The 57,671-nt window shown below is 44.3% G+C and carries 45 protein-coding genes and 4 pseudogenes (2 of these 49 only partly in view); 28 read left to right on the forward strand and 21 right to left on the reverse strand.

Features of this window, described 5'->3' with window-relative positions:
* Positions 1 to 190, reverse strand: the start of a protein-coding gene (locus ON05_RS06635) for a cytochrome P450 (protein WP_010476723.1). The gene continues 1,154 nt to the left of window position 1, outside the view; the window shows 190 of its 1,344 coding nt (coding positions 1–190); its start codon is at positions 188 to 190; its stop codon lies off the left edge, out of view.
* A 322-nt stretch (positions 191 to 512) separates the two neighbouring features.
* Between ON05_RS06635 and ON05_RS06640 the strand changes: the two genes are divergently transcribed.
* The 15 genes and pseudogenes from ON05_RS06640 to ON05_RS06710 all read left to right on the forward strand — a co-directional run bounded on the left by ON05_RS06640 (position 513) and on the right by ON05_RS06710 (position 15,516).
* On the forward strand, positions 513 to 1,178 hold the full coding sequence (locus ON05_RS06640) for a GAF domain-containing protein (RefSeq protein ID WP_010476722.1): 666 nt from the start codon (positions 513 to 515) through the stop codon (positions 1,176 to 1,178).
* A 67-nt stretch (positions 1,179 to 1,245) separates the two neighbouring features.
* A complete protein-coding gene (locus tag ON05_RS06645) occupies positions 1,246 to 1,626 on the forward strand; it encodes a hypothetical protein (protein ID WP_262561281.1) in 381 nt (126 codons plus the stop codon).
* A gap of 41 nt (positions 1,627 to 1,667) precedes the next feature.
* Entirely contained in the window at positions 1,668 to 2,720 is a 1,053-nt protein-coding gene (locus ON05_RS06650) for a hypothetical protein (RefSeq protein ID WP_262561279.1), read from the forward strand.
* Positions 2,721 to 3,865: 1,145 nt separating this feature from the next.
* Positions 3,866 to 4,174: a hypothetical protein gene (locus ON05_RS06655; RefSeq protein WP_010472733.1), complete on the forward strand. Its 309-nt coding sequence runs from the start codon at positions 3,866 to 3,868 to the stop codon at positions 4,172 to 4,174.
* Positions 4,175 to 4,214: 40 nt separating this feature from the next.
* Positions 4,215 to 5,279, forward strand: a pseudogene (locus ON05_RS06660) (ISKra4 family transposase).
* A 1-nt stretch (position 5,280) separates the two neighbouring features.
* Positions 5,281 to 7,389, forward strand: coding sequence for an ABC transporter substrate-binding protein (locus tag ON05_RS06665; protein ID WP_262561305.1), 2,109 nt, complete (start codon positions 5,281 to 5,283; stop codon positions 7,387 to 7,389).
* A 65-nt stretch (positions 7,390 to 7,454) separates the two neighbouring features.
* Complete coding sequence (locus tag ON05_RS06670; protein WP_010477753.1) at positions 7,455 to 8,021, forward strand: hypothetical protein; 567 nt, start codon at positions 7,455 to 7,457, stop codon at positions 8,019 to 8,021.
* Between the two features lie 3 nt (positions 8,022 to 8,024).
* On the forward strand, positions 8,025 to 9,200 hold the full coding sequence (locus ON05_RS06675; RefSeq protein WP_010477751.1) for a hypothetical protein: 1,176 nt from the start codon (positions 8,025 to 8,027) through the stop codon (positions 9,198 to 9,200).
* Between the two features lie 164 nt (positions 9,201 to 9,364).
* Positions 9,365 to 10,237: a PfkB family carbohydrate kinase gene (locus ON05_RS06680; protein WP_010477749.1), complete on the forward strand. Its 873-nt coding sequence runs from the start codon at positions 9,365 to 9,367 to the stop codon at positions 10,235 to 10,237.
* A 104-nt stretch (positions 10,238 to 10,341) separates the two neighbouring features.
* Positions 10,342 to 11,232, forward strand: a complete 891-nt coding sequence (locus ON05_RS06685) for an N-acetylmuramoyl-L-alanine amidase-like domain-containing protein (RefSeq protein WP_010477747.1) — start codon at positions 10,342 to 10,344, stop codon at positions 11,230 to 11,232.
* Positions 11,233 to 11,340: 108 nt separating this feature from the next.
* Positions 11,341 to 11,940: a superoxide dismutase family protein gene (locus tag ON05_RS06690; RefSeq protein ID WP_236619085.1), complete on the forward strand. Its 600-nt coding sequence runs from the start codon at positions 11,341 to 11,343 to the stop codon at positions 11,938 to 11,940.
* A 2-nt stretch (positions 11,941 to 11,942) separates the two neighbouring features.
* Positions 11,943 to 12,398: a GNAT family N-acetyltransferase gene (locus tag ON05_RS06695; protein ID WP_010477743.1), complete on the forward strand. Its 456-nt coding sequence runs from the start codon at positions 11,943 to 11,945 to the stop codon at positions 12,396 to 12,398.
* Between the two features lie 679 nt (positions 12,399 to 13,077).
* A complete protein-coding gene (locus ON05_RS06700; RefSeq protein ID WP_010477740.1) occupies positions 13,078 to 13,812 on the forward strand; it encodes an HPP family protein in 735 nt (244 codons plus the stop codon).
* A gap of 44 nt (positions 13,813 to 13,856) precedes the next feature.
* Positions 13,857 to 14,276: a hypothetical protein gene (locus ON05_RS06705; RefSeq protein WP_236619084.1), complete on the forward strand. Its 420-nt coding sequence runs from the start codon at positions 13,857 to 13,859 to the stop codon at positions 14,274 to 14,276.
* 316 nt (positions 14,277 to 14,592) lie between these two features.
* Positions 14,593 to 15,516 carry an alpha/beta fold hydrolase gene (locus tag ON05_RS06710; RefSeq protein ID WP_010477736.1) on the forward strand — a complete coding sequence of 308 codons (924 nt, stop codon included), beginning with the start codon at positions 14,593 to 14,595 and terminating at the stop codon, positions 15,514 to 15,516.
* Between the two features lie 245 nt (positions 15,517 to 15,761).
* On the opposite strand, the gene ON05_RS06715 is transcribed toward ON05_RS06710, so the two are convergent.
* The 5 genes from ON05_RS06715 to ON05_RS06735 form a co-directional block, all read right to left on the reverse strand.
* Positions 15,762 to 16,103, reverse strand: coding sequence for a hypothetical protein (locus ON05_RS06715; protein ID WP_010477732.1), 342 nt, complete (start codon positions 16,101 to 16,103; stop codon positions 15,762 to 15,764).
* Between the two features lie 103 nt (positions 16,104 to 16,206).
* Positions 16,207 to 17,898, reverse strand: coding sequence for a sodium:solute symporter family protein (locus tag ON05_RS06720; RefSeq protein WP_010477730.1), 1,692 nt, complete (start codon positions 17,896 to 17,898; stop codon positions 16,207 to 16,209).
* A gap of 4 nt (positions 17,899 to 17,902) precedes the next feature.
* Positions 17,903 to 18,166, reverse strand: a complete 264-nt coding sequence (locus ON05_RS06725) for a DUF4212 domain-containing protein (protein ID WP_010477728.1) — start codon at positions 18,164 to 18,166, stop codon at positions 17,903 to 17,905.
* Positions 18,167 to 18,662: 496 nt separating this feature from the next.
* Positions 18,663 to 20,678, reverse strand: coding sequence for an iron uptake porin (locus ON05_RS06730; RefSeq protein ID WP_010477726.1), 2,016 nt, complete (start codon positions 20,676 to 20,678; stop codon positions 18,663 to 18,665).
* 727 nt (positions 20,679 to 21,405) lie between these two features.
* Positions 21,406 to 23,031, reverse strand: coding sequence for a DUF2808 domain-containing protein (locus ON05_RS06735; protein WP_262561308.1), 1,626 nt, complete (start codon positions 23,029 to 23,031; stop codon positions 21,406 to 21,408).
* A 426-nt stretch (positions 23,032 to 23,457) separates the two neighbouring features.
* On the opposite strand from ON05_RS06735, the gene ON05_RS06740 reads away from it, so the two are divergent.
* The gene (locus ON05_RS06740; RefSeq protein WP_010477722.1) at positions 23,458 to 24,909 is read left to right on the forward strand and encodes a tetratricopeptide repeat protein; all 1,452 of its coding nucleotides are present in this window, start codon (positions 23,458 to 23,460) and stop codon (positions 24,907 to 24,909) included.
* A gap of 186 nt (positions 24,910 to 25,095) precedes the next feature.
* A complete protein-coding gene (locus ON05_RS06745) occupies positions 25,096 to 26,574 on the forward strand; it encodes a TIGR04222 domain-containing membrane protein (RefSeq protein ID WP_010477720.1) in 1,479 nt (492 codons plus the stop codon).
* Between the two features lie 8 nt (positions 26,575 to 26,582).
* On the opposite strand, the gene ON05_RS06750 is transcribed toward ON05_RS06745, so the two are convergent.
* The 3 genes from ON05_RS06750 to ON05_RS06760 all read right to left on the reverse strand — a co-directional run bounded on the left by ON05_RS06750 (position 26,583) and on the right by ON05_RS06760 (position 29,273).
* Positions 26,583 to 26,741 carry a hypothetical protein gene (locus ON05_RS06750; RefSeq protein ID WP_010477716.1) on the reverse strand — a complete coding sequence of 53 codons (159 nt, stop codon included), beginning with the start codon at positions 26,739 to 26,741 and terminating at the stop codon, positions 26,583 to 26,585.
* Between the two features lie 59 nt (positions 26,742 to 26,800).
* Entirely contained in the window at positions 26,801 to 28,723 is a 1,923-nt protein-coding gene (locus ON05_RS06755) for a M48 family metallopeptidase (protein WP_175307265.1), read from the reverse strand.
* 214 nt (positions 28,724 to 28,937) lie between these two features.
* Positions 28,938 to 29,273: a hypothetical protein gene (locus tag ON05_RS06760; protein WP_010477712.1), complete on the reverse strand. Its 336-nt coding sequence runs from the start codon at positions 29,271 to 29,273 to the stop codon at positions 28,938 to 28,940.
* A 568-nt stretch (positions 29,274 to 29,841) separates the two neighbouring features.
* Between ON05_RS06760 and lepA the strand changes: the two genes are divergently transcribed.
* Positions 29,842 to 31,653 (forward strand): translation elongation factor 4, encoded by a 1,812-nt coding sequence (gene lepA, locus ON05_RS06765; protein ID WP_010477710.1) that lies wholly within the window; start codon positions 29,842 to 29,844, stop codon positions 31,651 to 31,653.
* Between the two features lie 215 nt (positions 31,654 to 31,868).
* On the opposite strand, the gene ruvC is transcribed toward lepA, so the two are convergent.
* Positions 31,869 to 32,339 carry a crossover junction endodeoxyribonuclease RuvC gene (ruvC, locus tag ON05_RS06770; protein WP_029315485.1) on the reverse strand — a complete coding sequence of 157 codons (471 nt, stop codon included), beginning with the start codon at positions 32,337 to 32,339 and terminating at the stop codon, positions 31,869 to 31,871.
* Between the two features lie 218 nt (positions 32,340 to 32,557).
* On the opposite strand from ruvC, the gene ON05_RS06775 reads away from it, so the two are divergent.
* From ON05_RS06775 to xth, 3 genes are all read left to right on the forward strand, one after another.
* Positions 32,558 to 33,148, forward strand: coding sequence for a hypothetical protein (locus ON05_RS06775; RefSeq protein WP_010477707.1), 591 nt, complete (start codon positions 32,558 to 32,560; stop codon positions 33,146 to 33,148).
* Between the two features lie 8 nt (positions 33,149 to 33,156).
* On the forward strand, positions 33,157 to 33,990 hold the full coding sequence (menB, locus tag ON05_RS06780) for a 1,4-dihydroxy-2-naphthoyl-CoA synthase (RefSeq protein WP_010477705.1): 834 nt from the start codon (positions 33,157 to 33,159) through the stop codon (positions 33,988 to 33,990).
* A 956-nt stretch (positions 33,991 to 34,946) separates the two neighbouring features.
* A complete protein-coding gene (xth, locus tag ON05_RS06785; RefSeq protein ID WP_010477703.1) occupies positions 34,947 to 35,753 on the forward strand; it encodes an exodeoxyribonuclease III in 807 nt (268 codons plus the stop codon).
* Positions 35,754 to 35,756: 3 nt separating this feature from the next.
* Here xth and ON05_RS06790 read toward each other — a convergent pair whose 3' ends face one another.
* From ON05_RS06790 to rlmD, 5 genes are all read right to left on the reverse strand, one after another.
* On the reverse strand, positions 35,757 to 37,133 hold the full coding sequence (locus ON05_RS06790) for a cell wall metabolism sensor histidine kinase WalK (RefSeq protein ID WP_010477701.1): 1,377 nt from the start codon (positions 37,131 to 37,133) through the stop codon (positions 35,757 to 35,759).
* A 43-nt stretch (positions 37,134 to 37,176) separates the two neighbouring features.
* Positions 37,177 to 37,935 (reverse strand): response regulator transcription factor, encoded by a 759-nt coding sequence (locus ON05_RS06795; RefSeq protein WP_010477699.1) that lies wholly within the window; start codon positions 37,933 to 37,935, stop codon positions 37,177 to 37,179.
* A gap of 117 nt (positions 37,936 to 38,052) precedes the next feature.
* Positions 38,053 to 39,075 carry a DMT family transporter gene (locus tag ON05_RS06800; protein ID WP_010477697.1) on the reverse strand — a complete coding sequence of 341 codons (1,023 nt, stop codon included), beginning with the start codon at positions 39,073 to 39,075 and terminating at the stop codon, positions 38,053 to 38,055.
* A 131-nt stretch (positions 39,076 to 39,206) separates the two neighbouring features.
* The gene (gltS, locus tag ON05_RS06805) at positions 39,207 to 40,397 is read right to left on the reverse strand and encodes a sodium/glutamate symporter (RefSeq protein WP_010477695.1); all 1,191 of its coding nucleotides are present in this window, start codon (positions 40,395 to 40,397) and stop codon (positions 39,207 to 39,209) included.
* On the reverse strand, positions 40,394 to 41,830 hold the full coding sequence (gene rlmD, locus ON05_RS06810; protein ID WP_010477693.1) for a 23S rRNA (uracil(1939)-C(5))-methyltransferase RlmD: 1,437 nt from the start codon (positions 41,828 to 41,830) through the stop codon (positions 40,394 to 40,396). The genes gltS and rlmD overlap by 4 nt, the downstream gene beginning before the upstream one ends.
* Before the next feature lie 481 nt (positions 41,831 to 42,311).
* Between rlmD and ON05_RS06815 the strand changes: the two genes are divergently transcribed.
* From ON05_RS06815 to ON05_RS06825, 3 genes and pseudogenes are all read left to right on the forward strand, one after another.
* On the forward strand, positions 42,312 to 42,710 hold the full coding sequence (locus ON05_RS06815; RefSeq protein ID WP_029315484.1) for a DUF4878 domain-containing protein: 399 nt from the start codon (positions 42,312 to 42,314) through the stop codon (positions 42,708 to 42,710).
* 227 nt (positions 42,711 to 42,937) lie between these two features.
* Positions 42,938 to 43,927 (forward strand): annotated as a pseudogene (locus tag ON05_RS06820) (IS1 family transposase).
* 978 nt (positions 43,928 to 44,905) lie between these two features.
* Positions 44,906 to 45,998: pseudogene (locus ON05_RS06825) on the forward strand (IS630 family transposase).
* 897 nt (positions 45,999 to 46,895) lie between these two features.
* Here ON05_RS06825 and ON05_RS06830 read toward each other — a convergent pair.
* Complete coding sequence (locus ON05_RS06830) at positions 46,896 to 47,969, reverse strand: chlorophyll a/b binding light-harvesting protein (protein ID WP_010482374.1); 1,074 nt, start codon at positions 47,967 to 47,969, stop codon at positions 46,896 to 46,898.
* Between the two features lie 998 nt (positions 47,970 to 48,967).
* Between ON05_RS06830 and tnpC the strand changes: the two are divergent.
* The 3 genes and pseudogenes from tnpC to ON05_RS06845 all read left to right on the forward strand — a co-directional run bounded on the left by tnpC (position 48,968) and on the right by ON05_RS06845 (position 52,809).
* A pseudogene (gene tnpC, locus ON05_RS06835) lies at positions 48,968 to 50,388 on the forward strand (IS66 family transposase).
* Positions 50,389 to 50,859: 471 nt separating this feature from the next.
* Complete coding sequence (locus tag ON05_RS06840; RefSeq protein ID WP_039782010.1) at positions 50,860 to 51,867, forward strand: hypothetical protein; 1,008 nt, start codon at positions 50,860 to 50,862, stop codon at positions 51,865 to 51,867.
* 270 nt (positions 51,868 to 52,137) lie between these two features.
* Positions 52,138 to 52,809, forward strand: coding sequence for a DUF3318 domain-containing protein (locus ON05_RS06845; protein WP_010480752.1), 672 nt, complete (start codon positions 52,138 to 52,140; stop codon positions 52,807 to 52,809).
* Here the strand turns inward: ON05_RS06845 and ON05_RS06850 are convergent.
* The 5 genes from ON05_RS06850 to ON05_RS06870 all read right to left on the reverse strand — a co-directional run bounded on the left by ON05_RS06850 (position 52,797) and on the right by ON05_RS06870 (position 57,373).
* Positions 52,797 to 54,839, reverse strand: coding sequence for a ribonuclease R family protein (locus ON05_RS06850; protein WP_010480753.1), 2,043 nt, complete (start codon positions 54,837 to 54,839; stop codon positions 52,797 to 52,799). The genes ON05_RS06845 and ON05_RS06850 overlap by 13 nt on opposite strands.
* 85 nt (positions 54,840 to 54,924) lie before the next feature.
* Positions 54,925 to 55,140, reverse strand: a complete 216-nt coding sequence (rpsR, locus tag ON05_RS06855) for a 30S ribosomal protein S18 (protein ID WP_010480754.1) — start codon at positions 55,138 to 55,140, stop codon at positions 54,925 to 54,927.
* Between the two features lie 33 nt (positions 55,141 to 55,173).
* Positions 55,174 to 55,362: a 50S ribosomal protein L33 gene (gene rpmG / locus ON05_RS06860; protein ID WP_010480755.1), complete on the reverse strand. Its 189-nt coding sequence runs from the start codon at positions 55,360 to 55,362 to the stop codon at positions 55,174 to 55,176.
* 101 nt (positions 55,363 to 55,463) lie between these two features.
* Positions 55,464 to 56,825: a four-carbon acid sugar kinase family protein gene (locus tag ON05_RS06865; RefSeq protein WP_010480756.1), complete on the reverse strand. Its 1,362-nt coding sequence runs from the start codon at positions 56,823 to 56,825 to the stop codon at positions 55,464 to 55,466.
* Complete coding sequence (locus tag ON05_RS06870; protein WP_010480757.1) at positions 56,825 to 57,373, reverse strand: pyridoxamine 5'-phosphate oxidase family protein; 549 nt, start codon at positions 57,371 to 57,373, stop codon at positions 56,825 to 56,827. The genes ON05_RS06865 and ON05_RS06870 overlap by 1 nt, the downstream gene beginning before the upstream one ends.
* A 257-nt stretch (positions 57,374 to 57,630) precedes the next feature.
* Here ON05_RS06870 and ON05_RS06875 point away from each other — a divergent pair, with 257 nt between their 5' ends.
* Positions 57,631 to 57,671 carry the 5' end (the start) of a hypothetical protein gene (locus ON05_RS06875; RefSeq protein ID WP_010480760.1) on the forward strand. It continues 454 nt past the right edge of the window, so only the first 41 of its 495 coding nucleotides appear in the window; its start codon is at positions 57,631 to 57,633; the stop codon falls past the right edge of the window.

Raw genomic sequence — 57,671 nt, forward strand, 5'->3', positions numbered from 1 at the left:
TCGCCTCCATTCCACGAATCACGATGGCAGGACGGCCTAACAAACGAGTTTTGAAAATAGCGCCGTAAGCTTCATGTTGCTTGGTGATAAAATCCGGATCCCGCAAGAACTGCAGTGATTTACCAATCACGGGTAAGCCTAAACTACCAGGGGGGAGCGGAGGATGATTGGAGAGATTGGAAGTTGTCATAGGGAAAAATTGCTAGATGGATCGAAGAAGACACACGCTACACATTCGAGAAGTACTCGATACTATGATCTACCGTATATTCAGTCACCGTACGCTTGCATAAAGGATAGATTTCCTGAAAAGATATCTAAACTGCCCACAGGGAATATCATCGGGGGGAAAGAAATGCTTCAGCAACTGTGTTTCTGGCTCTACTAAAACGATACCGTTGAGCCTTTTAAATCAGCCAACAATTGAGCATATCTCGGTTTAGCTAAATAGCTGACTGCAATAGCGGGCATCCTAAGTAATAGTGTTGTCATCCATTTTGCTCTCTTAATTTGTGAGTTTATCTGAGTCCCTATCGATTTTAGAGAATCCTGATGTTTCGATCGCATTAGGGAAACTGATTATTGCGATCGCATCTGCCACATCAGAAACGGAAGTCTATGCCACCGTTGCAGCCTACATTCCTGACATTCTTCCGGTCGATCGAACCAGTATTATCCTCCTGACCGAAGATGGCCAAGAACTAGAGATTTATGCCCTTCATGGGATAGAAGGCGTCAGTCCGATTGGTAAGACTATTCCTTGTGACGGCACAGCTGCAGGATTAGCAGTGCGAACAGGGCAACCCCAGGTAAACTGGGCGTCTCCCGACAGTCCCTATCTCGATATCGTCCGTCTGTCTGCAGAGGGCATGTCTCTATTCGTCAGCGTACCGTTGATGATTCATGGTCAAGCCATCGGGGCAGTGAATGCGGCTTTCTCCAATCCAACTTTGGCTGAGACGCAAATTCTTAGCCTTTTGACTCAAATCACGACCTTGATTTCCACCAACCTGGAGCGGCAAATTCTGCTCAAACAGACCCAGGTGGCCATGGAAGGGTATCGATCCCAAGCTGAGCAACTGCAGGTACTGAACGAAATTGCCCGCAAACTATCCGGGCACTGTTCATTTCAGGGTTACAGATCTAGTCCACAGTTGAATGAAATCAAGACATTTTGAGATCTCGGGTATGGCGATCAGGGATACTCTTTCAATGTCGTAAACTTCTGCCCAACAAATCCTAAAGATGAATTCCTCTTCCTGTGTCGCCTCTACTCTTTCTCCATGCCAGCGCCAGGAGTTAGCCCTTCAGGTTTTGACCAAGACTGAACCCGTCACCAACCTCGCTAAAGAACACCAAGTCAGTCGCAAGTTTCTCTATCAACAATCCAACAAGGCAAATGACGCTTTGGAAGCAGCTTTCTCGCCATCTAATAATAATGACGATGATGTGCTTTTCCATTTACCCATCACGAAAGCTTGGTTGTTCCAACTGATTCTAGCCTTGGTGCTAATCTGCCATAGTTCTTTTCGCGGTGTCGTCGAATTGCTGCGCGATCTTTTGATTTTCCAACATGTGTCGGCACGATCCACAACCGGCTTGCCGTTGCCTCACAATCCGCTATAAAGGTCAATCAATCCCAAGACCTATCTGCGATAGAGGTGGGTTTGCACGATGAGATCTTCCATGGCTCAAAACCAGTTTTAGTCGGCATTGATGCTGCTTCCACCTATTGCTATCTCCTGGAAGCCGCAGAACATCGAGATGCGGATACCTGGGGCTATCACCTACTCAATGCTGCAGAGCAAGGACTCGACCCGACACACACTATTGCTGACGCTGGCTCAGGCTTGCGGGCTGGACAGAAGGAAGCCTTTGGAGACAAGCCTTGCCATGGGGATGTATTCCACATCCAGCATCAGTGTCAGACCCTGGCTAACAGTCTCAATCGAAAAGCAATGGGCGCTAAATCTCGACGCCAAGAGCTAGAAGCTAAGATGGCAGAGGCCAAGCAGCAAGGACAATGGCATCCCCTCTGTGTCCGTTTAGGAAAAGCGAGAACCCAGGAGAAACAATCGGTGCAACTGGCCAGAGACATTAAGACCCTGATAGAGTGGCTCAATCATGATGTCCTCCAACTCGCGGGTCCCTGTCATTCAGAACGGCTGGAACTCTATGACTTTATCGTTGCAGAATTTCAGCAGCGTGAGCATCTAGGAGGTAAGCAGATTCGAGTCTTGCGCAAAGCATTAAAGAATCAACGCGATGATCTGTTGGCCTTTGCCAAGGTATTTGATGGCAAGCTGGCTGAGATTGCCCAGCAATTCGAGACACCGCTGTTTCTCGTCAGACAGATGGTGCGCTTTTTCCGGAAACAGGCTACCTCCGAAGCCTACTGGAGGAGCTGGGGCGATCTGCATCAGAGGCTGAGTTGGAAGTTCTTTCAACTCCATGAAGCGATCCTAAATGCGATGAAACAGACACCAAGAGCCAGTTCTTTGGTAGAGAATCTCAACTCCAGGCTGCGCAATTATTTCACGCTTCGCAAACATCTTGGAACACCCTATTTAGGACTGCTTCAATTCTTTCTCAATCACCGACAATTCATGAGTAGTGGTTGTGAAGATAGGAAGGGAAAAAGTCCTAGAGAAGTGATGACAGGACAGAGCCATCCTCACTGGCTAGAGCTGCTAGGATTCAAACTCTTCAAAAGGGCTTAGCAAAAGGAATAAATTCTGGACTGGTCATTTCTGGAGATGGCCTGGTTTGTCGTGCGAGTGTTACCCATTTTGGGCCATTTCTGAACAAAGCCGTTTGCTTTAACAAGTGGAATCTAATCCCAGCGATTATGCCATCGTGTAAGAGTGGTTAACTCAGTTCCAGGTGATTATCCATAGCTTCGAGCAAGCCAGAGAACATCCCAGTGACAACGATAAGCAACGCTCGTATTTTTCTGGTAAAAAATGAAATACAAGCTGCAGATTGTGACTTTGCCTGGTGGTAGAGATTTCGTCGATGTCACAGCAAGTAAAAAGGGACCAAGCAGAGACGTTTCTTCATTTCGAGAGCGCTAATCGCAGTTTGCTCAAGTACAGGGGTTCGATGCCGATAAAGCTTATGCGTGTGCACAGAATGCTTAAACCCGGCACCAAAAGTCTCGGGGCAAAGAGCTAACACCTCAGTAAAAGGGATTATCCAGCACTTGTTAAATCCTTGTCAAGCATACGATCCGTTTAGTGTGATTATTCCGAGTTATACAAGAGCGATTAAGTCAGCGTCATGACACTTATGAACTAGTGATTCTCACCGTTTGTGGTGTAGTTCGACTGGGCATGATTACTTTGCCAGTTTTAACTCAGTCTTAAAGAGGGATGATGAGATAAATTAGCCGACACAATCTTTTGCACCTAAACTAACAGGAACTATCTAAGACCTCATTCTTTTGCTTGATTTCCTAGCAGAGCAACTATGCTCAAAATCAGACACACTATAGGATTTAATTTTTCAGACAAGTCTAATGAACATAATGAATTCACACTTTTCCTATCTAGTGATGAGTTAATATTTATTTTCTGGAGAATTATAAAATCTTGAACAATAGATAAATTTTCTTGTATAAATTTGCTTCATATGCTCAAAGAGATATATAGTTAAAAATTAGAATCATGATAGTTCTAATTATTGTTCATTAAGATACCTCAACTCACCAAAAAATTGTTCTAACTATTAAAATCAATCTAGCTAAAAATCAGTTATCAGATCTTAAAAGTCTTTATCTTAAACCCTTTTAATTATAATCATACTAAAAAGGAGAATTTATTATTTTAAAGTCTTCTTATTGTCTAAAATAGAATCTTAAAACACTATGCCAGGAAATGAAATAAACATATCCAAAATCCTAGAATCTGTGTTTCTAAACAATCCTGAGGGGCAAAGTCAAGATTCCAAGGTGCTTACAGAAAAGTTAGAATCAGCAATTCTTGATAAACTAAGTGAATGGAGAATAGGTGCTCAGATAGTAGAGGCTGCAAAAAACTCTATCAACCAAGAGAAAATTGAATATGTTAATTTAATCGATAAATATTTAAGCGAAGAAATTATTAGTGATGTAGATTTTGCTAATAGGATTAGCAAAATCATTAGGGGAGCATGTCACCTTTGCAGATTGTTTTGAAATCGTTCAGGATACAAGTGTTGCCCAGAAGTCTTCATCAATGAACTCCGAAAAAGCAGCTCAACTCAAAGTCCATCTTGATGCGATAGCCCAATTACTGTACGAAGAAAGCGATCCAGAGAACCTGAAGACGCTAGAAGGTATTGAGATGACGGTGCGTCAGCAAATTCAGACCCATGTCAGTCCCGAACTCGGTCATTTTTTATCCGCACAGCTACTGGCACAGCAGCAGGCCGCAACCGACGCCTGAAAAGCACCTTGGGCGTTCTAAGCATTACAACTCAACAGGCACAGCATCTAGCCGTTTCCCCCTATCGTCAAATCAGTCCTCATTTAGAGAATTGTTGCTTGCGCATCAGTGCCAATGTCTCCTATGCTCAAACTGCTAAAGATGTGGCTTATTTAACTGGGATTCAGGTACCAGCCAAAACCCAGCAGCGATTGGTGCATCAACAACGGTTTCCTACCCCCAGGCTCATGAAGCTTTAACCGAAGTGAGTGTAGATGGTGGCAAAGTGCGCATCCGCACCCCTTTAGGACACCCTTGTCAGTGGAAAGACTATAAAACCCTGGCAACGCATGTGGGACTCATCGCGGATTATCACAATAATGCCCGGCTCATTGACTGGACTCACCAGCAACCGTTAGCCTCTCCACTGACTTGTTTAGGGGATGGTCATGATGGCATTTGGAATATCATTCGTCAGCTGAGCATACCTGAGCAACGGCGAGAGATTCTGGACTGGTACCATCTGGTGGAAATCTTCATAAGGTCGGTGGGTCCCTCAAACGTCTGCACCAGGCTGAGCAGCTCTTATGGCAGGGGAAGGTTGATGAAACCTTGGCTCTATTTGAGTCATTGAAGAAAAAGCAGGCCCAAGTCTTTTGCAACTATGTTCGCAAACATCGGCATCGGATCGTCAATTATGACTATTACCAGAGTGAGCAAATCTGCTCTATTGGGTCTGGGGCTGTTGAATCTGCTATCAAGCAGATTAGTCGCAGAGTCAAAATTTCAGGGGCGCAGTGGAATGAAAGTAATGTCCCGCAAGTGCTGGCACATCGGTGTGCTTACCTCAATGGCTTAATTGGAATGCAAAGGTGACATGCTCCCAATCATTAGAGAAGACAATGCCTTCATAACTCTTTACTCTAATGTAGGCTTTAGGCCTATAATTACGAAAAAAAAGAAATTAATTCAGCCTTCTGAATTATCCACAAAAATATTGAATATTTTCAAAGAGTTCAGGGAGTCGCAAAGTAATTGGGAATCTAAAACTCAGAGTTATGTAAATGAATTAAAGGCAATCGTTATATCTCAATTCTCTGAGCGAAAAAGTGGAAAAGAGTTTCAAGAATTAGTTGACTCGTTGATTGGCAAAAATGCAGGACCAGGATCAGCAAAGAGCAAAATAGAGCTTCACCAATTCCTAAAACTTCTTATAGAAGATGATGAGAAATTTGGCTCTGAAGTTGCAATTCTTGTAGAGGAAATTAGCAAAGATATACTTACACTCAGAAGAAAAGTTCAAAACAATGTACAGGTTAGATTTAAAGATACAATTCAGCTACCTTTGATCTCAAACCGAATCAGAAGTCTATTGGTTTTAGAAGACAACAAATTAATTCGATCCTTCCATCCTAAAGCATCTGAATATATTGAGAAACTGCGAAATAGTGTTATTTCTAAAGTGAGTGAATGGGAAAAAAGGAAGCATTTAGTTTCCAAGATTACCGAGCGAAGGTTGAGTAAAAGAGATGGAGAAGAGTTAGAAAAATATTTGAGATATTCATTAGTGAGTGATGAGCTATTTTCTTCAGATATTTCGCTCATTCTTGAAGATATTGAGAGCCAAAGGCGTGTAGGCATAAGAAAAGCATTAGGTTACCTTCAATACAGAAAAAAGTATGCAATAACGTTTGCATTATCTTTTTTTTGTTTCACAACATTAGCTCTTGGTGAAAAATATGTTGGTGATATAGCTGACATTGTTAGCCCAATGCCAAAGACATACTATATTTTTGTCGTTGGGGACAAAAAAGATGGTTTGGCAAAATCAATATCTGATCTATTGAGTGAGCAGGGTAAAAAAAATCCATTAATTGTCAGAGGTCATAAATTAAAGTTTTTATATCTAAATGATGATGGAGATAGGAATACTGCTATACGAGTTGCGAATTCTATTATTCAAAGGAGAAATAATCGAGATCCAATTCTCATGATTGGTCATTTTCGTAGTACCACAACTAAAGCCGTTTTGCCATTATATCTTTCAGCAAAGATTCCAATATTATTGCTCACAGAAACTAATGATAACCTATTACAAATTGAACAAAATGATATTAATAAGATACCTATTGTTAGGTTTACACCTACAAACCAAGTGCAGGCAAAAACTGCTGCGAGATTATGTTTAAGTCATGACAAAAAGTATGCATGGATTGCTGGAAGTCCATCGAATCCTGAATATAGTGAAAACCTTAGTAAACTTTTTGCACAAGAGATAGAACAAGGAGGCAAAGTATTTTACAGAGATGTCAATAATGACCTACCTGAAAGATATTTTTTTGGAAATATAAATGTGGAGAATAAAAAAATAAATTGTATATATCATATTGGATCCGAAATGGAGCAATCTCTAACCTTTATAAGGTATATTCGAAAACTACAAACCCAAAAGCTTATTGCCGAAGATGCAATAATAATTGCAAGTGACTCCTCTGCTAATAGAGAGTTTATTCTTAAGGGTGGAAAGGATGTTGATGGTATTTTTGTAACCTCACCTATACCAATACAATATGTAGCTGATATTCCTGGTTATTATGCTTCCAATGCATATACTTTTCTAGAAGAGATAATATCATTAACAGAAAACAGGGAAGGCTTTGCGAGTAGTTTTCCTGACAATATTAAAGAAGGTATTACAAGACAATATCCAGCAACAAAAATAAGAAAAAATCTAATAAAAAGTATAAACAGTGAATTAATAAATATTGATTCTAATGATTTTTCCAAGGAAGTTCATAGAATAAGAATAAAAGGAATAGAAGAGAAGAAAAAGATTGATTTTGTAATCTTGCGTGATAGTAAAACGGGTTTTGGAGAGTTACACCTTATGTCACCTACTGATCAGCTTAAAAATTCTATTAGGGTTCCATTCCAAGTTTGGCAAGTGCGGCATAATCAATTCATTCAATATGATCTTAAAAGTTAGCGTATAGGTTTTATTTTTAGTGAAGTACATTGATTTTTATATTCACTATATAGATAAAGGGGATTATGTCTTTGATATCGTATTCTAAAATACTTAAATATTGTGCTTCAATTAGTTCTGAGTTTCATGATTTATATCATCAAGGTTTGCAATATATATGCGCTTCCTCCGCGATATTATTAGTATCATCTTCATTTGATAAAGCAGAAGCTTTATCAAATGAATGTGGGAAATATTGGCAAGCGACTTTAGTCTCTCAACAGTCTATAGATAGAAGAATTCTTAAAAACATTGAAAAAGAATCATCTAATATAAGAGAAGAAATATATAAATTATTAGATGAAGCTAATAACTCAGATCGAATAGTAGTGGCAGGAATATTAGTCGCTTTCGAGGATATGATAGACTCTCTTAATCAATATATTGAATTAATCAAAGAAATCTCAACTTGCTTTTATTACGATGAAAGTGCTGACAAGACTTATTTTGATGAATCAAAGATCTACACTTTGTCAAGGAATGGTATGGAGTTAGATCGTGTAATTGTTAGGATTTTGAGAAGTTCGCTGTTAATAATAAGTAAAATATCAACTATATTAGAAGATAGCTACCAACATTTAGAGGTGGTTTGAGTTATGAATAATTATTTATCTATGCATGGTGACATTGAACTAACAATCAATGAACTAAAACGAGAAAAGAATGTGCTGACAAAAAAAGTCAAAGAGTTATCTAGTAAATTATCGAATAATAATAAGCAAGATTGTGCCAATGAAATCTACCTTAAAGAGATAAAAAAAATAGAACATATCTCGACTGAATGTGCTGAACTAATACCAATTATTGATGCCGTTGACAAACATTTAGGAAGAATAGTTTCTTTATCGTCCTTCCCTAAGACAATAGACGACTATATATGGATCTGTGATGCAACCAAACAATGGGAATACCTATTATTAAAGTTCCTTAATATCTCAAGAAAAATACCCATAAAGAATGCTCCCTCATATTTACTTCCACGCCTAGATATAGGTGATGCTTTTAGTGAGGAAGAGCTAGACCTGTTAGTAGATAAATTATCTAAAATTGTCTTTGCTTATAGTTTATTAAAAGGAGAGAGAAAGCTTGAAGATAGAAAAAAAATTATTGGTTCTGACATCCGAAGAGCAGAAATATTCCTGGCCAATGATATATTAGATGGAACTCTTAACTTTGCCAAAAGAGTTTGTTCTTCTTCCTTCTATCGACTTGAGAAAATATGGATGGCAGAGGTTAGAGAACTTCTTGCATATTTAAAGTGGTTAAACTCCGGGGAAATTAGTTCTGATCCTGATACGGAAGCTCATTACTTTGAGGCATGGGAAGACTTTAAAAAAAGAATAATTGATTTTGACTACAAGGTCCCTACGTCTACTTTTGGCGAGGTTAAACAATATTTAGAAGATCATTATGTTTCATTTTTAGATGGAGCTTATAAGCTCAACAAAAGCAAGATTGAGAATAGTAGCAATAATAATATTCTAAAAATAAAAAGTGAAAAAGCTAGGGTCGAAGTTGCCAAGAAAGATGATAGTAGATATTGGGATAATGACAGAAATTGGATTGAAGTTGAAAAATATGTAGAACAATATTATGAAAATATTATTCCAGCTGTTATGAATGGAGATAAAAAATATGTAGAAGCAGTTATCCATGCGTTCGATTATAGTATGAATGTTCCATACAGAATCATCAATGCTTTTGAGATGGCTATTGTTATTTATTTCATTAACAAGAAAGATCTCATTAACATTTCTTTCCCTAATCCATAAAGATTGGATTGGTTTCTTAAGAGGATCTAGATTTCCTTAGCCTTTATTTAATAAGCCTTTGAACCTTCTCTCACCATTTACCTTCAAGCCCTTAACATTACATGGTTTTAACCTTGTAGATCCTACTTAGAGACCAGTGCCATGGTTGCTAGCTTGCCAGGATCATGACCAACACAGGGTTATTTATCGGACTATCCACGCTGGATATGATTTATCTCGCCTCTGGTCCACCCCAAGCCAACCAAAAACTAGTCGCCCAAGACAGTCTAATCTCTGCCGGTGGCCCCGCCACCAACGCCGCTGCCACCTTCGCCCACCTCAGCAACACCGCCCATCTCCTTACCGCCTGGGGCCAGCATCCCATTACCCAACTGATGCGATCTGACCTCGCCAGCGTCAGCCCATCCATCCTCCACACCGACCTCACCCCAACCCAAACTCAATCCCCTCCCGTCTCCTCAATCGTGGTTACCCAAACCACCGGAGAACGCGCCGTCATCTCCCTCAATGCCCAGCGCCAAATCGCCCAGCCCGACCAAATTCCCCAGGACCTATGGGAAAAGCTGACCACCACCGATATCATTCTGATTGACGGTCATCAAATCCCCGTCAGCCTTGCCATCACCCAACAAGCCACCAATATTCCCACCGTCCTAGATGGGGGCAGTTGGAAACCTGGCCTAGAGACCCTTCTGCCCTATATCAATTACGCTATTTGCTCCGCCGACTTCCATCCCCCTGGCTGTGAGGATATTCAAGCCACGGTGGAGTACTTTAAACAGACCCTGCCAGACCCCGCTCATATTGCCATTACCCAGGGCAATCAACCCATTCTTTACTGGGATGATACCGAAGGGTCCGTACCCGTCCCGCAAATTACCCCCGTTGATACCTTAGGGGCAGGCGATATCTTTCATGGCGCTTTTTGCCACTTTATCTTGCACAGCGATTTCCCCCAGGCTTTAGCCCAATCTGCTCACGTGGCATCAGCCGCTTGCCAATTCTTTGGCACTCGGGCTTGGATGCAATCCCATTAAACTGGGCACCCTTTGGGCATAACTCCGGTCTATAGGATTAGACATTCTCCTCCCCCCTACAAAGCATGAAGCAGATAACGTTTAGACTTGGGCAACTTCTTGTGATGGGGGTGGTTTCCCTTAGCTTTGATCTGCCGATGGCTTCGGTGCGATCGCAACCCATTAGATCGCAACCCGTATCCCAAACCTCTTCAAGCCAAACCGCAACCGTCCAATTCCCCCAAGCCGACCAAAACCAGCTCACTCAGCTTCTCCAGCAAGCGCCCCACCTCCTGCAGCAGCCTTGGCCACAACTCCTCCAAGCCCTGGCCGCCAAATTTGAAGGGGCAGCCTATAAGGGGGGACTCCTGGATCAAAGCCCCAAAGAAGAATTAGTCCTCTCCCTTAGCCAGTTCGACTGTGTCCTCTTTGTCGAAACCGTCCTCGCCATTGCCCGCACCCTAACCGTTGAGGAACCTTCTCCCCAAGTCTTTAGGGATGCCGTTCAGACTCAACGCTATCGCCAAGGACAAATACAAGGCTATTGCAGCCGCCTCCATTATTTCTCCGAGTGGATTGCCGATAATCAGCGACGCGGATTAGTCGAGAATATTACCCCCGCCCTGGGGGGCATCCCCTTTAATAAATCCCTCAACTTTATGAGCCAGCATCGCCAGAGCTACCCCCAGTTAAAGGCCCAAGCCAACTGGCAATGCATCCAGGCCGTGGAGACTCGGCTGCAGTCCTTGCCCTTGCACTATATTCCCCAAGCCCAAATCAGGAAGATTGAGTCGTCTCTACAGCCAGGAGATATTATTGCCGTAGCTACAGCAGTTCCAGGTTTAGATGTCACCCATACGGGCCTGGTTTACCAAACGCCTAATCAGGCCAAAGGACTTATTCATGCCTCTCCTGGCGGTAGCGTCCGTATTGCCCCGGATTTAGCCACCTACGTTGCCAATGTCGATCAATCCATTGGCATTATTGTGGCTCGCCCTCAAAATCCCCAGCAATAAATGAAATTAGGGTAAATCTCTGAAAGCGCTAGTGAGCGTGGGATTAGGTCTGTGATCCGAAAGGTTGTGATTTTCGAACGAGAGTGAGATTGTAAAAAAGTCCGCTCAATGTTCGCTATGTTACCTAAGAAATTTATCCCCCTGTTTTGTGCTGCGATCGCACTCGTCTTTTTTGCCAGTTGTTCCACCTCACCCCCCACAAGTACAGCCCCTAGCTCTACTCCTCAAGTCGAGACTGTCGCTGCAGCAGAACCCTTAACCGTCGCCCTCGCGATTCTTTCTCCTACAGAAGGCAATCAGGTCAATGGATCGGTTAAATTCCGGCAAACAGAGGATAAAGTCACCATTTCTGTAAACCTGAAAGGATTGCAGCCTGACTCAGTCCATGCTTGGCATATCCATGAGTTCGGCGATGCTTCTAGTCAAGATGGCAAAGCCATGGGCGGTCACTACAATCCAGAAGGAATGCCCCACGGACTCCCCAATAATCCTGAACGTCATGCAGGGGATTTAGGGAACCTCAAGGCCGATAGTCGAGGGGAAGTGATAAGAGAAATTAACGTCAATAACATCACTATCAATGGTCCCAAGAATCCTATCCTAGGACGGGGGATGATTATCCATGCTGAGACGGATGATGGTGGTCAACCCACAGGCAATGCTGGCAGCCGAATTGCCCAAGGTGTGATTGGCCTACCCAAAGCCTAACAGTGTCCCCTGTCTCCATTCAACAAAGCGATCCAACCCATCCAGCAGCCCTTCGCCTGATTCAGCAACTGGACGACTACCTGAACCGGATCTATCCACCGGAAAGTAATCACCTCATGCCTGCAGAAGCCCTCAGGCAACCTCATATCCAGTTTCTAACCGTGCAGAAAGGCGAAACGGTGGTTGGCTGTGGAGCTTTAGTCAATCATGGCGAGTATGGGGAAATCAAACGCTTCTTTATCCAACTTGAATTTCGAGGAATGCAGCTCGGCGTTCAACTGCTTCAGGTTCTGGAAACACGAGCTACTGCGCTGCACTTACCCTGCCTCCGCTTAGAAAGCGGAGTGTTTCAGCCTGAGGCGTTGGGGCTTTTTACCAAATTGGGCTATCACCGACGGGAACCCTTCGGCCAGTATCAGGCAAATCCCTACAGTGTGTTTATGGAGAAGTCTTTGTAGCGGTTCCATCTCCCTTCATGATCCCAAAGATTTTCTATCGAAAACCCCAGTAAGGTCCATTTTGGTTGTTTTTGTATCAAACGCTACAGTGGTTAACACCTTTTAACGTAAATACTGTATTACTCGTGACAGTGGACCTATCTATTAACTTATTTGAGAATTATAGGTGAAGGGGCTAGATCGAAACCAATTGATATAATGCCGACCCGCTATCAGCACTAAGGGCATAGAAGGCTATCTTTACAGCTCATACTTCTAGATGAGTTTTGGTTTTTGCGCGGGTTAAACACTTATTACGGAGAGGGGGAAGACGAATTTTTTACTTAAAAAAGTTCCTGGCTAATCACTCCCACCGATCCTTTTAGATGAGTGAAGTCATAATCTTTATTAAATTCTGAACTTGTTCCTTATTTAATAATGAATTGAAATTACAGATTGTCGCGAATTACACATTGAGGAATAAAAAAGTTTAGTGTACGGAATTCATGACAAACTCGATCGTTATAATTAGTCAAAGTGACTGATATAAAGTAATAATCAGAAAGCAGCCTTTATTAGAATCTACTTTCCTTGCTCTAAAGCGAAATAGTTATTGTTTACTACTGATTGAGCATTAAAACAAGGATTAAGTTCAAGGCTAATCATCCTACTAAACAACACTATGAGGGGGGAAAGTCATATGGATCATCAACCGAGCGAAAGTTCCGCCTCAAGCGAGCTCTTGATGTCACCCCAACAGTCTTTTCTAGAATTTTCTCCGTCTAAACAAATGCAAGAAATCCTTCAGCAATATGAACGGATGCTGGAGCAACAACAAACCCAAATCGAATATTTGAATTTTGAATTGCAATTATTGCAATCTGAAAGACCTTTGCCTTTTAAAGGCAATCAGATTTGGTTGAAATTCAAGACATTCATATCAAGTATCCACGGCAGTTCAAAGGTTCAACCACGTTTTTCTCTAAGCCAAATTCTATTTACGTATATCGGGAGTTTCTTGGGAATTGCAGCGTTGGCCTATCTAAGTACGGTGTCCGACTACCCTCTGATTGCGGCTCCCTTTGGCGCTGCTGCAGTGCTTGTATTTGCGGTGCCGAATAGCCCCCTAGCCCAACCCCGAAATTTAATTTTTGGCAATTTATTGGGGGCAATTGTCAGTGTGGTGATGGTTTATCTGTTTGGTTCTGAACCCTGGGTAATGGCGTTATCCGTGGCGACAGCCATTAAAGTGATGCAGTTAACCAAAACCCTCCACCCTCCTGGCGGCGCTGTGGCTTTAGTGGGGGTCATGAGCCAAGCAACCTGGAATTTTATACTCACACCTGTTGTCGCCGGATCAATTGTTTTACTCTTCTGCACGTTTGCGTTTAATAATCTAATGCCAGAACGGTCTTATCCTCGTCACTGGTTATAAAGCCTTTAGTGTTGAACATTATTTAGATCTCGGATAGGTATCGATTGGCACATCAATTAAGAAGAATAAGAAAAAGGGTTCGTGTTGATATTTTAGGGGTAGTGGTTACCAACGCTATTATTATGGCAACCCCTTCCTCCAATATAGAATTTGTCAAAAACATTACTCTGACCTTTGCAAATATTGTCATGTTCATCCTGATTTGGGATGCTTATTTTGACGATAAATTATCGAGAAAAAGCCCCTGGGGAATTATCAAAGATCTACTGACCGTCACAGCAGTCAGCACTATAACTACTTTTATTACCTATCAAATTCTGATCAAAAAAATCACGCCCATAATTATCTCCTGGGGGGATCTAGGATGGATAGTAGGAGGGGGGATTTCTGGTATTGCCACAACCATTTTGGGAGTAATATGGGCATTATACTGTGACGATCTTTATCGCAATTCTACTGCTTGAAGAGACAAAAAATCTCTAATAGATATATAGGAAAAGCAGCCATCTTACTGATTATTCCATTCAGCCTTGGTTGGCTCAAAAACAGTCTGAATTCAGATTAAACCTCTAGATATTGGGTTCCCCAATGGAGATCAGCACAGTCAAAAGATGAGGTTCAGCACTGCATATCCTCATCTACTTGCGTTCTCTTTACGCCCAGGATGGCATGAATTCTCTATACTTCTATAATGCAACCCCACATAATTGCCATCCAAAAAGGTGACCTTTTCATCTTGTCTGGCCCTGGGGAAAACCATTGTCCTGATTCTCGTCCTGCATGTTTCCATCTTGTTTACCCCCCGGAGTTGCTCACCTGACTGAAGACACCTCCATTGCGCTGGCGCAACAAATCCAGCAAGCAGCCATTACCACCCCCCTGCTTCCTGACCCGATCCTGACTACCTATGTGCAGCAAGGAGAAGGAGAGACTCCTGTCATGCTGCTGAATGGTTTCGATAGTTCTCTCTTAGAGTTTCGACGACTGATTCCCAAACTGGCACCCCACACAGAAACTTGGGCCTTGGATTTGCTAGGGTTTGGCTTTACGGAACGACCCGAGGGGGTTGAATTTAGCCCCACGGACATGAAGACTCACCTCTATAGCTTTTGGCAGCAGATGATTCAACGGCCCATGATCATTGCCGGGGCGTCGATGGGCGGGGCAACGGCCCTAGATTTTGCCCTGACTTACCCTGAAGCCGTCGAAAAATTGGTGCTGTTGGATAGTTCCGGCTATGCCCCCTCTCCCAAAGCCACCAAATTCATCATGCCGCCCTTTGATCGGTGGCTGACCAATTTTTTGCGTAGTCCTCGGGTCCGACGGTGGGTAAGTGTACAGGCCTATTGCGATCGCAGCTTCGTTACCCCCGATGCCGAATGCTGTGCATCTTTGCATCTAGAAGATCCAAGTTGGCACCGCGCCTTGGTTGGATTTACTAAAAGTGGTGGCTATAACTTCCTCTATGACACCATCAAAGACATTCCCCACCCCACCCTGATCCTCTGGGGGGAAGCGGACAAAATTATGGGGGTCAAAGATGCTGACAAGTTTGATCAAACCATTGCCAACAGTCAACTGATTTGGATTCCAGACTGCGGTCATGTCCCCCATTTAGAACAATCTCAACTGACCGCTGACTATATTTTGGAGTTCTTGGTAACGCCTGCAAATACCCCAATATATGCAGAGAAGGGAATTTGAGGGCCAATAGAGCACGAGCAGCTAGCTTGAGATCAGCTGTGATGATTGTCTTTGTTCTAGCCCCTGCTGCTGTCTTCTTTTCTCAAAATAGATGTTGACTGGATTCTGTTTATTCTCAGTTTCCAATTGGGCACTCAATTGATCTAGGACAGCAATTTGCTCATCAAATTGAGCACAAACCTCACGCATTCTGGCAACTGAACGCGCTCTCCTTTCAGGATCAGGAATTCTGGGTTGGTTGTTCATCATAGATTCCAATTTCTCTTGATTTCCTGATTACTGGCCTCTCCTGCATCTGTAATAGCCTGAGCTTGAGATATTGATCGGAGAAGTAAATCTAGCGTAGCAGAAGTAGCTGCTGGTTGAGATTCAGCAATCTGAAGCGAGAGCCGATAAAGCTTGACGTAATAAGAAGTTGCCCGTTCTCTCACATTTTGAAGTTCATCTAGCTCTGGTATGGTCGCTTCTGTCTCTCCAAATTGGGTAAAGATTACAAATGAAAATTTTGTCGCCTCATTAATAATTTTTAGTAATCGCTGCTGCAAGTTGAAGATGATATTTAGTGTTTCTGCTGATAAATCGGCCATTGGTTCTATTAGGTGAGTTGAAGCCTCAGTCAATCTTCCATGAGAAATAGATCTGTCAAAGTTTAGAACAATGGCAGGGGCTTCACATCAAAGTGCTACATCCTTAATCCAACTGTTCTTCCCCAATATCAGCAAGGGCCAAAGGCGCATCTCCAGGGGTACGGAGGTTTTCCACGAGAGCCTGAATCTCAGGGGGTGGGGGTGGGGTTAACCGAGATACCACCAGGGTAACCACTAGGTTAATCAACATCCCAACGGTGCCAATCCCTTCTGCCGAAACCCCAAAGAACCAAGGAGACATGTCATAGAATTTCACACCTAAAATATAGACGGTTGTGAATAATAGACCTGACACCATGCCTGCGATCGCACCTTCTCGATTCGTGCGTTTATCAAAAATCCCCAGCAAAATCACCGGAAAGAAGCTCGCCGCCGCTAAACCAAAAGCAAAGGCCACTACTTGAGCCACAAATCCTGGTGGATTGATTCCAAAATACCCGGCAATCAAAATGGCAAGCCCGACCATTATTCGGCCCACCATCACCCGCTCTCCTTCAGACGCATCTGGCTTGAGGAGCTTGTAATAAACATCATGGGCAATGGAGCTAGAAATCACAAGGAGCAAACCGGATGCCGTTGATAGAGCTGCCGCTAAGCCCCCCGCAGCCACCAACGCCACCACCCAAGGCGCAAGCTTGGCCACCTCTGGGGTGGACAGGACAATAATATCGGGGCTGATTTTGACATCGCTCGTCTCTTCCGTAGGCGTCCATTCGATAATGCCGTTGCCGTTTTTATCTTCTAGGGTCAGCAACTTGGTCGTTTGCCATTTTTGTACCCAATCCAACTGTTGCACCTCTGCAATCGGCTGATTATGCAAGGTCCCAATCAGGTTATAGCGAGCAAAAGATGCGATCGCAGGGGCAGAGGTATACAGCAAGGCAATAAATAGCAACGCCCAACCTGCAGAATAGCGAGCCGCCCGCACATTCGGCACCGTATAAAACCGGACAATCACGTGGGGAAGACCCGCCGTCCCCACCATCAAGGCAATCGTGATAAATAAAACATCCAGCATGGATTTGGAGGCAAAGGGTTGGGTATAAGCATCAAACCCCAAATCCATCTGTACCTGGTTGAGCTTATCCACCACATCTCCAAAAGTGAAAGCTAGTTGGGGTATGGGATTGCCCGTGAGTTGCCATGCGATCGCAACGGCGGGAATCAAGTAAGCCACAATCAACACAGTATATTGGGCCACTTGAGTCCAGGTAATCCCCTTCATCCCGCCCAAAATGGCAAAGAAACCAACAATTACCATGCCAATAATCACGCCAATATTGACATCCACCTGCAAAAATCGACTAAAGACAATACCGACGCCCCGCATTTGTCCCGCCACATAGGTGAGAGAAATAAAAATAGCTGCTACTACAGCCACAAGCCGAGCCACCGTGGAATAGTATCTATCGCCCACAAAATCAGGCACGGTATACTTGCCGAATTTGCGCAAATAGGGGGCCAACAGCAGGGCCAATAACACATAGCCCCCGGTCCATCCCATCAAATAAATCGAACCGTCATACCCCAAAGATGAAATAAGCCCCGCCATCCCCATAAAGGAAGCCGCCGACATCCAATCCGCTGCCGTTGCTGCACCATTAGCAATAGCAGGAACCCCCTGATCAGCGACAAAAAAGCCCTTGCTATCTTTCACCCGAGCCCGCCAGCCAATGTAGAGATACACCATAAAGGTGAGGATGACGAACATCGTTGTCCAAACTTCAACAGTCATAGGATCACTTCTGCTTAGGGTTAGCGTTGTACTGACGATCGAGCTTATCCATCTGTTTGGCATAGATAAAGATCAAAGCCACAAACACAAAGATGGAGCCCTGCTGAGCCATCCAAAATCCCAGGGGTAAATTCCCAATGGGAATTTTATTCAGAGGCTGAACCAGCAAAATGCTGAATACAAGAGAGACTAAGCCCCATACCAGCAACAAGGTGCGAATCAGGGCAGTATTTTGCCGCCAGTAGTTGGGCAAGCGGGGAGAGGTCATGGAAGGCACTCACAAAAAATTTACCCGCTAGTCTACTACTAGAGCTGTCCCCTATTGATGTAGCGATGGGGAACGTAACATTACCTATTACGTTTTTGACTTCAAACAAAAGCCTAATTTACTACGCCAATCCTCACAGAACAACGATCAGCTCAGTGCTTAGAAATATCAATTTATCTTAGTTGTTTCGCCTTCTCAACAGGACTCTTCTTCTTTCCTAAGAATGAGCCCAGCTACCGTGAGTAGCAAAAGTAACGATCCAAAAACAGATTGTAAACCCTATGAGACTCCATCCCACAGGGTTTACAGTCAACTTGACAATCGGGAGAGGTTAACGAAAACTCAACCAGTATCTCAGGCAGGTCTTCCCTAAACACAGGTTTGAATCTTTGATATTAAAGGTGCCTTAGCTTCTCAAGAAAGAACCGTAAAGAACGCTCGTTCCATATATTCTAATTCCAATGAAAGGCTTACTCCTCAAACCCATGGGTCTTTCTTAAAAAGAGAACGTTGCCCGAAGTAGCCCCTGAATGACATCGTTATTTCCACTTAAATTAAAGGGGTTTGAAATAAACATCACAGTTGGTGTCAGAGTAATATTGTCGTTAATCGAAAAGCGATAAAACGCTTCAAAGTTAGTTTGAGAAGGTTGACCATCACCAGCAACGACAAAGGGTTGACCTATAGCAACAGCTAGTAAAGAACCAGGTGCTCCTAAATCTCGGATGCCTAGTCCCCCCATCCACGTCAGAATATAGTTGCTAATGCCAGTATTTCCTATACCAGTACCGAATGCATTATTGGGATCAGGGTTAAATAGATCGCCTCGTTGTCCAGTGACTGTGTTAACTACGATCTGTGGATCAATCGAATAACCGATCCGACCAAAGATCCCAAATCGGCGGTTAAAAGTTGCCTCAACGTTAGCACCAAGGGCATTCTGTCGAACGTTATTTGTCTCTGAATGGGTATATTGCAATCGAACCGCAAAATTATTTTGAGCTTCCTCTCCCCAAGTATCGGCATACTCTAATTCAGCGGAAGCCTGATAAGGATCGCCAAATAATCCACCAGTACACGGAAAAGCAGGATCACATAAAGCGCTACCAGGATTTCGTCCGGCAATCTTTCCATCTCTAGCAATATAGAGAGCCCGGAAACTTACTGGTCCACCGTTAACATTCCAATCAACAGCCGCACCAGCACCACCCGGAACCCAGTTACCGGCAGAGAACCCAGTAGAGTTGGCAATAATTAAAGGGTTATTGATGAAAAATCCAGAGTTGAAATCCTGGGCAGAATTATTGGCATAACTATTGCTATCGATAAAATCGCTCGGGAATATGTTTGTCCCCACCGTAAGAGTTACATCCTGACCAATGGGTTTAAAGCTATACGCTAATCGACGCAAGACTACACCATTTCTAAGTCCGGCGTAGTCAACAGCCCCTAAGTCAACCAGTGAAACCCCAAGATTATTACCTGGTGAAGTACCACCCACAACACGTGGAACGGGAAACGGATTTGGATCCCCTCCTACGAATGGTCCAGGGTTGCCCAAGGGACCCCCGATTCCATTAGATACGGGAGAGTTAAGCCCTGCAGCTGAGAAAAAGTCTAACCCCCCATTCCCAAATTCGAACTGAGTTTGGAGCAAATCATCGCCGTAGAAACTGGTGTTAAAGTTAAGCCGAACTCGGGCAATTGCCGATGGCCGAGAGTCACTAATCGTAGTTAGATTCGTGGGTTGTAAAGGGTTCAGGGAATTGGTTGCGACTAGCCCAGGAGCATTCCCATTAGGGATTGCCCTTGGAACAGGAAATGTATTTTGAGCGTTACTGACAAAGTCACCAAATTGAGCGGCCATAACCACCTCACCCTGTAGTTTGGTGGTTGTTGAAAATTGCTGGGCTTCAACCGTTGCTACCCGTGCTTCCAATCCATCAACACGTCCTCTTAATGTGGCGAGTTCTGCAGCAAACTCATCTTGAAGTGCTTTGAGCGCATCTAAATCTTCCTTAGTAGCAAAACGATTGCTGAGATTATCTAAACACGCATTAACCAAAGCAGCAGCTTCACGGCGGGAAATAGCGCGGCTGGGCCTAAATGTTCCATTCGGATATCCAGCAACACAGCCGTATCGCTCAACTAAGGATTGAATCGCTTGAAAAGCCCAGTCTGTTGGGTCTACGTCACTCAGTTGGCCTACAGCAGTAACCTGAGCTTGTGAATTATCTTCCAGATCATGAAGACTATGATCACCTTGGTAAGCCTTGTTTGACCCTGATCCCAGCAGCTCATTAATGGTTAATTCTTCTGCATTAGCAATTTGGATAGGTTGAGAAAATTTCGATTTAGGGAAATTCCCAGACTCCGCAACAATAGGAGAATTCTGTTGACCGCTATTTAGTGGTGTTATTGGAGTTGCGGTTACGCTTAATTCTCCTGCCGCAATCGCAAGCCCCAAAAAGAATGTTCTAGCATAAACCTTTTTATGGATATTTTTTTGCATAATTGTACTTTCTCACACCATTAATTTTTAACTAACTTATTTTGTCAGTATTTTGTATGCTTTGAAGCTAAGCTCCTCGCATGGGGTGAGGAGCTTAGCCTAGAATCACGAATTAATAACAGTTTCACGATGTTTAAGTTGTGTAAAAGGATGGATTGACTTAGTGCTAGGCTTGAAAATAATTATTTTGAAGATGAACGAGATTCAAGGAGCAATTAGGAGAATGATTAAGATAAACTTGGATTTATGCTGCTTTTTAGGTAAACAAAAATAGAGCCAGTCTTAGAGAAGAATTTATATTTATCCAATATTTTGATATCCCTGATAACCACCAAAACGACATTTTTTGGAAAAACATAAAAGTATTCTTAAGAACTTACTATATTGCAACCTAATTTAATCCCAGCTAGGATTACGCTCTTCTTTAAAGCATTTTCTTGAAAGAATGCATGTTGCAGCTTACGCAAGAATAAGGTTTTCAGCTTATACCGAACTCAGTTTGATTACACTCATAATGAAGGCTCTGACAGGCTTCGAAATTCACTTGCCTGACATTGAGTGTTAGAAGTTCTATCTTGAGCAGATGTTGTAATTCCGGATGTCATGCTCAGATTTGGCCATTTATTTCACCTGAGAATCGATTCCTTTGGTAGGTGAGTCCAACACCTATCAAAGAACTCGGATTCAGCATAGATAGATGTGCCAGGGAGTCATTGGGATCCCTTAATTACTTGGAACTTCTGTAAAAATCGAATCTTCCAATGCCTGCAAACTGCCCTTTAGCAGTTTCTCCTTCTGGGAAAGCAGTTGCCTCAAATTGATAAGTACCAACTGAAGGATTTCTAACGGGTCGAACGGCGATAGTAACTCCTTTCCCAGGGACTACTGGTGAATTAAAAACAACAGTGAGAGTTCTGGTGGGAGGGTCTGTAACGATAAGTCCTAGAGGTAATTCTGAGCCTTTATTTCTTGGTGTTCCTTCAAAAGCATTTACTGCTTTAGCTTTAAATCTTGGATATTCAACGCCCTGCTTAAGAGTTAAGTTAATTTGCTGAAGTGGTAATTTAGCTGATGCTGGAACATCAATAGTGAAGTAATAAGTTGCACCTAATTCTTTGGCATTTTTACTTGTTGATTGCGAGCTAACTAATCTAGGTGCTTGGGCAAAAGAAAGTTGTGGACCGCGCGTTTTAGGTGGAATCTGGGGAGCATCCAGTAATTCAGCTAACTTAGTTGTTGGATTCGGTTGAATCTTTGGACTTATGGAAGTGGTGGGAAGTTGAGCTGGCTTAGCTGTAGTTTGCAGAGGAGCAGGTGGTACTTGTGGTGGGGTGGGGAGTTGAGCTGGCTTAGCTGTAGTTTGCAGAGGAGCAGGTGGTACTTGTGGTGGGGTGGGGAGCTGAGCTGGCTTAGCTGTAGTTTGCAGAGGAGCAGGTGGTACTTGTGGTGGGGTGGGGAGCTGAGCTGGCTTAGCTGTAGTTTGCAGAGGAGCAGGTGGTACTTGTGGTGGGGTGGGGAGCTGAGCTGGCTTAGTCGTAGTTTGCAGAGGAGCAGGTGGTGTTTGAGAAGCGTTAGAAGGAGATATTTGAGCTGGTTGAGTCGCAACTTTTGGACGTGCTGATACCGAATTAGGAGAATTAGGCAATTGAGCAATATTGGTATCTATTCGTTTAGCTGCTCTAGAAAATGTGTTGATCGGAATACCAAGATTAAATCCAGTTTTAATGGGGTATTCTTCATATCCTGACTGGTATACCTCTCTGCCTTCAGCCAACCCGTGGATACCGATGACTTCACCGCTCTCATTAAAAATGGGTCCACCACTCATCCCGGCACGAGTGACATTCGTGTAGATCAACCGATAGCCTCTAGCAACGGGTCTAGGGCAAATACCTGAGATTTCTCCACTGGTTATTTGATAAACGTGAGGTAGAGCTTTTCCTGGTGCAGGCCAACCAGCAATGAATACTTTATCCCCTTCTGTGACATTATCGGAATTGCCCATTTTCGCTTGGGAATAACTTTTATCACTTGTGAATGACACAATAGCAAGATCAACATTGGGTAGCTTTTTAACGGTGTTGTAATCCAAGCGATATCTTGCACCATCAGGTGTCACTATCTCATATTCATCTTCTGTTTCGATAACGTGCTCAGCAGTCAGAACAAAGTAGCTATTTCCTTGTTTACCAATAATGACGCCGGAACCAGGATTTTGCCCATCGATCAGAATTGTGCTTTGTTTAGCTAAACGATAAACATCTGCTTGTTTGTTTGCCGCAATTACATAAGGTTGAGTTGCTGCAATCACTATGCCCAGAAGTGTTGTCGGTAGAATGGATAAACACATCATTAAATTAGTTAGTGCTAGAGTTGGGCATTTTTTAAATGCAGTTTATAGTTTACCTTGCATCACTATAAGATAATTCCCAGCATACCCAATTGATATTAAAGATATCAACGGATAGTGACGAAAGTACATTATCCAAAATTTAATGATAGAGACTATTTAGCGCTAATCATGTAAGATTCAACCTTATTTAATTCAAATTTAACAAAACAATAACTACTTCCTTGCCTATAGATAAAAAGACATAATCAAACAAATATTTTTAGTATCTTGAATAAATCAATATAGATTTTTGCCGATTATTACTGTTAACACGCATCAGTGATTGCTACCGAAGATCCTTTATCCAGTTAAGGTCAAACCAGACTCACCTAATAGTAAAGATTAATTAGAAGAATAAAATACTATTGCTTTAGGAGAACAGTAGAAATGAGCTATGGTCCTAGACTACTCTACAGAACACCATTAGCATTTTTACTTGGATTGCTTGCATGTAACATCGTTGCTATTGAACCAGCAACAGCTGAGCCCCTTTTATCGCAATCAATTCTTTCAGGAGAACAAAATTCAAATGCTAATTACCTTTTTCAGCAAGGTATTAAGCAGTTTGAAGTTCGCCAATACCAAGCTGCCTTACAATCATGGTTAAAAGCACTAAAAATTTACCAAGCTCTCAAGAGTGATGACGGTGAACTAAAGACTCGGAACAATCTCGGGCTTACCTACTCTAATTTAGGCCAGCACAATAAGGCTATTGAGTTCTATGGACAGTCACTAGCAATTGCACAAAAAATTGGAGACCATAATTTTGAAGCTAATTTACTCAACAATTTGGGTTTAGCTTATTACTCACAAAAGCAATATCTCAAGGCAATTAGCTATCACAAGAAATCATTAATCACTGCCAATCAAGGCAGTATTGAAAACATTAAAGCTGATATATTAAATAACCTGGGCAATGCTTCATATGCAAATCAAGGATATAGAGAAGCTTTTAAGTATTATCTCAAGTCTTTAGAACTCCAGAAAAAGACCGGCAATCGTGAGGCTGAAGCAAAAGCCCTTAACAATCTAGGGAATTCAGCATATGCATTGGGCGAGTATCAAAAATCTATCGATTTTTACGAAAAATTTATTTCTATTAGAAATAGTGCGAAGCAAGACACAACCCTATTTTCTAACTTAGGAAACGCTTATACTTCAGTCGGTCAATACTCTAAAGCAATCGAACAGTACCAGCAACTGTTAACACTCATTGGCAAGACTGATAATGAAGCGAAGGCTAAAGTTTTAAACGACATCGGCAATGTCTTTTTTTCATTAGGCCAATTCGAAAAATCAATGGCATATTATCAAAAGCTTTTAGAAGTTACACGTAAACTCGGCAATCAAGAAAGTGAAGCAAAAGCTCTCAATAATCTGGGGCTTGCATCATATTCTCTGGATAAACACCAAAATGCTTTGGAATACTATCAACAAGCTTTGGCTATCACTCGCCAGCTTGGCAATACAAAAAGTGAAGTGAAAACTCTCAATAATCTGGGGCTTGTGTCATATTCTTTAAAAAAATACCCAAAAGCAATTGAATATTACTTACAGTCCTTGACCATTGCTCGTCAAACGGGTGAACAAGCAATCGAGGTAAATTCTTTGCATAATTTAGGCAATGCTACCTATGCATTAGGTCAATATGCAAAAGCACTTGAATACTATCAGCAGTCTTTATCAGTTGCTCGGCAGCTTGGTGATTATAAAGTTGAAGTTTCTTCATTGAACAGCTTGGGTAACACGTATGATTCTCTTGGTCAGTATCAAAAAGCCATTGAATTCTATCGCCAAGCTTCAGAATTAAAACAGACAAAATTAGGAGAGCAACAATAGACAATTGTTTCGATACGCTTATTGTTTATAGTTCGATTCGGTCATAAACATCAATCTAATACTGTGAACGTAAAACTATCCAATTAAGGTGTTGTGGGAATCTCAGAATCCTTTTTTAGCTGGTATTAAAGTCATTTCTAGAAGTGTGGGTTAGCCTGGGATTGTAAAATTATTCCGGGAGGGGTTATGAATACTGATCAGAAAGCCCTCTATAAAAGGATTCAAGACTTTTCAGTCGATCACCCTAATAGTGAATTCCCGTTGAGTCAGCGCTTGGCCCAGGAAAATGGTTGGACGATTGACTATACTCACCAAGCCATCAGCGAGTACAAAAAGTTCACTTTTTTAGCAGTTGTGACCGATCATCCCGTTGCCCCTTCTGATCCTGTCGATCAAGTCTGGCATCTACACCTGCTTTACACCCACTCTTATTGGGATGAGTTTTGCCCCAATGTTTTGCAGCAGTCCCTCCATCATGGCCCAACCCAAGGAGGGAGAACAGAACAGGAAAAATTTCAGGATTGGTATGCAAAAACCCTTAGCAGCTATGTAACCTTCTTTGGCGAACCTCCCAGAAACATCTGGTCATCCCCTGAAGAGCGATTTAAAACCCACACCGCCTTCGTCCGAATCGATACCAATGCTTCATGGATTCTGCCAAAACTCTGGTCGACTCTCAACCTAAGTTGGCTTATTCCTTGCGCGATTGTACTGCTGGGGTTAACGGCTTATACGCCTCTGTCGTCCATAAATACGTGGAATCCTCTTAACTTTAATGGCCCTGAATTTCTTCGCTTTTACCTTGTGGTCATAGCAGTGGGTATCGCCACTGCATTGAGCCTGCGTTTCTATCTGCAACAACCTGAACCCATTGGCTCTGCTTCGCCAGAACTTGATATCTATGAGGCCGCATATTTAGCGGAGGGGAGTTATCGAGCTGTTAATACTGCAATTGTAAATCTTGTGCAGCGGGGGCAAGTACAGCTAGACCAGCAGTCTCGATCTTTAGAATTGCTAGCAAACTTCCATGAAAGCAATCATGCTTTGGAACAGGCGATTCGGCAAGCGATCGCAACGGATAACAACATCGAGCATGTTCAAACATCTGTTCTGCCGATCGCCATGGAAATTTCTCGAGATCTAGAAGGCCGGGGCATTCTTTTAGATGAGAGACAATCCAAACAGTTTCGACTCTATCCTGCAAGTGTAATCTTTGCAGTTCTGTTACTGGGAACCAGTAAATGTTTCATTGGGATAGAACGTCATAAACCGATTGGCTACCTTATGCTGTTATGTTTGGCGGTGCTGTATGTAGGCTTTATGTTTCTAGCCAAGCGATTCCTTTATCGCAGCCGATTGGGTAACCGTCTTCTCAATGCCTTGCGGACACAATACTCACACTTCAGACGAAAGAAAAGAGCTGAAGAATCATCCCAAAGCTTACCGGAGCATGTAATGGCTTTTGCTTTATTTGGTTCGAGCGTATTGGCTGGAAGTTCGTTGGCAGATATGGGCAAAGTCTTAGCACCTATTTCACCTCTAAGAACCAGCAGATTTAGTGATTCTAGTGGCTGTGCTGGTGGCTGTAATAGTTGTGGTAGCGGGTGCGGGAGTAGCTGTGGCAGTGGATGTGGTGGCGGTTGTGGTGGCTGCGGGGGAGGTTAAGTTTTTAGCTATTCTCCAAACAGCCAGGCAAAAAGACCAAGAACTAGACCCGCCGTTAACAGCTTGGGAATGCTCAGAGCGTGAAAGGCATCAATGGGCCAAAACAGCATCATTTTGGTGATTTGAATGCTAATTCCTAAAAGGACAATAAAAACAACAGCAGGCATACTTCCCCTCGGTTACTGCAGGTTTGCAACTTCAATGTAAGTGAGTTCAAGTCGGTTCTTTATTTTGGCTCTGATGGCTCAGTCGTTGCCGGTTGATTTGTTACCGGATCAGAGGTTGGAGCTTCTACAGATGATTTAGGTGTATTCTCCCTAGGGTTAGTTTGTGGTTCTTCGACTGATGGACCCCCTTCTGGTGGGGAAGTAACAGAGGATTTCGATTCCGTATCAGAGTTGGTATCGTTTGTGGTATCGCTATCGGTTGGAGGGGTATCACTCTCAGATTGCGCCGAAGATTCTTCTGATTGTTCCTCTTCCTCCTTGGCTTTTTTAAGTTCGGCTCGCACCAACGCTTGAATCCGCTGATGCTCCTCAATACCTTCATAGGCATAGCGATTATAGCCATTGTCCGTAATTAAAGTTTCGAGGTACTGAACCCGCTCCAAGCTACCAGGATGAGTCGAGAACCACGGGGCAACGAAGGGTTTATCTTCCTTACCTAAGGTCACCATCAAATTACGAAGACCATCTGCTGCATAGTTCGCAGACGCTAAAAGGCGAGTTCCTAAAACATCTGCCTGTCGTTCCATCTCCCGGCTATAGTCAGCCACTACTACGCTAGTAAATAATCCACCCACATAAGGAATTAATCGAGTCAGTCCACCGGCTTCCGCGCTTTCCGTGGCGATTTGAAATCCATGGGAGAGAACCGCATGAGCCAGTTCATGGGCAATCAATCCCGCTAACTCAGCTTCCGAGTTGCTTTTGAGGATGGCGCCGCCATTAATAAAGATTTTGCCTCCAGGCAATGCAAACGCATTGAGTTTTTCGTTATTAACGACATAAAACTGGTAGTTGAACTCCCGCCCGGCTATTGGTGTTAGTTTTTGGGCAATTCGATCGATATAGTCTTGAACGTCTGGGTTCTCTATAAGAGGGAGTTGACGTTTGGCTCGATTTGCGATCGCATCTCCCACTGCTGACTCTCCCCTCAACAACAGGATGGAAGTCTGCAAAGCGGACAAACCAGGTATCGGGCTCCCTGTAATCGCAATCCCCAAAGCCCCCGTAATAAAACTACCAATCGTATTGTTCGTAATCTGTGTGCGCAGACGGGCTCGGAAGCGATCCTGGTATTCCTCCGATAAGCGTGCAAACTCCGGGGCTTCTGGATGATCGGGATTCAACAGCGAAAACTGGCGGGCTGTAATTGAAGCCTCTAGCCATTGTTTAACCTGAGTTTGCTGTTGCATGAGTCCTTTTTGCAACTCAGGCTGATTGGGATAAAGTGCAGCAGCCCGCGCCATTACCCCTAAAGCCTCATCATTTTTGTCATCCCCAACTAATTCCTCTGCCAGCCGCAAATGTCCGGGTACAAATTCGGGATACTCCTTCACCAACAGTCTCAGGGGCACAAAAATTCTTGTTTTCAGCTGGAGTTCAGAACCGGCTTGAGCTTCTCGCCAATACACTCGGCCACCAGGTGGCAATTGAGCTGGATCCTGCATCGGCTCAGCCAGAGGTTCGGCCATTGCACGATCTGAGAATGGGCGTTTCGCCTGCTGATAGAGAGCTGTAGCAGCTTCAATTTGACCCGATTGATACAGCCGATCAGCCTCGATCAACACCTTTAGCCTAGCTTCCTCCTCCGAAGACTTTGATGTTTGATCATCTGCCTCCCCTTTATCCTCGGATGGAGGCTGCTTATCTGCCTCACCTTTATCAGGCCTCGTATCTCTCTGACCAGATGCTTCATCAGGTTCAGATAAGAGTGAGGGATCATCAGCTATCTCTTCAGACTGAGATAGACTACGATTGGCCTGAGCTACAGCTAAAGTCGAGGTTGAACTATCAGTCTGACTCCGGGGTGGAGAAGATAAATAGATATGTTTGGATGGTTGGCGCGAACTGATCTCTGAAGTTTCTGATAATACAGGCAATAATTTAACCTGCTCAATCGCTACCCCATCCGTAGCTCCACTCATAAGGGAACTAACAACGGTCAGAAACAGACAGGATCTAAAAGCAACGAAGGACATACTGCCTATAGTATTAACGGCAAAGAATGCTCTCTTCTAGAACGTGATCTGCACCAGCATTCGGTCAAAACAGCCAACATATACAGAGAGACAATCACAGCCCCATTGAATGGGCCACTCTTATGTCCAAGTATATGCTCTTAAATGGACGAACTTTATTCTATACCTGGCTATATCCAAAGTTTAGAGTCAGCTTCCGTAATGTCGCCATCCACATATCGGGTGGATCGCAATAACGTTCCAGCTGAATAATCTGGTAGTGGCTAGAGCTGCCCAAACCAGAGATCTCAATATAGTCTCCAGGCTTGACACCGTCTCTTTGGGTCGTCATGTAATAAAGACTTTGATCCGGCGAGGCCTCTAACACAAACTGATTATTGACATCTCTCCAAAGATATTGGTGCCACTTGCGTCCCGCTGCAAGGCATTGGTAAGGATATGAGCGACTTCGATTCGTCAATTTACTCAATTTGACTTGAAGGGCATGAAGGCTCATGTAATATCTCCACTGAAAAATTGCTCAAAGCAAACCATATTTGTATTCTAGAGAACCATCGTGAAAAAGCTGTGAACGGGTATAGCGTTATTTTCTGTTGATAAGTAAAAAATATTTCCTCCTAATCTACATACCATAGAATCTACCTACAGATAAGATTTATTTCTGAAGAGAGGTTGAATAATCTGGTAAGTTTTCTTATACGGAAATTGGCTCTAGCCTTTATATACAAAGCACACAAGTACTTTAATTGACTATCCAGCTCTAAAAAACAACTAATATTGATTCTTTACAAATAACGTTAATCAATCAAGCATTGTTAGTCTTGACCAAGCAAGATTGTATCACTCTAAAAATTCGCTCAAACCCTCCTTCTCTTAAGATTTATTTAATCTAAATGTTACGATTTCACTATTTTCAAGAAAAAATGGGTTTTTGAGGAATGTGGTGAAATGCTGGGAAAATTCCCACGTCCTTAGCCCGCTCCATTCAGTGGACTGGATTAAGAAGGATTACAATTCATTCATAAGATGCCGCGATTATTCTGCTAAGGACTGGCCAAATTTCCATGACTGATGTTCCTGTCTCTCGTATTCGAAATTTTTCCATCATTGCCCACATCGACCACGGGAAGTCGACCCTAGCGGATCGCCTGTTGCAAACCACCGGCACTGTGGCTGATCGAGAGATGAAAGAACAGTTTCTCGACAATATGGAACTAGAGCGAGAGCGGGGAATTACGATTAAGCTCCAAGCGGCCCGTATGGCCTACCAAGCATCTGACAAGGAAGATTACGTCCTTAATTTGATTGATACTCCTGGGCATGTTGATTTCTCCTATGAAGTCTCCCGATCTCTGGCCGCCTGTGAAGGTGCTCTGTTGGTGGTGGATGCGTCTCAAGGGGTAGAAGCACAAACGTTAGCCAATGTTTATCTCGCCATCGAACATGACTTAGAAATCATTCCGGTCCTCAACAAAATTGATTTACCCGGCGCTGAACCGGATCGGGTCAAGCAAGAGATTGAAGAGATTGTCGGCTTAGACTGTAGCGGAGCCATTCTGGCATCTGCCAAAACCGGAATCGGCATTGAAGAGATTCTGGAATCCATCGTCCATTTGGTCCCCCCACCGGAAGATACAACTCAAAAGCCTTTGCGAGCCTTGATTTTTGATAGCTATTACGATCTATATCGAGGGGTCGTGGTTTATTTTCGCGTGATGGATGGCACTGTCAAAAAAGGCGATCGCGTTCGCCTAATGGCATCCGGCAAGGAATACGACGTTGATGAATTAGGGGTACTGTCCCCCACCCAAGTCCAAGTGGACGAATTGCATGCTGGGGAAGTGGGTTACATTGCTGCTGCGATTAAAGCCGTTGAGGATGCCCGAGTCGGTGACACGATTACCCTAGCCAAAGCCCAAGCAGCTGAACCGCTACCTGGCTATGTAGAAGCTAAACCCATGGTATTTTGCGGCATGTTTCCCACTGATGCCGATCAATTCCCAGATTTACGAGATGCTTTAGAGCGTCTCAAACTCAATGACGCAGCGTTGAATTATGAACCTGAAACCTCTAGTGCCATGGGATTTGGGTTTCGGTGTGGGTTCTTAGGCCTCCTGCATATGGAAATCGTGCAAGAGCGCCTGGAACGAGAATATAACTTGGATTTGATCATTACGGCTCCCTCTGTGGTTTATCGGATCACGACCCTTAAGGGCGAAACCTTGCTGATCGATAACCCTAGCTCCCTCCCAGACCCTCAACATCGCGAAAAAATCGAGGAACCGTTTGTTCAGGTCGATATGATTACCCCTGAAGAATATGTCGGCACTCTGATGGAGCTAGGTCAGAGCCGTCGTGGTACCTTCAAAGACATGAAATATCTCACCCCAGGGCGAACGACCCTGGTATACGAGTTGCCCTTAGCTGAAGTGGTCACTGACTTCTTTGATCAGATGAAGTCTCGTTCTCGCGGATATGCCAGCATGGAATATCACTTGATTGGCTATCGTGAAAATCCCCTGGTCAAGTTAGATATATTGATTAACGCCGATCCCGTTGATTCCCTAGCGGCGATTGTCCATCGAGATAAGGCGTATTACACAGGGCGCGCTTTGGTGAGTAAGCTACGAGAGCTAATTCCCAGACATCAATTTAAGATTCCGATACAAGCTGCGATTGGAGCTAAGGTGATTGCCAGTGAAAGCATTCCAGCGCTTAGAAAAGACGTATTAGCGAAATGCTATGGTGGCGACGTTTCTCGAAAGCGCAAGCTCCTAGAAAAGCAAAAGGCAGGTAAAAAGCGAATGAAGTCCGTGGGACGAGTTGATGTTCCCCAAGAAGCCTTTATGGCTGTTCTGAGGATTACGGATGAATAAATTCAATTTTCTCCCAGAACAGGAAAGCCCCTAGCAAATAATTTCTAGGGGCAGCTATGGCTTATCAACCTACTCAGGATGCCCATTTTTAGGTGACTTTGGCGCTTTACAAACAAAAAAAGTTTGGAGTCAGTATCAATTTTTTTTGATGCTTTGGCTATAATCAAGATAGTTTAATAGGGGACGTCAGCCCATATTTTGATGCATAATAGCGCTTATCGCTGAAACCATGCGGTCAGGGCAACTGCTAGGGCATCTGCCGCGTCATCTGGCCGAGGCAAGCAATCTAAGCAGAGTTCTCTGGCAACGGCTTCTTGCACAGCAATCTTATCTGCTGCGCCATATCCAGTTAGAGCCAACTTAATCTGGGCCGGTGTGTATTCAATAATGGGAAGCTGATGCTGTGCTAAGACCAGCAAGACAACCCCACGAGCTTGGGCTACCAAAATTGTATTGCCCATGCGATAGAAGAAAAGTTTTTCTATCGCCACCACATCAGGCTGATGGGTGTTGAGAACTTGATGTAAGTCCTCATAAATAATCTGCAATCGTTCCCCAATATCTGTTTTGGCTGGTGTTTGGATAATTCCAAAGTCAAGGAGTCCAATGCTATCAGACTCTGTACAAATCACCCCGAAGCCTAAGGACGCTAATCCCGGATCTAAACCCAAAATTTTTTTTGTCACTATTGATAGAGCAGCCTTTAAGCACAACGTATGACAATAGGCTACAGTCATGAGGTCTTCAAGATAGGGTTTCGCCTTATATTGGCCTCGATTCTCTATCCTAGGATTCTTATAATAGTAAGACGTTATGTCATTAACTGACTTTCAACTCGTATAGGAGCAGTCTGTACTGTTTCAGTTTGATTTTTACCTTCCTATAGAAACCCATAGAAACCGGAATGACTTTCCCTATCTATCTCAGCCTTACCCCTTTACAGACTCCTTTGATTGCGGGCTTTTTTCTACCCATTGATGGCCTCTTCTCTACCCAAGGGGTGATGGTGATGCTTTTAGCTGCCTATGCTGGGGCTATGTGGATGTTCCTGTCGAGTGCGCCCAAGGTGCATACTCTGATGGTGTCAGATCTGGAATTAGCCCGCCAGTTTTTTGAAGGAGAGCTGCAGTTACGAACGGCAGAAGTTCCCCTTCACTACTACTACAACTATGAGCAAACCTTAGGCCTATCAGGGATAGATCCCCTCTATATGTCTACGGACTTTGGCCGACCAGCTATGCAGCAATTAAGCGGAACGGATGGCTTTTGGTATCAACTCAAAAAAAATGTCCAGTTGCATGTGATTGGTGGTGCAAGCATTGGGGACAAAAATAGACAGCGTCATGTTTGCTTTGACCATGACTGCCTAGAGCAGATTTTGATGAAGGTGCAAACCCGCTATGTGAAATATAAGATTCGGCGCGAAAAACCACTAAACTTCTTAGTTAAGACCTACGAAGGTGCTGTAATAGAATTTGCAGAAGTTTCTAATTAGCGCAAGTCATGTCTTTCTCTTGGCAATCCGTCAAATCCTATCAAGATATCCTGTATCACAAAGCTGACGGCATTGCCAAAATTACCATTAATCGGCCCCATAAACGGAACGCCTTTCGGCCCCAAACGATTTTTGAACTTTATGATGCTTTTATCGACGCTCGAGAAGACCCGAGCCTTGGGGTTATTCTGCTCACTGGGGCCGGTCCCCATACAGATGGTAAATATGCGTTTTGCTCTGGTGGGGACCAAAGTATTCGAGGGGAAGCGGGCTATGTCGGCGATGATGGCGTTCCCCGCCTGAATGTTCTCGATCTCCAACGGTTAATTCGATCGATCCCTAAAGTCGTCATTGCTCTTGTCGCAGGATATGCCATTGGTGGCGGACATGTCTTGCACTTGATCTGTGATCTATCCATTGCGGCAGACAATGCCATTTTTGGCCAAACTGGCCCCAAAGTGGGCAGCTTTGATGGCGGTTTTGGGGCGAGCTATCTAGCCCGGGTGGTGGGCCAAAAGAAGGCCCGAGAAATATGGTTTCTCTGCCGCCAATACGATGCCCAAGCAGCCTTATCGATGGGCTTAGTGAATACGGTCGTTCCAGTCGCAGAACTCGAAGCGGAAGGGATTCAGTGGGCTCAAGAGATTTTGCAGAAAAGTCCGTTGGCCATCCGCTGTCTTAAAGCTGCTTTTAACGCAGATTGTGATGGGCAGGCCGGTATTCAAGAATTGGCTGGGAATGCCACGTTGTTGTTTTACATGAATGAAGAAAGTGCAGAGGGGAAAAATGCCTTTCTCGAAAAACGCGATCCGAATTTTCGGCAATTTCCTTGGCGGCCTTGATGAGTCATGGGATGATCCTAAGCTGGAAAGCGGCATCCTATAGCACCATTGGCTGATATACAGTTCAGGGAGCAAGTTTGACTTGCTCCCTGATTTAAATGGTTTATGAATTGATCTGAAGACTCAGACTGGGTTAAAAGGTTTTGATAAATCGCATCATATGGTTATAGATGCCGTCTAAAGTGTTGGGGTTAGAACTCGGCGAGCAGATACGGTCTCTAATCGATAGGGTTCAATGGATTTCTGTTGATGACTAACGGAGAGAACCTCTATGGTAGAAGAAAAACTTGGGATCATTAGAGAACACGCTTTCCACTCCCCACGAACTGGAGCCCCAAGCCGCTGACACTGTCCGCCCCGTCTTCCCTCTGGTGAGTAATGTTGACAATAGCGGCAGGCAAAGGTGGGAGAACTCAAATTTTTCATAGAGTGAGTTGAAAATCAGTAGTTTAATAAACAGAAAAACTTCGTAATATTTGTTAATGATTTCGAAGTATTTCCTTAGTTTTGCTAAGGATTTCTGTAGTGGGTTATTAGCCTTCTTTATATTAGGTTTCCCAAATTTCGGGTTTGTACCATTGGATGGCCGATAAAACCTTTAATAGCAAGCTGTTAGGTGATCCCCTGCCATTAAAGCTGCATTCATCTTTTCTTTATGTTTGACATAAGCAAACCTATAAAAAACTTTAAAACAGGTCTTCGGATTCGATGAATGAAAGACCTAGTCTGCATTCCCAGAAAAAATATAAAGTACAAAAATGGGGCAATGGTTAGGGTACCCTGATGAATCGGTCAGGGAGGCAGCAAGGTCAAAAAACTCACTATTGTTCTAGCTGTATCTTTGTATAGATTCGCAAAACTTATCGTCAATTTGGCTACTAATTCTCATAAGTTTGTGCGAAAACAAGAAAAAAAATTATTCAGGATTTTGTTTCAGGAATAGAAAAGAAAACGTGATGAAAATTGCTAGCTGGAATGTAAATTCTATCCGAACACGCTTGGAGCATGTTTTGGACTGGTTGTATGCCCAATCGATAGATATTTTATGTCTGCAGGAAACGAAGGTTATTGATGAGGACTTCCCGAAAGCCTCTTTTGAAGAAGAAGGTTACCAAGTCTATGTTTCAGGGCAAAAAGCTTATAACGGCGTAGCTTTAATCAGTCGGACGACTCTTTCTGAGGTCAGTTCTGGGTTCACCCCCTTACTGGGTCCAGACTTGACTCAGCAGTATGACCAACAAAAACGGCTGATCACGGGGATCATTTCACCAGGGGTTCGCATTTTGAATCTTTATGTTCCCAATGGCTCGGAAATAGACAGTGATAAATATGTCTACAAATTAGAGTGGCTGGAGCTATTACACCACTATGTTGAGAAGTTGCTATCTCAAGATCCCCAGCATCTTCTCATCTGTGGTGATTTTAATATTGCTCTAGACGATCGAGATATGCATGATCCATCCAAGCGGGAGACCCATATTATGTCTACTGATCGGGAGCGACAGGCTTTGCAAAAGGTTCTGGCCCTTGGATTAGAAGATGTCTTCCGAAAGTTCAACTCTAAGTCCGAGCAGTTTAGCTGGTGGAATTATCGGGCAGGTTCTTTTCAACGGAATAAGGGTTGGCGGATTGACCATCATTATTTAACGCCGACGCTATATGAACAGGCAACGGCTTGCACAATTGATGCAGCCCCTCGTCGGTTACCCAAACCGAGCGATCATGCTCCTGTGGTGGTCGAGATCGATACTCAAAATTTATAGGCACTAGGAAGACGCTTGAGGGCAAGGCAGCATAATTTGTAGCCAGGCCCCACCGGTTTGGGGATGGTTACGAGCCCGAATGGTGCCTCCGTGGGCCAGGATGATTTGCTGTGCGATCGCAAGCCCCAAACCACTTCCTCCCAAAGGAGCCACAGCGGAAGCTTGCTCCTGTTCTGAGAGGACAACAGAAGTAGCTTGAATAACATCTGACGTGCCTAGAGGTTGCAAACTCACTGCCTCAGGATTTCCCATCGGCACAGTCCCTCTCACTCTTGAGGGATCAGAACGATAGAAGCGCTTAAAAATATGAGGCAGAGACTCTACCGAAAAACCTGACCCCGTATCAATAATATCGATACGTAGGCGTTGTCCCTGTTCACCCTCTTCAGCGGACTGAACGACTTCTACCTGGACAATAATGGGCTGATCCACCGGACTGTACTTAATGGCATTGTCAATCAGATTCAGGAACACCCGATAAAGTCGATTTTTGTCGACGTTTAAAGTGCAATCTTCCACCCCTTGGTAAAACAAAGATAGATTCCGCTGCTGAGCTAAAGGTTCCAAATTCAGCCAAGCCTTATGAATCAGACTGGGGACATTAACAGGTTGTAATTTCAGAGTTTGGGCTTGATTGAACGTAATTCGACTCAGTTCCAGTAAATCTTTCACCAAGTCGCTGAGGCGGGTGACCTCTTGCAATAAGCGATCAATATGGGAACGATGTTGCCAGCTAATGCGGGGCTCAAGGGTTTCCACCATGAGTCGAATGGACGTCAGGGGGGTTTTCAGTTCATGGGCTACATCTGAAGTCCAGCGATCTCGATCCTCAGCCAAATTCTTAGCTTCAGTTCGATCCTCAATAAACACACCTACATGACCTTCTGGTAAAGGAATACCATAAGCTCTAAGGGGCCACTCTTGAGCCCGCTCAGACAGATGCATGATCCACTCAATTTGATGCTCTTGCTGACCTGAGCGAACCTGACTAATTAATTGATCCAGCTCAATGGAACGCACAACTTCTAGGAGGAGGCGGTTGGGCCAAGCGTCCCAAGAACGACTTTGCAGTTTCAACAGATCGCAAGCTCGTTCGTTAATCCAATACAAATTGTCAGCACTATTGACCTGCAGATATCCAACCGGAGCTCGGCGCAGAATATCTTGCCATCCCAACAGCTCTTGTTCATTGAGCTGGAGTTGATCTTGAAGTTGCAGGGTAACCCGAGATAATCGACTCAACGGAGACAGGGTCGGCCGATAGGGATCACTCGGCAGGGTACGAATGATTCGTTCCAGTTGGTGATTGAAATGACGAGCAGACCAAGCAAGCAGTCCCAGACCAAGGCCTAATCCTGCAAGGAACCATACTAATTGCACAAGACTCTCCGTTATTTAAGCTTGAGATGCCTTCCAACCGCTCTTATCCAAATCGATAACCAAATCCTCTAATGGTGACCAAGTAATCGGGATTACTTGGGTCAAGTTCTATTTTTTCCCGTAGCCAACGAATATGTACATCGACCGTTTTGCTATCGCCAATATAGTCTGGCCCCCAAATCTTTTCGAGAATCTGCTCCCTTGGCCACACTCGTCGGGGATAGCTCATAAATAATTCTAAAATCCTGAATTCTTTAGGCGATAGATTGACTTCTTCATCCCGCACCATGACCCGACATTCATCAGGATGCAAACTGATCTCACGACAGGTCAGCAGAGTGCCTTGAGGGTCAGTATTATTCAGCCGCTGTCGTCTTAAGAGAGCCCGACAGCGAGCGATCAGTTCCCGCATGCCAAAGGGCTTCGTGAGATAGTCGTCAGCACCCACTTCGAGACCGACAACCCGGTCAGCTTCCGTATCCTTGGCACTCAACATCAGAACTGGAACCGTTGATCCTTCACGGCGAATAAACCGGCACAGATCAATGCCATTAATGCCGGGCAGCATAATATCTAAAATAATCAGATCCAGAGTGGATGCCTGTTGCGATCTCGACTTAAAAAGCTGAATGACATCCAGGGCTGTTTGGCCATCCGCAGCCGTGATTACCCGATATCCCTCACTTTGTAGTGCGGGAGCAATCGTTTCCCGAATATTTTCTTCATCTTCCACTAACAGAATCTGCCCCATTGTGGTCGGAAGTTGCTCAAACGAACGCGCATTCGGGTCAGCAGATAGCATACAAAATTTTACTTAAACGGCCATAGGCCGATTCTAACATTGAATCTTCGGGGAACCGTTGACCTGAAAGGGGTTTAACCGAAGCATAACCTAAATATTATCGATTTACTGGGGGAATTAATGAATCGGCCTTGATTTTGCCGCACCTTTGCTGACCGTTGCCAAATATAGCCCCGTTAAGATGATAAAGAAGGCAACCCAATTCAATACGTTGAGTTGCTCTCCAAACACTTTCCAAGCTAGGAGAGCCGTAATTAAGGGTTCCATCAACATAAAAACAGAGACAAAGCCCGACGTAAATTGCTTGAGGCAGTAAGCTAGCAGGCCTTGCCCTAATCCTTGGCTAACCACGCCTAAGGCAATAACCGCTAGCCAAACCGTTGTAGAAGTTGGAAATAGCTGATTCCCTCCCATCAACACAATCGGAATCGTCAACAGTCCAGTCACCAAACAGGAGGACAGCATGATGGTTGTGGTGGTAAAACGCGTCCGCAGTTTTTCAATGACCAAAAAATTGGCAGCGTAGAAAACGGCGGATAACAAAGCCGTCCCATCCCCTACCAGACCACTCGGACCGACCTGGAAATCACCGACGCCAATAATTAACACTCCAGTAATCGCTAAGCTCATCCCCATCAGGAATTGACGATTGAATCGATGTCCTAAAAACAACCACCCCCCTAGGGTTGCGAACAAAGGCGTCATGTTGTGGAGGAGATTAGAATTCGCCACACTAGTTTGGGTGAGGGACCAAGCCCAAGACCCAGCCCGACCGTAAATCAGGATGCCCAAACACCCAAACCAGAGTAAATCACGAATTTGAATCGGTTGGGATGTCTGATCGGTTTCTGCAGGAGGTTGGCGAAACTGTTGGAAGCCGCTCCACAGTCCTAACGCCAAAGACGCAATCCAAAAGCGGTTAAAAATGGTCGCGCTGGCCGTTAGCTCTTCTTCACTTAACCGGGTAAATATTGCTGAACACGACAAAATACAGACAGCAGCAAGCAGAGCAGCAAAAGGCAACATAGATGCAGGCTGCGATGCAGGTTGTTCGTAAAGAGCTTCTAGAGCTTGTGGATCAGCAGGTCGCTCTAAGGTTTCAAGAATCTGCGGAGGCCGCTCTAGGTCTTTGGTAATCATTATTGAGTCAGTAGTGAAGAATGGGCTGTCGCGAGGTTAATGATCCCCATTATTATGTAATGTTACGAGACCCTTGAACAAAATATATATTGTGTAATTTTTTGATACAATTCTCGCGCAATGCGGTGTTTTTATGGTGACAGCATTAAAAAGAATTGAATAACGACCGCATTAGCAATATCCATACAGCAAGCTCCCAATAAAGGAATGACCAGCAAGGCTTTGGGAGAAGGCCCATAGCGCTGGGTAATCGTGGTCATATTTGCCATTCCCACAGGCATGGCTCCAAGAACCATTCCCGTAAAACCAGCACAGATCACGCTGGCATCATAATCACGACCTGCAGCCCAAAACACCACAAAATAGGCAAAAAGCCCGGCACAAAGGGTTTGGACGCCCAGAATGATCAGCAAGGGACCAGCCGTTTGCATCCATGACAAGATTTGCAAGTTCATCAAACTCATGACCAGGAAAAGCTGAAGGCTAACGTCATTCCAAAAGGACAGGGCTGAATCGTTGATCGAAATATTTCCCCAATCTAGGAGATTGATCAGGAGAATAGCCACCAGCATGATGGGCAGAAATCGGGGCAAGACAATGCCCCAATCCAGCGTGAACAGATGTATTCCCAGTCCCACACTTAGGGATGTCGCAATTAACAATACAATCCCAAACATGCCTTCCAAACTCGTTGGCATCGTTACTGGGCTTTCCGCCACAGCATCAGAGGGAAGAGATAGGGACTCCAGCTCAAACCGGCGAATCAAATGCTGACTAATGGGTCCCGCTAAAACCCCTCCCACAATCAACCCTAAGGTGGCAGCTGCGAGGCTAAATTCCAATGCACCAGCCCACCCTTGGGCCTCAAGCAATGTTCCCCAGGTGATCGCTGTACCATGACCGCCCACAAAGGCAATCGTCCCTCCAAGCAGTCCAAAGATAGGAGGGCAACCGACTAAGCAGGCTACCCCGATCCCGACTGCGTTTTGCAGGAATAAAAAGGCAATCATCACCCCAATCACAGCAGCAAGGGTTTTTCCCCCTTCTTTCAGCTGCTTAAAGCGAGCGGCTAGGCCAATCGTACTAAAGAAGATCAAAAGCAGATTGTCGCGCAAGCTCAGATCAAACTGTAAATGCCAAGGTGTGAAGAGGTTGACATAGGCCACTAGGCCACAGCCAATCAGCCCCCCCGAAACGGCAGCAGGAATATTCAGGGTTCTGAGGAGAGGGAGGGTGCGGGTCAAAAGGATGCCAATCCCAAGAATAAAAATGCTGACCAGTAGAAAGGTTAAACAGTCAATGTCAACAACGGTCTCAATCATGAAGGCCGCCGATTGAGAAACACAACACATTCCACATGGGACGTTTGAGGAAAGAAGTCAACGGGCTGGACTCGACTCAAGTCATATTGTCCTGATTGACACAGCAAATTCAAATCCCGAGCAAGGGTCGCGGAATGGCAACTAACATAGACGATTCGCGCAGGCCTGAGAGCCAGGAGTTGTTCAATCACACTTTGGTGGCAGCCTTTACGAGGCGGATCTAACAGCACCAGATCCGGAACAAAAGACAGCTCCCTTAAACACGCTTTGGCCGTCCCAGCAGCAAACGTTACGTTGCTAATTTGATTAAGGGTGGCATTGGTCTGGGCTTGGTCTACGGCTGCGGCCTGCAATTCAATCCCAATAATCTCTTTAACTCGCTGAGCCAGGGGAAGCGTAAGAGTACCAATCCCGCAGTACAGATCAACGACCTGTTCGCTGCCCGTGAGCTGAAGGTGATCGAAAAGGGTATTGAGCAGGACTTCCGCTTGTTCAGTATGCACCTGAAAAAAGGTATCAGGACGGAGCTGAAAAGTTAGCCCTGCAAAGGTTTCTTGCAAATAGTGACGACCGGCAATGCAAGTGCTGTCATGGCCAAAGATACGATTGGTGCGATGGGGATTGAAGTTCAGACTAATTCCCACCAGTTGGGGATAGCGCTCCAGCCACTCCTGCACTTGAGTATCTAGGTCGGCTAAGTCAGATAACGCTTGGTTCGGTTTGGCATTAATAATCAACGTCATTAAGATTTCTCCCGTCCGTCGACCGATGCGGATCGAGAGGTGGCGAATCAGACCCTGATGATTTTGTTCGTTATAGATGGGCCAATCTTGTTTTTGAATATCTTCTTTAATTTCCGCTAAAAAAGGATTGAACTGAGGATCCTGAACGGGGCATTGATTGAGATTAATGAGCTTGTGGCTTCCTTTGCGGTAATACCCTGCCTGTACTCGGTTGGTGTTTGGGCTTAACACAATGGGATAGGTTACCTTATTGCGGTACTCAATCGGAGATGGAGCAGCCAGCACTGGCTCGACGACTGGGGACTGGAATTTACCGATTCGCTCTAGAGCTTGAATCACATGATTCTGCTTGGCAATCAACTGATAGGCGTAGTCTACCTGCTGCCACTGGCACCCCCCACACTTATCAGCCACAATGCATTGCGGCCGCACCCGGTGGTGTGAGGCCTGCTTTATCCTTTGAAGCTGACCGTGGGCATATCTGGGTTTAACCCGAATCAACCGAACAGTGATGTGATCGCCAGGTACGGTGTTGGGGACAAAAACAACCAGATTTTGGTCTCCCCATCGACCCACTCCATCTCCAGTCGGACTGAGATCTGTAATCTCTAGATCAACTAGGCTACCTTGTTGCCAATGGCTTTCTGGTCGTTGTTGTTCCTGGGCATTTTGAAGGTTATCCACTGGCATAAATTGATGCACTAACAATTGGCATAAATAAGACGGTGGCTGTCTTAAGCTGAGGCTCTAAATGGGCCAAGGCTGATTAACACTGCCATAGCTATATGGGCAAAACAGTGATAGCTCCGTTAATTCAAGCTTTTTATCGTATACGAATATCTGGCTAATTACCTTTTTTCCCCCACTAACATTTATAAATGTCTCCCCGAACAGTGACTTTAAGGGGCATTAAGTACCGTTTATTTGCTGAACTTATTCCCTTGACGAACAAATAAGTTGCTCTATCTTTTTTAGAGCTGCAAATAAATTTATTTATGCAAACAATATTAAGATTCGGAGAATAGCAGATCCTTAACCCCTTACTATTTTCTTATTCCCAAATGTGAACCGCATTGTTGCTTGTGTAAAAAGATAAAGCAATAGATCGGTTCACCCTAGAGTGCAAGTTCAAGGGATGCGTTAATCGATACAACAATTGAGGAAGAAGGTAATGAACCTGCACTCTATGATGAATAGATTTTCTGCACAAATTCTGATGATTGGTGTGGTCATATTACTCATGGCCTGCGGGGGAGGTAACGCTTCACCCCAATCGGTTGTTGAGGAATTTATCAAAGCTGGGGCAGATGGCAAGTTCGATGAACTAAAGCCTCTATGTGCAAAAGCAGCCCCTGAGGAGTTATGTAATCCTAATGCAGATGACCGAGCAGAATTTGTCTCAATTATGAAAACGGTCAAAATTGTTGGCGAACCTAAGGTTGAGGGAAATCAGGCTCTAGTTAAGATCGCTATTTCATCTGGAGGTGAAACAGCCGAAGCGAACCTTCCTCTCGTGAAACAGGGAGATACATGGCTACTGAGTGGCGAACCTGAAAGAGTGGAGTCGTAAACCAATAGGGTGAACTTGGAATAGCTCAAAGTGACGACTAATCTGTATGGATTAGGTCAAATGCCTTTAAACGATTCACATCCCATCAGGATGTGTTCAGAAGAGAGCCATTTGCTACGTTTACTTCGCTTTGAAGATGCGATCGCATCTTCAAAACACAAAACCAGGGCACTGGTCTGTTAGCAGGATCTAGCTATAATGCTTCCGACGCAACCTAATGTAGATCAATGGAATGCCCATATTGTCTAAGCGAGAAGATCCTAAAGCGCGGCTTTGATAGCCTGCAAGATGGGACATTAGTCCAGCGATATCAGTGTAAGGATTGCAATCGGCGTTTCAACGAACGCACGGGTACCCCAATGGCTCGCTTACGCACCGCTAGTTCAGTAGTGAGCTATGCCATCAAAGCTCGCACCGAAGGGATGGGTATTCGTGCTGCAGGTCGAACTTTCGGTAAATCTCATACCACCATTATGCGTTGGGAAAAACGCCTAGCAGACCAAGCACAGAACTGGTCACCTCCCGCACCAGCAGCCTCTGATGTGACGGTAGAAGGGGATGAAGTTTACACGCGTGTAGGCAAAAATCTTCCCCCCAGCCAATCCCAGGGCTGGACCATCCATTTCCTTGAACGCGAAAGCCGCTATTGGTTGACAGCACAAGCTGGCCTCAAGGATGCACAACTTTTGCAAATGGCGTTTACTCAGCTTGGGAGTGGGTCAAAGCCTGTGATGGGATTCGATGGTTTACCGATGGTGAGAGGCGTTATGGACAAGAACTTTGGAAGCTCGCCAATGTCTATCTCAATGGTGAGGAGTGTCATCCTGACTATGGGCATCGCAAGGTTGGCGAGAGGGTTAGAAGTCGCGATGAAAGTTAAAGGGTCTCAGGGAATCGGCGAGTAGAGTGGGTGAAAGCAGAGCATCCCTTTACCGCTATCAGTCTAGGGTCTGAGGTCCATGCCAATCATAATGAGGCTCACAATGCTGCCTTGAGGAGACGATGTAGTGCTTATCGAAGACGGCAGAATCTCTACGCTAAGAAGCGGTCGGGGTTACAGCGAGTGCTAGATGTACAACGCCTGATCATAACTGGGTTAGACCCCATTGGGGCTCAGTAAGCAGACCACACCAGCAATGGAGATGGGATTTTGTTCTCGTCCGTTGAGCACACTAGAACTCCTCACCAATAAAGGGTTTAGGTATGTGCCCTGTTAGTAGACCAGTGCCTTACGCGAAGTCTCGGCCCTACACAAATTGATAAATTGATTGAGCCTCAGATAATCTATAAAACCTAATTTTCTATCCACCGATCTAAAGCAGGATAGATATATTTTGTTGTCATTTCTTCCAAAAAAAAAGATTTAATAGTCTCAGCATCGCCTAAATATTTCCAAGGGAAAAATCTGAGATTCTTTCTTTTTCACTAATTCTCAAAGTAAGCATACGCCTATTTAAATATTTACAGTGCATCTAAATTGGCTATAACAGGCACAAAAAGCATCTAACTTTAGCTATAGATTAAATTACTAAAGCAAAATAATTTACAGCTTATTCATTAGTGGAATAAAGTATATTCGAAGCATTCCGTTCATCAATCTTTTTCCTCACTACCAGCCAGTCAATATTCCGGACTCTAGCTTCTATAATTTCAGATCATTTACCCATTCTGAGTCACTTCTATGAAATACAATAGACAAAAACGGAAGTCCGTCGATGGGCAATTCTTGACTAAAATTACTATTGTCTATCTTTGTATCTTTTCTTCTCCATTTATTATTTCTCAGTTTGCTCCTCAAACCCAGATCACTCACTCTCCTACTGAAAACTCTCGCAAAGGATCAGAACATCGAGCAATCTCCCTCTCTACCCAATCTATCTCCCACCGTGATGGGAAAGACTGTTCAAACTAACAGAAGTTACGGTTTTTTTGAGTTGCGATCGCATCCACAATACTAAGAGTGCAATCTTAAAAAAATTTCCACTCCAACGTTAGTCTCATCAAGAATTTAAGACATTATTTCAGGTGAGGAGTTAATCTCACATACCCTAAATCCATCAGTCTTGAACAGGTGTCAAGATATCTTCAACCAATGCTAAATAGGGTTATTTTCAGTCTTACGGGGGTATCCAGCTTAGCTGGACACCTCAGATATACTGCGGACGACTAGTGGCTTAACATTGTAGCGGAGAGATTTGGCACACTGGGAGTATCCCCCAACCGACTCTCCTACTCGCATGATTAAAATTGATTTCACCGCAGAGGAAATCCAACACCTCAACTACGAGCGCTATCATCATCCTCACCCACGGGTGCAGCGACGGATGGAAGTCCTCTACTTAAAGAGTCAAGGTCTTGCCCATGCCCAGATCTGCCAGCTTGTCAGATTAGCCGTCCGACCTTAGCCAAAACCCTTCGTTTGTATCAACAAGGAGGAATTGAAGGACTGAAGACCCTGGAATATAAAGGTCAACCCAGTTCACTCAACGCTCATAGCGATAGTGTGAGAGCCTATTTTGAGCAACACCCGCCCCGCACCAGTGCAGAAGCTCAAGCAGTCATTGAACAATTGACGGGCATTAAACGTAGTCCAACCCAGATCAAAGCTTTCCTCAAACGCATCGGTTGTCGCTATCGAAAAGTGGGGTATGTGCCGGGAAAGTCGAGTCTACCCGAGAAAATTGAGGAGCAAGAGCAGTTCCGAAAACTTGCCTTGAACCCTTATTAGAGGGAGCTCAACGCCAAGAGCGTCTTGTCTTTTTGTAGATGCTGCTCATTTGTTCATCAGGCTTATCTGGGGTTTCTCTGGTGCATCCGTCGGATCTTCATCCCCTCTCCTTCCGGTCGTCAACGATTCAATGTTCTCGGGGCGCTCAACGCCGTCACTAAAGATATCATCAGCATCACCAACCACACCTACATCAACTCTCATAGCATGTGTTTGTTGCTAGCCAAGCTTGCTCTACTCGACCCTGTCATACCCATCAGCGTGATTTTAGACAATGCTCGATATCAAAATGCCAGCTTGTGACAGACTTTGCTGAGATCGTCGATATTGAGTTAGTCTACTTGCCCTCTTATTCACCCCATTTGAATTTAATTGAGCGGCTCTGGCGCTTTGTGCGCAAAGAATGTCTCTACTCAAAGTATTATGCTGATTTCCCCGCCTTTAAGGGAGCCATTCAACAGTGCCTCGACCAGTGCAATGGTGAGCATAAGGCGAAACTCACAAGCCTGCTATCACTCAAGTTTCAGTCTTTTAAAAAAGTTAATATCTTAGCCGTCTAGAGTATAGTCCATACCATATGAGCCGATCCAACGTTGGGGTTAACTTTGGAAGTGATCGATAAGTCAGTGGAGCAATCAGCACTTGAGGTATCTCCCTCGACAGTCAGTTATTGAACAAATGCTGGCCTAATTCGTCGCTTCCGTAAAACAATGAGAATCAACCAAACAATAAGTGAACTGAAGTTATAAAATTAATGGTTAATCTAACGTTTCAATGGTTAACCGATCTCTTTGCCATAAAGCTCTTAAATTGCACATAAGATTAGGAAAGTTGCAAAAGCCCCTCCACAGATGATCCACAGCCTTTCATGAAGAATAAACCAGCTTTTCATATCTGGATTATTTGCATCAGGTTTAAAGAAGCCAGAAATAGATAAAATTAGCCCATAGAGACATAACAAATAAAATGGTATCGAACTATGATTTGAGATGATCGAAAAATGACTTTTAATGGAATAGTGGGTACTTAAATAGACAATTGATCCAACCCCCATCGACAAAATGTAAGAGGCTATATTATATTGCTCCTCTTCAGATTTTTGGCTCATCATAATTTTTAAAAATCCTTGATATATAACTATCTGCGCAAACTGGCCTGAAAACTATTCAGCAATTTGTGTAATGCAGATAGATGAATCGGGTGAGTATTTAGAATTCTTGTGATGCTAAGGTCAATAGCAAATCTCAAGTAAATAGAGGCGAAAAATTATATAGGCTAAAAATGTCTTAAAGATATTGCTGTGTTATATCGATCTACGGGAGTGATTTGCTTTTGCTTAGATCTAGCAATATTTTTCGGAATGCACTGTCTTCGCTAGGTGAGCGTCAGAAAAAGAATTAAATAAACAAGCATCCCCCGGCCACCCTAACAATAGAGTGGCCGAAGACTTGACGATGTTACGTAATAGCGTTGCCACTGGTGTCAGCAGCGATGATGGAAGGAATTCTCTCGAATTTGAAGCCCATTGCTCTTAAGCAATGGAATAGATGACCTTGTAAACAATAGAAGGCGACATAATAAGTGACATTAGCTAACCAAGCGCGAGAGGTATAAAACCCATCTGCTAAATCAGCCGTATCAGCAAAGTAGGGGGCAATCCCAAATTTGACTTCTAAAGCTGCACCATAGAATTCAACGGGGTAAACAAAAGTATTAACGGCACAGAAATAAGCAGAAATAAAGCCCATGATGGCAACACCACCTAAGGAGGTGCCAATTAAACCATCAGGTGTGTATATCTTAATTCTGGACCCTAAATCTTGTTCCCATTTAAAAGGGGCAACATTGATATGCCACAGCCCACCAGCCATATCAAATAACCCAATAAATAGGTGGCCAGATGCTAGGTCATCTAAGTTATCTACAAAAAATGGATTAAACCCTGGTGTAGACCAACCGTACTTAAAAACATTGCCAATTGTTGAGCCTGGAGCAGCTACTTTGGTGACTTCACCTACTGTTGGATCGTAGATACCATGAAACTTCATCCATCCGACAAAGATCAAAGAAGCGAATCCAATAAAGAGTAGATGGTTACCCAGAATATATCCTAACTGCTTAGGATCATCCCATTGAAAAGCAAATCGTTCAGTGTTGCCGCGGCCACCTTCAGTTAAATCCATCGGACCTATTTTGGCGTGATAATAGGCTCCAGCAAAGAGTACTAAGCTGGCAACCATATGAATGGCTCCCACCTGAGTGTAAACAAAGGTATTGGTCACAACACCGCCTGCCCCAATTCCAAACCCTTCCGCTGCAAGGTGAGGAATTAAAACAAGACCCTGGTCATACATTGGCAGACTAGGATCAAATACTTGATTTTCAGAAAAAGTATTGAACCCCACCCAAAACATGATGAGGGCTATTTGTAGGATATGAGCGGCAAGCCATTTACCTTGTACAGAGACATCTACTAAACGGCTATTGCCTTGATACCAAGGATATTCAGATTGATTGACATTTGTTGACATAAATTTCTTCCAAAATTCTTACAACAGGTATAAAAATTTTCTTCCTTTGTTTTTCAGCAGAACCATTAATCCAGATCGGATTAGCAGTTCAATAGAATAAAAAAAGGAAGTTAAGAGGCGCCATAACCTGTCTATTTGTGTTAATGACAGGCAATGGCATATATCCCCACAAGTTTTTATCTGCATGGGGATATTTTTAATAAAAAGTCAAACTATCTCTCTAAACATATATTCAATTGACTTATGTGCTAACGAAGTATTAGCAGGAGAGAAAGTATTCAGTTAGAAAATTTCTTTAAAACCTTTGCACGGAAGACATTGCAAGCAGGCAGCTTACATGCTTGATGCAAAAAGGATTTAAGGATTCTAAGCTGAACCTAAATCTCAAAGATATATGGGTGTTAGGAGATAAATTTTAGGGTAGCTATATATAGATCTAAAGACTCATAGATGAATCCTAAATCTATATATAATGCATTTTATTTTCTTATAGGAATGAGAGAAGATGGTTGATCTTTTTAATTCATGTAATTCCGAATTTTTATATTCGATGTGTCTTAGATTATTCCTCTTTTATGACTACAAGTATTTTGAGAAAATTTTTTTGATATTAGGAATAGTAACAGGAATGAAATAATTTACGTGACAAACTGTTAAAAGTTTAATAAATAAATAGCATTAGCTCGAATTATAATTTACATTTATACACAATTTACTTATTAAACCATTAGGATTTTCCCTTTGAAAGATAGATAGGAAAAGACTTTTACAGTTTCTTGCATTTATTAAATCTCTTGAAACTACTTTGCAAATATAAATAAAAAGTCTAAAAATCGAAATTTCAAACAAATCTTTGATATGAAAATTCGATTTGTTACTGCCCAGGCTTAAATCATTGTGTTGAGAATGAAGGTATAACTCTATCTGAGACTATGTTTTAAGCACACCAGCAGTCAATCCGTACTCATTCGTTGAACAAGAAAGTCTCTGACCAGAAAATTAGTGAATCTGATATTCGAGCAATCTACCATCAAGGAGAGGATGCAGTTGTTGAGCTGGTCACCCTTCTTATTAAACGGATAGAGCGACTAGAAGAGCATCTTGGCAAGATAGTCGGAACAGTAGTAAACCACCCTCAAGCGATGGCTTTGGGAAGCGGACCAAAAGTCTACGGGGTAAGAGTAAGCGTAAAAGTGGGGGTCAAAAGGCCATCCCGGTAGTACCTTGGAATGGCGTGAAACCGTCGATGCCGTAGTGTTACATCCAGTCACTCAATGTCAAGGCTGTGGTGCCTCGTTAACAGAGGTCGCCGTCCTTGAGTATGAACTGCGCCAGGTTCATGAGCTGCCCTCCTTGTCATTACAGGTCATCGAGCATCAAGCAGAAGTCAAATATTGTGAGCACTGTCAAACCTTGAACCGGGGTAAATTCCCCAGCGATGTCACCAATGTGGTTCAGTATGGCAGTAATCTCAAAGGCTTGATGGTGTATTTGATGGAGGCTCAACTGTTGCCGTTTGAGCGCACCCGTGAACTGCTTAAAGACCTCTTGGGTTGTCAGGTTTCTGAAGGAACCCTGTGCAACACCCGTACAACCTGTGCCCAGCAATTAGAACCGATTGAAGCCCAGATCAAAGACGCTATTGAGCAAGCAGCTGTGGGACATTTTGACGAGACGGGGTTGCGAGTCAACAGCAAGTTGTGGTGGCTGCATGTCGCTTGTACGAGTGGATTAACCTACTACTTTGTCCATGCCAACGCGGCACAGCAGCGATGGACGAAATGGATATTCTGCCAAACTTTACGGGCACGAGTATTCATGATGGTTGGAAGAGCTATGCCCGCTATGGTTGTACGCATAGCTTATGCAATGCCCATCATTTGCGCGAACTCCGATTTATTGTTGAACGCTACAAACAACCTTGGGCTGAGGAGATGATCTCACTGCTGCTAGATATCAAAGCTGAGGTAGAGCGGGCAAAAGCTGAACACTTAAGCGTTCTCGATGCGAGACAAGTCGAGGCGTTTGAGCAGCGGTATCGCCAAGTGTTAGCCGATGGATTCAAGCATAATCCAATGCCAACCGTCGATGAAAATGCACCCAAGAAACGAGGCAAGCAGAAGCAGAGTACACCCAAAAACTTGCTCGACCGACTTCGAAAGCACCAAGCTGCTGTCTTGGCGTTTATGTATGATTTTCAGGTGCCTTTGATAACAATCAGGCTGAGCGCGATATCCGCATGATGAAGTTGAAGCAGAAGATATCGGGATGTTTTCGCTCCTTGGCAGGTGCCCAGCAGTTCTGCCGCATTCGCGGTTATATTTCAACTTTGAGAAAGCAAGATATCCCTGTACTGGATGCACTCAAAAGTATTTTTGCTGACAATCCTGTTAGACCAGTGCTTCAGCCTGGGCAGTAACTTCGATTTTTAGGTATCCTTTTATTTAATTTCTTAAAATAATATCAACTAGTAAAGATTGTCTTTATGGCTCTTGATTACCTACGCAGGTTGTTTGACCTAGAACTCAAAACGAGGAATGAATCTTTCATATGAGCACGGTATCTTTGGTGAAGACTTGCGATGCGTCTTCAATCTCGGGTAGTTAGGTGGGATTATCTCAACCCCCTAATTTTTGGAGGCGATATAAACAGGTGTTCTGAGAATCTGAGCTTCGGTCCAAATGAGTTCGGTTAATCCAACTGCCATGGCAGGAGTTCTCTATTGAAAGCGCTTTTTACCCTCGGGTACTTCAAGAAGAGAACGTAAACTGCGATGCTTTCTCACCCAGTTGTAGACTGTGGTACTGGTTCCGTAGAGTGGGGCAGCAGAGAAGCTTTCAATATATTAATTTGAGAGATAATCGATGCATTCTATAACATCGTTCTTTCAATGGATTTTTCTGTTCATTATTGTCCATGCTGTACTTATGGTGACACCCATACCCACACTCGTTATCTAACAAAAGGGCATGGTTCACGGACTATCCTCCATTGCCGTCGATGTGACATCTATTTCAGTGAGACGTTTGCAACTCCGATCTCAGGACTCAAAACCCCATTAAGCCGGATTATCACCATCCTCAAAGCCAGGAGTGAAGGGATGAGCCTGAATGCCACAGCTCGCACCCACAATGTATCCAAGAAAAGTGTGATTGATTGGGAAAGACGCCTATCTGGTCTCAAGCCGACCTTAATGCTCTATTCGTTAGTCCATCAGTTCATTCACCAAGAAATAGAGGGGGATGAGCTTTATACTAAGGTGAACAAAAACAAACCGCCGTCAGAGTCCCAAGGGTGGACAATTGTTCTGATGGAACGGGGAAGTCGGTTTCTGTGGGAATTGCATTGTGGGCGCAAAGACCAGCAATTATTTGAGAAGGCGTTACAGTGTTTGGCTCAAGTGATTGAGCAAACAGACAACTTGAGTCTATTAACGGATGGAGAAAGGCGCTATGGCAATATTCTGTTTGATATTTGCCATGACATCATTCGCAATGGTAAACCGGGACGTCCTCTCAAACGCCTGCCGAAAGGGGTAAGAGTGCGCATTAAAAACAAAGGAGCCAAAACAAAGAAGGGGCGTCCTCGTCAAAAGTATCAATCACCTATTCCAGAGCATCCTGATACAGCTCATGAGGTGTCTAACGAAGAGATACATGCTAATCATGTTGAAGCGTTTAATGCCTCCATGAGACGACGTAATGCAACCTTTCGACGCAAGACGAATACCTATGCAAAATCTAGGAAGAGCTTGCAGAGAACACTCGATGTATTTTGGTTGATTCACAACTTTACTCGGGTTCATTTCACCACAAAAGTTGTTCCTGCTGTCAAGTTAGGAATACTCAAGACTCGGCTTTCATGGCCACAAATACTCACGATGAGATATGCTGTCTAATCCAGCAGCGAAAATACTTCTAGCATTCCCATCACTCGGAACCATTACCGAAGTCTCGTGTGTGAAGACTAATGATGACTTAGTCTTTAATCTTCTCAAGTTTGAGTAGAGAAAGTATTATTCTCCCATTTCCAAATCTTATAACCCAAGAGTTCAGAACATTCGGTATGATTCTGAGAACAGAGTAGAGCGGCTGAACCGAAATAAGCCAGCTATACTCCTAATATATAGATCTTTACGATTGTCGTTTATCATTCCACTTTTGAATTCATGGTCTACGGAACATCCTCTGCTCGGGCTGAAATGAGTGAACTGCGGCGTCTGCGGACGCTCTTGCCACCTGAACTGCAAAGCTGGGTCACCGTAGAAGCGACAACAGCCACCAACGCTTCCCTCATTACCTGCGAAGAGTTAGGTCAAGATGAGGTGGAAATCCAAATTGATCTGCTTAAGTGGGAGCAATTTGCGAAAGATCAGCGCAATCTCCTGTTTTGGCACCAAGTCGCTCGGATTCAGAACGATACGATTCCCCGAGATGGCTGGGAAATGGCTGCTCTGGCTATTGGTTTAGGGGGGGCGGTCGGTGAGCTATGGGTCCAAGATGGGTTGCTGCTGATGTTGGCCTTAGCCCTATGTGGTGTATCAGGATGGCGACTGTATCAACGCAATAACTCCCAGAAGAGTGTTGATGATCTAACGGCTGCGGATCAAAAAGCGATCGCCCTCGCGACTCGCTTTGGCTATACCCTCCCCAATGCCTATAAAAGTTTAGGTAGTGCCTTAAAAATCTTGATTGACCAATCTCCTAGCCGTCGCAACCGCAAGCGCTATGAAACCCGCCTCCAGGCTTTAAAAGATAGTGCTGCAGAAGCAAAAGCGAGAAGCCAATCGATGCGTGCAGAGCAGCGGAATCGGATGCCCGATATGAACTATCCTTCCTGAGCCGTGTCAGGCGAGGCTGTGAAACATTCTTGCAGCTGAATCCGATCCAAACGGGGATTCACAGACGCCACTTTGACATCCAGCCGGTCCCCCAAAACAACCGGGTGATCCAGGCGCATCACAAGTTCTAGCCCTAAATCTTCTAGCAAAATTAGGGCTAGATTCTCGTGCTCACGCAACCATCGCAGCACCATAGCCGGCCAGACCGTCTGACCATGTTGCCTTAAATACTCCAAACTCCAATAGCGATTGGTTTGTCGTTCTAAAAGGGTGGCTTCATAGGCGGCGGTAGTCACGCTGGGTATGAGGGTTGTTAAGTCAGTTTTACTAAAAGGCAATTCTTCGTCTCGAAGATGAGCTTTAATTTGAAAATGAGCGACTAAATCTGCATAGCGACGGATGGGGGACGTGACTTGGCAGTAACAATCCAGGCCCAAGCTGGCATGGCGAGCGGGACTAATGCTGACCTCACTGCGAGGCATACAGCTACGAATCGCGCAATAGCGAACAAATCCTGGTGCCAGCTGTAATAGCTCTTCTTCCGGCGGTAGTTCAGGCTGAGGCTGGTGGCGAAAGGGCAATGGTAAATCATTATCTTGACCATAACGGGCGGCCACTTCCCCCGTTAAGATCATCATTTCAGCGACTAGGTTACGGGCAGAAGAATCGTACAGAACCTGAATGTCGACCTTCTCTCCCTCCACTTTGATGGAGGATTCCGGCATCTGAATGCTGATGGCGCCTTGGGATTTCCGCCAGGCTTGGCGTTGTTTGGCCCAGTGGGCCAAAGCTAATAGTTCCGACTCTGCCTCTACCCCAAGCTCCAGCATTTCATCCACATCGGCATAGGTCAGGCGATAGGTAGGCTGGACCTGGCTACAGCGAATCTCATAGGATTCAATCGCCCCTTCTGCGGTGAGGATGACGCCAAAACTGAGGGCACAACAGATTTGTCCCTGAACCAGACTCATGGGCCCCGTAGACAGTTCCGTTGGGAACATGGGAATCATGCCCGTGGGTAAGTAAACCGTTGTCCCTCGGCGTTGAGCTTCTTGGTCTAATTCATCGCCTAGGGTGATCCAGCGACTGGGGTCAGCAATATGGACCCAGACCCGCTGTTTGCCGCCTGGTAGAAACTCTAAGCTGAGGCCGTCATCGATCTCGGATGTGCTTTCATCATCAATGGTATAGACTTTCAAACTGGTCAAGTCGTGACGTTCAGCATGTAAGTCTGGTGGGGGCATTTTCAGCAATTGATCAACGGCAGCGAGAACAGACGACGAAAATTGAACGGGAGTTTTGCTGCGATACAGATGTAAATTTTGGTGAGGCTCCCAGACCTTCACATCGACTAACAACTGAAACGCCGCATCTGGCGAGGTGCCTCGCTTCAAGGTCGACAATACTTCAGTGGCTGTTGAACGAGTGGTGGCCTCATCTCCTAAAGCAGCAAATTTTTCCAACGCTTGGAGATAGGTGCGATCGCATCCTTGCCACTCTACGGTATCACCCGCAATTACTTGCTCTAGTTTTTGATAAAAAGCTTGTTGTTCTTGCTGACGCTTAGCTTGCTGCTCAAGCTGATGCTGAAGTTCTGCAACTTGGCTAGCAGAACGGGGTTCAAAGCGATCCCCTTTCTGCTTAAAGTAAATGCGGTCATCGCTTAATAGGCAGTGAGAGGCATAGCAAAGAGGCGGGCTTTGGTCCGAAAACAATAGCTGGGCCAAGTCGGCAGGAGCAACTGACTGGGAGTCTTCCAGCAGAATTTCCCAAGCGACTTCTAGGCTGCTTGGATCAATGTAGGACTCAGCCTCTAACTGAAATTCAGCAATCTCAGAGGGCGTATAGGTTTTCCCCGAAACCACAAAGGTGAATTGTCGAGGATGAAGCGTGTGGGTTTGTCCCGTTTGATCAACAACAACCCAGTTCTTCTTACCTTCAGGCCGATCTAATACGCCCAATTGAAAGGGACGCTGCCCTTCGGCACAATCGCCCCGTCTTTTGAATTCAATTAATGTTCCTTTCTCCACTTAATTGGCTCATCCAATTTCAGTAGTTATGGCAAGTACGAACTAGCCCGTAGCAGGGGTAGTTCTATCAGTCGATACCTACCCTCTAACCTTCGCGGTTGATGAAAGGAAGGAGTGCCAAGACTCGAGCCTGCTTGATGGCTCGGGTCAAATCACGCTGCTGACGAGCGGTGAGGCCAGTAATCCGTCTAGGCAAGATCTTGCCGCGCTCAGTGATAAAACGACGGAGGAGATCAACATCCTTGTAATCAATCGGATCACCTGGCTTGATCGGAGAAACACGGCGGCGATAGTAAGGCATAAGGTCTTGAATAAACGTCTAATAGGTGGACAACTACTTGATTTCTTTATGGTTTGTATGCTTATTGCAATGGGTGCAGAACTTTTTCAGTTCCAGACGAGACGTGGTATTACGTCTATTTTTCGTGGTTGTGTACCGGGATACCCCTGGCGATCGCTTATTGGAGTTGGACCGACATTCGGTACATTCCAATGTGACGATGATCCGAACACCTTTTGCCATGTGTTTTTACCGCATCAAAATTTCTAATTGGACACAAACGATAATTATCTCATGATTAGTCAAAAATCAGCTACTTTTTTTAACGATGAACTGAGGTCAAGTTACGATTTACCTCTTTCATCGGCTTGGGCAGACCGCCAAGACAAACATTCATAGACCTTGACCAGATCTTCAGCTTGTCCGACATTCCCTGGGAACAAGACGACTGGTAGCTGAGAAAACCTATGGCCTGGTGCCGCTTGCACAATACAACATCCCGGTAGGATTTGGCCCAATAGTCGCACAGATGAGAGGTTGAGCCCTCGTGCCAAGATGGTATTCGAGGTCATTCCCCCCTTACTGACTAAGTACCCCAGACGAGTAGGTAGCTGTTGGACAATATTTGCCAACAGATCAGACACCAAACTGTTAAAGTACAGCCGCTCCGACAAGTCCGTAAAACTGAGAGGCGGCCGACTCGTATAAATGACCGGGGTATTGTGTCGGTGAAATATGGTATCCGCCTGTGCCAGAACTTGGCCTCTGATTTGGCTACTCTCAACTTCCCTATTTTGGAGAGGTTTTAGATCAATTTCGATGCCCTCAACTTGAGGCAAAGCCAGTAAATTCTTAAGCTGAACCGTCGTTTTCTGGACATAAGAGCCAACTATAAACACACCTGGATGCGAGCTTTGCACCGTTTCCCCCATTGCCACCGCCGGAATGGGCTGTGGGGGCAAATCTCCAAAGGCGCTCAGCAAACTCGCCGCACTGCGAAATAAGAAGTGTTTTCCCTGAGTAGAAGCCGACAAGGTGAGTTTGGCAAAACGATCCAGATCGGCTTGTTCAACTGCATCAACCACTACATATTGATTGTCTTGTAAGCTGAGTAACCACTGTAAATCCTGGGAAGTGGATGCAGAAAAATGTAGAACTTGTGAGGCAGGAATTCGCCCTTCTGTTTTCTCAGCTATGTAGTCTGGGAGAAAACTATGCCGATAACCAAAAACGGGATCCTGGGCAAATTCAGTCTCATGCACAGGGACAAGCTGATTTTGAGTTTGGATGTAGTGAATACCGTTTTGGGTCATTCTGCCGCCTTCCAGGAACGCCGGAACCAGAAACTGAGCATCAAAAGGTCCCAGCTCTTCCGTGATCACATCTGTTTCTAAAGGATAATGGCCCCGTAAGGTGGAATCTGAGCGACTGACAATCAAATAGGGTTGGAGGCAGGCTTTGGTCTTGATTGACTGAGCTTTTGCCATTGCCATCTTCAAGTTGCGGCATACTTCCCGTGTCACTTGAGCTGCATCTGCAGCTGATCTGCCACGGGTATTAGTCAGAATAAATAGAAGCGGCGATGAGTCTAATAGTCCCTGGTAGAGGGTTCCCACATCCCATTGCAACAACAATAAGCAACTATGAACGGTTTGCGATCCGGTTGGATCATCATCCAACACCACAATTTTGGGTGAGTCAGCCATCAGCCCTCTGCCATCAATCCGGTTGGATAGCCATCAATGCTGACTTGATTCTTCTGGGCTTGATAGTCTCGCAGACCCTCCTCCCCTTTTTGGGTTGCCCATTGAATCAGCCGATCTCGATCGCCTTGGTAGTCGTAGAGAGGAACACCAAACCCACAAGATGTTTGTACAGATTCAATATGCAGCGCGACAATCTGTCGTGCTCCCGGCAGGGCATCGAAGGGTTTGAACCAGTCGGGCCAGGTGCGATCCCAGGGGCGAATCACCTCTCCTTGCCCGTACAATCGCAGAATTAATGGATCCCCTGCAAAGCTACAGAACATAATGGTTAACCGTCCGTTCTCAGCCACATGGGCACTCGTTTCATTGCCACTGCCTGTCAAGTCTAGATAAGCAACTTCATTGTTACCCAGACATCTGAAGGTATTCATGCCCTTAGGAGACAAATTGACACGGCCCTGATGCGGAGCCGATGCCGTAAAAAATATTTGTTGCTTTTGAATGAAGGCTTGTAACGCTGGGGTTAGCTCAGAATAAAATTTAGCCATGACACAGTTGAGGGCAACCTCGAAGATTCCTGAACAAAAATAGCCACATCAAATATAAAAAAAATCTAAAAATCAAGCGATATAGGTAAAGTTAAACGGCAATACGCTCTATTTGAAGCAGGGCATAGCTTAGATAGCTCAGAATCAGCTATTTCCTGGGTACCAATCTGATTAACTGTCCCAAATGGACTTGTGCAAATTTCCTATGTTCTCGATAATATTAGCTGGAAAGTATAAATGCTTAGAGAAACAATATTATGCTCCGACTCAAATCCGCCTTAATCATAGGACTTTTAAG

Source organism: Acaryochloris sp. CCMEE 5410 (genome assembly GCF_000238775.2).
In the GTDB taxonomy this organism is placed as follows: Bacteria; Cyanobacteriota; Cyanobacteriia; order Thermosynechococcales; family Thermosynechococcaceae; genus Acaryochloris.

What these genes read in the sequence shown, in the direction of transcription:
- ON05_RS06645 (WP_262561281.1), top strand. Translation starts at nt 1,246, where the DNA reads ATGAATTCCTCTTCCTGTGTCGCCTCTACTCTTTCTCCATGCCAGCGC.
- ON05_RS06655 (WP_010472733.1), top strand. Translation starts at nt 3,866, where the DNA reads ATGCCAGGAAATGAAATAAACATATCCAAAATCCTAGAATCTGTGTTT.
- ON05_RS06665 (WP_262561305.1), top strand. Translation starts at nt 5,281, where the DNA reads ATGCTCCCAATCATTAGAGAAGACAATGCCTTCATAACTCTTTACTCT.
- ON05_RS06670 (WP_010477753.1), top strand. Translation starts at nt 7,455, where the DNA reads ATGTCTTTGATATCGTATTCTAAAATACTTAAATATTGTGCTTCAATT.
- ON05_RS06675 (WP_010477751.1), top strand. Translation starts at nt 8,025, where the DNA reads ATGAATAATTATTTATCTATGCATGGTGACATTGAACTAACAATCAAT.
- ON05_RS06680 (WP_010477749.1), top strand. Translation starts at nt 9,365, where the DNA reads ATGACCAACACAGGGTTATTTATCGGACTATCCACGCTGGATATGATT.
- ON05_RS06685 (WP_010477747.1), top strand. Translation starts at nt 10,342, where the DNA reads ATGGGGGTGGTTTCCCTTAGCTTTGATCTGCCGATGGCTTCGGTGCGA.
- ON05_RS06690 (WP_236619085.1), top strand. Translation starts at nt 11,341, where the DNA reads ATGTTCGCTATGTTACCTAAGAAATTTATCCCCCTGTTTTGTGCTGCG.
- ON05_RS06700 (WP_010477740.1), top strand. Translation starts at nt 13,078, where the DNA reads ATGGATCATCAACCGAGCGAAAGTTCCGCCTCAAGCGAGCTCTTGATG.
- ON05_RS06710 (WP_010477736.1), top strand. Translation starts at nt 14,593, where the DNA reads ATGTTTCCATCTTGTTTACCCCCCGGAGTTGCTCACCTGACTGAAGAC.
- ON05_RS06715 (WP_010477732.1), bottom strand. Translation starts at nt 16,103, where the DNA reads ATGGCCGATTTATCAGCAGAAACACTAAATATCATCTTCAACTTGCAG.
- ON05_RS06720 (WP_010477730.1), bottom strand. Translation starts at nt 17,898, where the DNA reads ATGACTGTTGAAGTTTGGACAACGATGTTCGTCATCCTCACCTTTATG.
- ON05_RS06725 (WP_010477728.1), bottom strand. Translation starts at nt 18,166, where the DNA reads ATGACCTCTCCCCGCTTGCCCAACTACTGGCGGCAAAATACTGCCCTG.
- ON05_RS06730 (WP_010477726.1), bottom strand. Translation starts at nt 20,678, where the DNA reads ATGCAAAAAAATATCCATAAAAAGGTTTATGCTAGAACATTCTTTTTG.
- ON05_RS06735 (WP_262561308.1), bottom strand. Translation starts at nt 23,031, where the DNA reads ATGATGTGTTTATCCATTCTACCGACAACACTTCTGGGCATAGTGATT.
- ON05_RS06740 (WP_010477722.1), top strand. Translation starts at nt 23,458, where the DNA reads ATGAGCTATGGTCCTAGACTACTCTACAGAACACCATTAGCATTTTTA.
- ON05_RS06745 (WP_010477720.1), top strand. Translation starts at nt 25,096, where the DNA reads ATGAATACTGATCAGAAAGCCCTCTATAAAAGGATTCAAGACTTTTCA.
- ON05_RS06750 (WP_010477716.1), bottom strand. Translation starts at nt 26,741, where the DNA reads ATGCCTGCTGTTGTTTTTATTGTCCTTTTAGGAATTAGCATTCAAATC.
- ON05_RS06755 (WP_175307265.1), bottom strand. Translation starts at nt 28,723, where the DNA reads ATGAGTGGAGCTACGGATGGGGTAGCGATTGAGCAGGTTAAATTATTG.
- ON05_RS06760 (WP_010477712.1), bottom strand. Translation starts at nt 29,273, where the DNA reads ATGAGCCTTCATGCCCTTCAAGTCAAATTGAGTAAATTGACGAATCGA.
- lepA (WP_010477710.1), top strand. Translation starts at nt 29,842, where the DNA reads ATGACTGATGTTCCTGTCTCTCGTATTCGAAATTTTTCCATCATTGCC.
- ON05_RS06775 (WP_010477707.1), top strand. Translation starts at nt 32,558, where the DNA reads ATGACTTTCCCTATCTATCTCAGCCTTACCCCTTTACAGACTCCTTTG.
- menB (WP_010477705.1), top strand. Translation starts at nt 33,157, where the DNA reads ATGTCTTTCTCTTGGCAATCCGTCAAATCCTATCAAGATATCCTGTAT.
- xth (WP_010477703.1), top strand. Translation starts at nt 34,947, where the DNA reads ATGAAAATTGCTAGCTGGAATGTAAATTCTATCCGAACACGCTTGGAG.
- ON05_RS06795 (WP_010477699.1), bottom strand. Translation starts at nt 37,935, where the DNA reads ATGCTATCTGCTGACCCGAATGCGCGTTCGTTTGAGCAACTTCCGACC.
- ON05_RS06800 (WP_010477697.1), bottom strand. Translation starts at nt 39,075, where the DNA reads ATGATTACCAAAGACCTAGAGCGGCCTCCGCAGATTCTTGAAACCTTA.
- gltS (WP_010477695.1), bottom strand. Translation starts at nt 40,397, where the DNA reads ATGATTGAGACCGTTGTTGACATTGACTGTTTAACCTTTCTACTGGTC.
- rlmD (WP_010477693.1), bottom strand. Translation starts at nt 41,830, where the DNA reads ATGCCAGTGGATAACCTTCAAAATGCCCAGGAACAACAACGACCAGAA.
- ON05_RS06815 (WP_029315484.1), top strand. Translation starts at nt 42,312, where the DNA reads ATGAACCTGCACTCTATGATGAATAGATTTTCTGCACAAATTCTGATG.
- ON05_RS06830 (WP_010482374.1), bottom strand. Translation starts at nt 47,969, where the DNA reads ATGTCAACAAATGTCAATCAATCTGAATATCCTTGGTATCAAGGCAAT.
- ON05_RS06840 (WP_039782010.1), top strand. Translation starts at nt 50,860, where the DNA reads ATGGATTTTTCTGTTCATTATTGTCCATGCTGTACTTATGGTGACACC.
- ON05_RS06845 (WP_010480752.1), top strand. Translation starts at nt 52,138, where the DNA reads ATGGTCTACGGAACATCCTCTGCTCGGGCTGAAATGAGTGAACTGCGG.
- rpsR (WP_010480754.1), bottom strand. Translation starts at nt 55,140, where the DNA reads ATGCCTTACTATCGCCGCCGTGTTTCTCCGATCAAGCCAGGTGATCCG.
- rpmG (WP_010480755.1), bottom strand. Translation starts at nt 55,362, where the DNA reads ATGGCAAAAGGTGTTCGGATCATCGTCACATTGGAATGTACCGAATGT.
- ON05_RS06865 (WP_010480756.1), bottom strand. Translation starts at nt 56,825, where the DNA reads ATGGCTGACTCACCCAAAATTGTGGTGTTGGATGATGATCCAACCGGA.
- ON05_RS06870 (WP_010480757.1), bottom strand. Translation starts at nt 57,373, where the DNA reads ATGGCTAAATTTTATTCTGAGCTAACCCCAGCGTTACAAGCCTTCATT.